Source organism: Bradyrhizobium sp. SZCCHNR1098, from assembly GCF_032489375.1.
GTDB lineage: Bacteria > Pseudomonadota > Alphaproteobacteria > Rhizobiales > Xanthobacteraceae > Bradyrhizobium.
This window is the reverse complement of the sequence record NZ_JAUEXY010000018.1, coordinates 57672-115342: the sequence shown is the minus strand read 5'-3', so window position 1 is coordinate 115342 and position 57671 is coordinate 57672. Positions and strand designations below refer to the sequence as shown.

The following is a 57671-nucleotide window of genomic DNA, read 5'->3' as shown; positions in this document are numbered from 1 at the left end:
GCCGCGCCAGGTTGCGGAAGATGTTGCCGCCGCGGACGAAGTCCTCGACGCGGTAGCGCAGCAAATTGGCGCCGGCGCTCTCGACCAGTTGCACGTAGGGCAGCTTGTTCTCCAGCGCCAGCTCCTGCACGCGCAGGGTCTTGTCGAGCCCGTAGGGCTGCAGCGCTCCGGCATCGATGCCCGCGTCATTCGCCGAGACCATGCAGCGCACGCCGGACACGAAGCCGATGCCGGCGACGACGCCGCCGCCCGGCACGCTCTTGGCCGGGTCCGGCGTATCGAACATGTAGCCGGCAAGCGTCGACAGCTCCAGGAACGGCGCGCCGGGATCGAGCACCAAGGCGACGCGCTCGCGCGGCAACAACTGGCCGCGCTGATGGAAGCGCTCCTTTGCCGCCGCAGAGGCGTTGCGCGTGCGCGCCTCGAGATCGCGCATCCGCGCGATCAGGCCGAGCATGCCGTCACGATTGGCCTGGAAGGCGGCGCCGGAGGGAGAGATGGTGTTGTCGATGGTGGCCATCAGTTCATGCTTTCGTCATTCCGGGGCGCGAATGCGCAGCAAGATGGACGGGCCATCTTGCTGCGCGGGAGCGAACCCGGAATCTCGAGGATCAACCCTCACGCGCTGTTCGCCACGAAATGATCGCCATAGGCCTGCCGCAGCTCGACCTTGCGCAGCTTGCCGGTGGCGGTCATCGGCATCTCCTCGAGCACCCGCACCAGCTTCGGCACCTGGAAGCCGCCAAGCGACTTGCGGCAGTGCTCGAGCAGCTCGGTCTCACTGGCCTGCGCGCCGGGCTTGAGCTTGACGAAGGCCGAGACCGCCTCGCCCCATTGCGGATGCGGCAGGCCGACGACGGCGGCATTCTGCACCGCCGGATGCGCCAGCAGGGTCTCCTCGATCTTGACCGAGGCGACGTTCTCGCCGCCGGACTTGATCATGTCCTTCTTGCGATCGAGGAACAGCACCTCGCCCTTGTCGATGACCGCGAGATCGCCGGTGTGGTGCCAGCCGAACTTGCGGGCGTCCTCGGTCGATTTCGGATCCTTGTAGTAGCCCAGCATCACGTTGGGCCCGCGATGCACCAGCTCGCCGATCTCGCCGGGCGGCAGCAGGTTGCCGGCATCGTCCATGATCGCGGTCTCGTTGACGAACAGCGACTCGCCCCAGTAATTGCCGAAACGATTGAGCTGCACCTCGGGACGCGACATCGTCGTCGCCGGATACATCTCGGTCTGGCCGCTGGTCAGCACGAAGTTCGGGCACAGCTCCCTGATGGCGCGCTCCAGCAGCGGCCGGCCCATCGGCGCCATCGTGTAGAGGCAAGTCCGCAAGTGGGAGAGGTCGAACTCCTTGCGGCGCGGATGATCCAGGATCGCCTGGTACATCAGCGGCAGGCCGACGAACACGGTGAGGCGGTCGCGCACGATCGCCTCCATGCAGGCGACCGGATCGAAGCCGCGCATCAGCGCCATGCGGCCGCCGACCGAGAGATAGCTGAGCAGCAGCACATGGCCGGCGCAGTGGAACAGCGGAAATTGTCCGGTGATGCCGTCGTCGCGCGAGAGCTGCATCTCGATGCAGTTGCTCATCACGGCCATCACCACGGCGAGATGGCAGTGCATCGCGCCCTTCGGCCGCGACGTCGTGCCCGAGGTGTAGATGATCATCGCAAGATCGCGATCGTTGATCTCGATCTCGGGCTCGACGTCCGAATGCCCCTGGATGAGGTCGTTGAAGCCGGCGAGCCCCGCGGCCTTCGCCGTCCCGGTGAGATCGACGGCGATCAGCTCGACGCCCCGCTTTTCCAGCGCGGCGCGGCGGTCCGCCTGAGCAAACAGATTGTCATCGATGAGCGCGAAGCGAACCTCGGCATGGCCGAGGATGTAATCCATGTCGGCGGGCCCGAGCATCGTATTGATCGGCACCCAGACGAGACCCGCGCGATGGATGCCGAACAGCGCTTTGACGAACTCGATCGAGTTGTTGCAGACGGTCGAGATCTTTTCGCCCGGCTTCAGCCCCTTGGCGACGAGATAGTTCGCAAACCGGTTGGCATCGCGCTCCAGCTCGGTGAACGTCACCTGACGGGCGCCATCGGTGATCGCCACCCGCTCGGGAAAGCGGCGCGCCGCGCGCTTCAGGAGATCGCCGATCGCGACCCGGCCGATGCGGCCGGGACCGGACACGCCGCCGGTGGCATCGAGATTGGTCATTGGTCTGTTCCCTCCCCATCCACGTCATTGCGAGGAGCCGAAGGCGACGAAGCAATCCAGGGCGTCGTGCAGAACTCTGGATTGCGTCGCTGCGCTCGCAATGACGGCGTATGCTGCGTCAATTCACCGTGCCAAACATCTGCCGGGCCTCGGCGGGACTTGCGATCTCGCGGCCCGCGCGCCGCGCGCACGCCGCGATGGCCTCGATCAGTTGGCCGTTCGAGGTCACCTTGGTGCCGTCGCCGAGATAGAACGTGTCCTCCAGCCCGGTGCGGAGATGGCCGCCGAGTTCGGCGCAGCGCTGGTGCAGCGGCCAGATCTCGGCGCGGCCGATCGCCGTGACCTGCCAGTGCGCTTCCGGCAGCTTCAGCTTGAGCAGGATCGGCAGCAGCTCGGGATCAGCCGGCATGCCGGAGGCAACGCCCATCACGAAATTGTACTCCAGCGGACCGCCATACATGCCGGTCTGGCGATACATCGCGACACAGCGCACGATGCCGACGTCGAAGCATTCGAATTCCGGGATCGTGTGCGCGTCCTTCATCGCGGCGAGATAGTCCTGGATCTTCTCGACCGAGTTGTCGAACATCATCGGCGGCCAGGCCCAGTTGTTGTCGGCCTTGACCTTGAGATAGTTCAGCGAGCCGGCATTGCAGGCCGCGATCTCCGGCCGGGTCTGCCGGATGCAGTCGAGCGCACCTTGATAGTTCGGTCCCGACACGCCCGAGGTGTGATTGATGATCACGCCGGGACAGGCCTCGCGGATCGCCTGCTGGATCTCGCGGGAGACGCCGACGTCCCAGGACGGCAGATGCCCCTTGCCCGGCGCCTGCTGGCGCAGATGGATGTGCATGATCGCAGCACCGGCGTCATAGGCGCGCCGCGCCTCGCGCGCCATCTCCTCGGGCGTGACCGGCACATGATGCTGCCTGGGATCGGTGAGCACGCCGTTCAGCGCGCAGGTGATGACGGCTTTGTCGCTCATGGCACTCGTTCGATGGCTTCGCGCAAGCGGCGCTGTGCTGATCCGGCCCGTATATGACGGTGTCTCCGCCTGATCTGCTTGCGTTGACTCGCTGGTTGGAGGCCGCGCAACCCGCTATTGCTCTGCATCAAGCGCCCGGACGGGATCGGCGCTAACTGGTTCCCATGTTTCTCGTCACGGGGCGTGCAATGCCGATCGACACACAACCGGCGCCGACATTTCCGAACGGCCTGAGCGCGGCCGAGGCGGCACGGCGTCTGACGGCGGAGGGATTCAACGAGCTGCCGCAGACCGGCAAACGCTCGATCCTGCGCCTCGTCGCCGACGTGCTGAAGGAGCCGATGCTGCTTCTGCTGCTCGCCGGCGGGGGCATCTATCTCGCGCTGGGCGACGCGGCGGAAGCGATGCTGCTCGGCGTGTTCGCCTCGGCCTCCGTCTTCATCACCATCGTGCAGGAGGCGCGGACCGAGCGCGTGCTGGAATCGCTGCGCGACCTCTCCAGCCCGCGCGCCCTGGTGATCCGCGACGGCGAGCGCATCCGCATCGCCGGCCGCGAGGTGGTGCGCGGCGACCTCATCGTGCTCGCCGAGGGCGATCGCGTCGCGGCCGATGCGGTGCTGCGGGAGTGCGACGATCTGCTGACGGATGAATCGCTGCTGACAGGCGAATCCGTGCCGGTGCGCAAGCGCCCGGCCCCGGCCGAGCCGATCGACAAGCCCGCCGCGGCGGCCGGCGGCGACGACCAGCCATTCGTGTTCTCCAGCAGTCTCGTCGTCCGCGGCGGCGGCATTGCCGAGGTGACGGCGACCGGGCCGCACACGGCGATCGGCAGGATCGGCCAGTCGGTGACCGCCCTGGAGACCGAGACGCCGCGGCTGCGGCAGCAGACGCGACGGCTGGTGCTGGCGTTCGCCATCGCCGGCGGCGTCGTGGTTGCGATCACGGTCGTGCTCTATGCGGTGTATCGCGGCGGCTGGCTGGAGGGAATCCTCGCCGGCATCGCGCTGGGCATGTCGATGCTCCCCGAGGAATTCCCGGTGGTGCTGACGGTGTTCCTGGCGATGGGCGCCTGGCGCATCTCGCAGGCGCGCGTGCTGACGCGGCGCGCTTCGGCGATCGAATCGCTCGGCGCCGCCACCGTGCTGTGCACCGACAAGACCGGCACCCTGACGCAGAACCGCATGATGGTGGCCCGGCTGGTGCTGCCGGACGGCAGCGTGCTGCAGCCTGCGACGGCGACGCCGGATGCCGTCGCGCCGCCCTTCCGCGATCTCGTCGCCACCGCCGTGCTGGCCTGCGACCCGCAGTCGCATGATCCGATGGAGAAGGCGCTGCACGCGCTCGGCGCCGACGCCACCGCAGGCGCCACGTTGCAGCGACGCTACGGCTTGCGCCCCGACCTGCTGGCGATGACCAACGTCTGGTCGCGCGACGGCGCCGGCGTCGTGGCGGCCAAGGGTGCGCCGGAAGCGATCGCATCGCTCTGCGGCGTCGACGGCGGCGAGCTGGCGGCGCTGCAGGCGCGCGTCGAGACGCTCGCCGCCGAGGGCCTGCGCGTGCTCGGCGTCGCCCAGGCGAGCTGGAGCGGCGAGGCGCTCCCCGACATACAGCAGGACTTCGCGTTCTCGTTCCGCGGTCTCGTCGGCTTCGCCGACCCGCTGCGTCCGGAGGTGAAGGATGCCGTCGCCGAGTGCCGCTCCGCCGGCGTCCGCGTCATCATGATCACCGGCGACTATCCCGCGACGGCCACCGCCATTGCGCGGCAGGCCGGGATCGATCCCGAGCGCGTCATCGCGGGCCCCGAGCTTGCCGATCTCGACGACGACGCCCTGGCGCTTGCGGCGCGCGTGCCGACGGCGTTCGCCCGCATCATGCCGGAGCAGAAGCTGCGCATCGTCACCGCGCTCAAGGCCGACGGCGAGATCGTCGCGATGACCGGCGACGGCGTCAACGATGCGCCGTCGCTCAAGGCGGCGCATATCGGCATCGCGATGGGCGGCCGCGGCACCGACGTCGCGCGCGAGGCCTCGGCGATCGTGCTGCTCGACGATGATTTCGGCTCGATCGTCAAGGCGATCCGGCTGGGACGGCGCATCTACGACAATCTGCGCAAGGCGATGAGCTTCATCCTTGCCGTGCACTTTCCGATCGCCGGGCTGGCGCTGCTGCCGCTCGTCACCGGTCTGCCGCTGCTGCTCGGGCCCGTGCACATCGCCTTTCTCGAGATGATCATCGATCCCGTCTGTTCGCTGGTGTTCGAGGCCGAGACCGAGGAGAGCGACATCATGCGGCGGCCGCCGCGCGATCCGCAGGAGCCATTGCTGCCGCGGCCGCTGGTGCTGTGGGGGGCGCTGCAGGGCATCCTGGCGATGCTCACCACGGGCGGCGTCCTGCTGCTGGCACACCGCAACGGCATGCCGGACGACGAGCTCCGCGCGCTGGTGTTCTTCACCCTGGTGTCGGTGATCGTGAGCCTGATCTTCGTCAACCGCTCGTTCTCGAGCTCGCTGCGCGAGGCGCTGCTGCGGCCGAACCGCATGCTGCTGCTGGTGATCGGCTTCGTCGTCGCCGTGCTCGCGACCAGCCTGACGCTGCCCGCCGCCGCGGCGCTGTTCCGGTTCGGACCGCTGCATGTCGACGATCTCGCGCTGACCGCGGCAGCCGCGCTGACCACGCTGATCATGCTCGAACTGTCGAAGTTCCCACTACGCGCCGCGCTCGCGCGGCACGCAGCCAGGAAAGATCAGGTCAAGGCCGCCTCGCCGGCGCGGTAAATCGCGAGATCGCGCGAGCCGGAGAAGATCGCGCGCGGCTTCAGCCCGTAGAAGCGGCGGATCGAATGGCTGAAATGCGTCGAGTCGGGATAGCCGATGTCCTGCGCGAGATGCGCGAGGTTGAGGTCCTGGTTGGCGTAGTTGAGCAGATGCCGCGCGCGCTTCCAGGCCCGGAACGAACGGAAGGAGATGTCGGTCTCCTCCTTGAACAGATGCAGGAAGCGCGACGTCGACAGCCCCACGGCGGCGGCGCAGCTCTCGGCCGTGGCCGGCTCGCCGGAGAAGCGGCTGATCAGACCGATCGCCTTGACCACGCGCGGATCGAGCGTCCGCTGCGGCAGCACCTCGCCGAAGCAGAGCCGGTCGAAGATCGCGCTGGTGACGTCGCCGCTCAGCGGCCGCTGCACCAGCTCCTCATAGGCGGCGCGAATGCGGCAGGCGAACGCCTCGGCCTCGCGGGCGACGCGGCTGGCGAAGCGGTCCAGCGTGCCGATCGGCACGCTCTCCGGCTCGATGGTGACGACGATGACGGTGCGATAATCGCTCTCGATGGTGTGCGGCCGGTTCGGCGGCACGACCAGCAGCTCGCCGCTGCGCTCTTCGGCTCCTTCGGCCAGCAGCCGCAGGCTGCCGGTGAGCGCGACGTAGATATGGCACGCGCCCGAGCAGCGTTGGCGCGGACGACCGAGCAGCCCGGCGTAGAAGACGCGCTCGGGCGTGATCAGCATGAGATGGCCGGAGTCCCGGCGGGTCACATCCATGGTCTTCCTCCTGAGGCGCGGCTCTGGCGGCCGCTTCTTTGGAGAAGAACCATAGCGCAATTCGCGCCCCTGTCATCGGCGACGATTGCCGATTTTTGTCGCGGTTAATTCACCGATTCGAGATGATCGTGATTCCGGGTTCGATGCTCAAGCATCGCCCCGGAATGACGTCCCCAAAGCTACGGCCTGACCCGCGGCTCGATGCCCTGCTCCACGCCCGCACGCTGCTCGGCGGCGCGTGCCCGCTGATAGCCCTCGCGCTGCTGCAATCGCACCCAATAGGCAGCCACATTCGGCCCAAAATCCTTGGCGAGCCCAAGCGTGTCTGCGAGACGCAATGCATAGCCGATCACGATGTCGGCCGCGGTGAAACGACCCGCGCACAAGAACTCGGCATTCGCCGTCGCTGCCTCCACGGCGCGCAGCCGTCCCAGGAACCACTTGGCATAATCGGTGGCGACCTGCGGCGAGCGCCGCTCCTCCGGCTCGAGCTGAGTGTATCGCAATACCAGCGTCTGCGGGAACGTCAGCGTGGCGTCGGAGAAATACATCCAGTTCAGGAACGCGCCGTAGTCCTTTTCCTCAGGCCCGACCATCAGCGGCGTGGGTCCGTGCTTGACGCCGAGGTAATGGCAGATGCCCGAGGACTCCGTCATCTTCGTCTCGCCGTCGATCAGAAACGGGATCGTGCCGAGCGGATTGATCGCCAGATACTCCTTCGCCAGCACCCGCGGCGGGAACGGCAGCATCTTCAACTCGTAGTTAAGTCGAAGCTCTTCCAGCATCCACAACGGGCGAAACGAGCGGGCGCCGTCGCAATGATACAGCGTGATCATCAGGCGCTCCCCGCTTTGCCGCTGCCTGGCAAGGTCCCCATCATCTTGCACAGGATCGTCAGCATCACCTCGTCGGCGCCGCCGCCGATCGAGCTCAGGCGCGAATCCCGGTAGGCGCGGCTGACCGGTGTCTCGTTCATGAAGCCCATGCCGCCCCAATATTGCAGGCAGGCGTCGGTGAGCTCGCGCCCCAACCGGCCGGTCTTGAGCTTCACCATGGTCGCGAGCCGTGTCACGTCCTCGCCGGCGATCAGCGCCTCCGCGGCCTGGTAGGTCAGCGCGCGCAGCAGCTCGACCTCGGTCTGCATTTCCGCGAGCTTGAAGTGGACGACCTGGTTGTCGAGGATCGAGCGACCGAACGCCTTGCGGTTGCGGGTGTACTCGATGGTCGCATTGATGATCGCTTCATGCGCCTTCAGGCAGGCCGCGCCGGCCCACAGCCGCTCCTCCTGGAACTGCATCATCTGATAAGTAAAACCCTGCCCCTCCTCGCCGATGCGGTTGCGCTTGGGGACGCGAACGTTGTCGAAGAAGATCTGCGCCGTGTCCGACGAGCGCATGCCCATCTTGTCGAGCTTGCGCGCGACCTGCACGCCCTTGCTCTTCATCGGCACGCAGATCAGCGACTTGTTGCGATGGACAGGTCCGTCGCTGGTGTTGGCGAGCAGGCAGATGAAATCGGCCTGGGTGCCGTTGGTGATCCACATCTTGCCGCCATTGATGACGTAGTCGTCGCCATCGCCGCGCGCCTGGGTCTTGATCGAGGCGACATCGGAGCCCGCGCCGGGCTCGGAGACGCCGATGCAGGCGACGTAGTCGCCTGAGATCGCGGGCGCCAGGAACTCCTTGCGCACCTCGTCGGAGCCGAACCGCGCCAGCGCTGGCGTCGCCATGTCGGTCTGCACGCCGATCGCCATCGGGATGGCGCCACAATTGATGGCGCCGAGCTCTTCCGCCATCATCAGCGCGTAGGAATAGTCCAGCCCCTGGCCGCCGAACTCGACCGGCTTGTTGAGACCGAGAAAGCCGAGGTCACCGAGCTTCTTGAACAGCTCATGCGCCGGAAAGATGCCGGCCTCCTCCCATTCGTCGACATGGGGATTGATCTCGGCGGCGATGAATTTCTGCAGGATGCGGCGCGGTTCGTCGTGGTCGGCGGTGAAGAGCATTCTTCGTCGAGCTCCTGTCGTCTCTTTTCTTGACGTCATGGCCGGGCTTGTCCCGGCCATCCACGTCGTTGTTCTTATATGGCGTACAGCGTGGATGCCCGGGTCAAGCCCGGGCATGACGAGCGGACAGAGTGCGCGTCACAATCCCATCTGCCGGCTGGCCAGATCCTTCATGATCTCCTCGGTGCCGCCGCCGATCGCGTTGACCTTCACCTCGCGATAGATCCGCTCGACCCGGATGCCGCGCATGAAGCCGGCGCCGCCGAAGATCTGCACCGCTTCGGAAGCGCAGTAGGCCATCGTCTGCGTCGCCTGGTTCTTCATCATGCAGATCTCGGCGACCGGATTGTCGCCCTGTTCGAGCCGCCACGCCAGCATTTCCAGCATCGCCTGCGATGCCGCCACGCGCTGCGCCATGTCGACCAGCTTGTGGCGGATGACCTGGTGCTGCGCGAGCGGCTTGCCAAAGGTCTGGCGCTCCTTGGCGTAGGCAATCGCATCGTCGAGGCAGACACGGGCGTAGGCCGTGCAGCTCGCCGCCATGCCCATCCGCTCGCTGTTGAAATTGTGCATGATCAGCTTGAAGCCCTGCCCCTCCTCGCCGATCAGGTTCTCGACGGGCACGCGGCAGCCGTCGAAATGCAGGGTCGCGGTGTCCGACGCCCACCAGCCCATCTTGTCGAGCTTGGTGCGCGTCAGCCCCGGTGTGTCACCGGGAACCAGCAGCAGGCTGACGCCCGCCGGCCCAGGTCCGCCGGTGCGCACGGCGACAGTGATGTAGTCAGCGCGCATCCCGGAGGTGATGAACGTCTTCTCGCCGCTGACGACGTAGTGATCGCCGTCGCGGACCGCCTTGGTCCTGAGATTGGCGACATCCGAGCCGCCGCTCGGCTCGGTGATCGCGAGCGCCGAAATCTTCGAGCCCGATAGTATGTCCGGCAGCACCCGCGCCCTCACCTCCGGCCGCGCGGCGCGCGCGATCGGCGGCGCGCCGATCGTATGGCTCATCAGGCTGGCGCTGATGCCGCCGGCACCCGCACGCGCCAATTCCTGCGACGACACGATCTTCATGAACTGGTCGGCCGGCACGCCGCCGAATTCCTCCGGGAAGCCGAGCCCAAGCAGGCCGATCTCCGCCGCCTTCAGATACAGCGCGCGCGGAAATTCGCCGGCCTCGTCCCACGTGCTCGCGAACGGCGCGATCTCCTTGTCGACGAAGCGCCTGATGACGTCGCGGAAGGCCTCGTGCTCGGCCGTGTAGAACGGGCTCTTGGTCATGGCGGCGCCGGGAGGATCCTGCTTCGTGCGCGGGAGAAGATGCGCCGGAAACGCCCGATCAACTTGCGTGGAGTGGCTGGCCGGCAAAATCACCTGCGGCGCGCCCGATCGGCCTCCGCCAGGTTCCCAAGGCCAGCGCCTGGACGCAAGACAGTGCATTGCACACATCTGCCCACTCGATTGCGGTGAGCGGCCTCCCATGGCCACCATCGCCGCAGGCCAAGAGCAAAAACGACAATCACGAAAATTCAATCGAGGAAGCCCAGGGATGTTGCCGATGACGACCAGGACTCTGCTCTCATTCGCGGCCGCGGCCGCCTTTTCCGTACTGGCGAGCCAGAGCGCGCTTGCGCAGAAGAAATACGACACCGGCGCCACCGACACCGAAATCAGGATCGGCAACGTCGAGGCCTATAGCGGCCCGGCCTCCGCCTACGGCATCATCGGCAAGACGGAGGAGGCCTATTTCAAGATGATCAACGATCAGGGCGGCATCAACGGCCGCCGGATCAACTTCATTTCCTATGACGACGGCTACAGCCCGCCGAAGACGGTCGAGCAGGTGCGCAAGCTGATCGAGAGCGACGAGGTGTTCCTGGTGTTCAATGCGCTGGGCACGCCGACCCAGACCGCCGTGCAGAAATATCACAACGCCAAGAAGGTGCCGCAGCTGTTCCTGGCCACCGGCGCCAGCAAATGGAACGACCCGAAGGAATTCCCCTGGACCATGGGCTTCCAGCCGAGCTACCGCGTCGAGGCGCGGATCTTCGCCAAGTACATCCTCAAGGAGAAGCCGAACGCGAAGATCGCGATCTTTTATGCCAATGACGATTTCGGCAAGGACTACGTCCTCGGCATCAAGGAGGTGCTCGGCGACAAGGCCAAGACCATGATCGTCGCCGAGGAGAGCTACGAGACCACCGAGCCCTCGATCGATTCCCATATCGTCAAGCTGAAGGGAACCGGCGCTGACGTGTTCGTCAACATCTCCACGCCGAAATTCGCAGCCCAGGCGATCAAGAAGATCGCCGAGCTGGAATGGAAGCCGATGCATGTCATGACCGACGTCTCGATCTCGATCGGCGCGGTGATGAAGCCCGCCGGCCTCGATGCGTCCGAAGGCGTGCTGTCCGCCGGCTATCTCAAGGATCCGTCGGACCCCCAGTGGAAGGACGACGAGGGCATGAAGAAGTTCATGGCCTTCATCGACAAGTACATGCCGGGCGCCAACATCTCCGACGCCAACCTCGCCTATGGCTATGCCGCGGCCCAGACCATGGTGCAGACCCTGAAGCAGTGCGGCGACACTCTCACCCGCGACAACGTCATGAAGCAGGCCGCCAGCCTGAAGGATTTTGCGCCCGACACCCTGATCCCCGGCATCAAGGTCAATACCGGCCCCAATGATTTCGCCCCGATCGAGCAGCTCAAGATGATGCAGTTCAAGGGCGGCAAATGGGACCTGTTCGGCGACATCATCAGCGCGGACGTCGGGGGATAGGCGGACAAGATCGTCCCGTGTGCTTCAGCCAACCCGTTTCGCTGGTCTGAGCACACGGGCTTGGCATTGGCCTCGCTCTCGCAACGACGGCAGTGTGCTCCCCTCCCCCTTGCGGGGAGGGGTTGGGGGTGGGGGTCCACGCGCACCGACCCGCATGAAGGCCCCCGCGCCTATCGACGTCGTCGCTCGATATATCAGGCGCTCTGGACCTCAGCCCCCTCGCCCCTGCCGCGAAGCCGTGCTCGCGTCTCTCAGAGATCCTCCCTCATCACATCGAGCACGACTCGTTGGACCCCCACCCCCTCCCCGCAAGGGGGAGGGGAGCTGACCGACATCGCGGCAAGAGCCTGCTCTTCACGAAGAAAACCGATGTTCGGCCTGCCTCCGGATTCTGATAAAAATAATTTACTTGCGATTTTTCGGAATTCATGATTGTATCCCTGCATCCCGCCTCACCGCAGAGGGGCGTTGCGCGCGATCGTCACGACACGCGAGGTGGGGATGCGATGGCCGCGAGAGATCGCAGCATTCTCCTCAACGAGGATGCGGACGAACGATCGCTTGCGGACGTGAAGTCGCAGCGTCCTGACACCCCGATGCTGGTGTCCCGCGCAATGCGCAAGCATTGTCGCGAATGGTGGCCAACAAGCCCGGCGCACCAGGGAGACTGCGTATAAGCGTGAAGACCGTCGCGCAGGGAATGCCGGTTGAATCGGCTTTGCCTGTGGTACCTGCCGCCTGCATTTTTTGAGCAGGCGGGCCATGGGTGAGGCCTTCACCCGGCATTCCCTGCGCCCTCTGCATTTGAGGAGGGACGAACTGATCGCAGACCTCGGGCATGATGTGCCGCGGGAATGCGTCGACATGTCCGTCGTCTACTGTTCGATCCGTTCTGCTGTTTAGGCCTTCTGCTGTTTGAGCCGTGAATCCGCCCACCCACCGCTGTCGTCCCGGCGAACGCCGGGACCCATACTCCGCGGCGGTTGTGTTGGGCAAAATGCCAATGACCAGCCAGCCTCAAACCCCTCCCTGGGGGTATGGGTCCCGGCGTTCGCCGGGACGACAGCGTATTTGTAGGAGCACCGCGTCTCCCACACGCACCGTCCTAGCGAACGCGGCGACGGAGTCAGCTGCCGTAGGGTGGGCAAAGCGGACGCCCGCAGGGCGGTTGCGTGCCCACCGTCCGTCGGCGCATTCGGAGCGAATGGTGGGCACGGCGTGCGGTGGAGCGCAGCATGCAACACGCACCGGGGCGCGCCTTTGCCCACCCTACACCTAACAACTCACGCCACGCCCTGCACGAACAGCGCGAACGGCTCCTCGATCGTCTTGCGCAGATGCTCGCGATAGAAGGCATAGTGCGGATCGTCAGTCCCGAGTCGGCCGAAGCTCGGCTCCACCACATTGCGCAGCGGAAGCAGCGCGATTGGCGCCGCGATCGGCGTCAGCAGCGAGCCGCGGCCCGCCAACAGCGTCGTGATGATGCCGTACATCTCGCCGGTAATGGTGGGACGCGACACGGTGATCAGGCGGTGCTGGCCGTGGCGGTTGGTGACGAGGTAGACGAAGCCGGACTGGTTGGGCACGGCGACCTCGCCGAACTGCGTGAACGCCGCATCGAGCCGCGCGCCCTCGCGAAACACCAGCGACGACGCCGCATCGTCCCAGGCGATGTCGGTGCGGTAGGCGTAGATCGCGTCCTTGTCGCCGAATGACGGCCGCAAGGTGACGTAGATGCCCTCGATCCACTCCACAGCCCGCCGCGAATAGGAGCCGAGACTGTCCGGCGCGATGCCGCCGCTCGTGGCAGGCGCGGCGAGAGGCGCGCTCGGCGCCTTGCGCAGGGACATGCCGAGCGCCTGCTCCAGCCGGACGATGGTCGCCAGCGTGAACGGGCGGCGGCCGCCGAGCGCCTTCTCCAGGGTCGACAGGCTCAGCCTGGCCTGCTCCGCCAGCGCCTGCCGCGACATCCGGCGCCGCGCGATCTCCTCGCGGATGGTCTCCGCGACCTGCCGGCTCTGCTCGTCGGAAAGCTCGCTGTTGTCCGGTATCGACATCCTGTCCCCTGCCGCGTGATGCGCACCTCTTCTAGCAGACGGACAAATCGGCACAAACCCGGACAGATCAGCCGCGCTCTCGACCGCCACCGGACAGACACGGGCGGGCCGCGGCCGAACAAGACCGACCATTCCGCTCGCGGCGCTGGCGCGCTGCGCTCAGTGTCGGCAGGCCGAAATTGTTCGTTGCGGAGCCAATGATGAGCGAGACGATCGACCACGATATCAGAAGCAGCACCCATCCGGTCCGGTCGTGGATCGTGACCATGCTGCTATTCCTGCTGCTGCAGGCCGCCGCCGTGCTGCTGGTCGGCTTCACGGCGCTGTTTCTCAGTGTCACCCCCGGCTGGTCCGCCGAAGGGCCGCTGGCGCCGCTGACCAGGCCGGGCGATCCCCGCTCCGGCGCGCTGCTGTTCAAATCCGACGGCAGCTATGCCGAGGCGCCGCGGCTCGGCATCGACGTCGACATCGTCGTCTCCGGCCCGACCGCGCGGGCGCGCGTGACGCAGCTGTTCAAGAACACCAGCACGCAATGGATGGAGGCGGTCTATGTCTATCCGCTGCCGCCCGACAGCGCGGTGGACACGCTGAAGATGATCGTCGGCGATCGCGTCGTGGTCGGCGATATCAAGCCGCGCCAGCAGGCCAAGGTGATCTATGAGCAGGCGAAGCGCGACGGCAAGACCGCCGCGCTGACCGAGCAGGAGCGGCCGAACATCTTCACCAACTCGCTCGCCAATATCGGCCCCGGCGAGACCGTGCTGGTGCAGATCGAATATCAGCAGCCGGTGGCACAGAGTGGCGGCGAATTCTCGCTGCGGGTGCCGCTGGTGGTGGCGCCGCGCTACAATCCGGCGCCGATCGTGCAGAGCGTCGATTTGCGCCCAGACAGCAACGGCTGGGGCGCGGCGAGCAACGATCCCGTCCCTGATCGCGACCGCATCTCGCCGGAGGTGCTCGACCCCGCCAAGAGTGATCCGGTCAACCCGACCAAGATCACGGTGCGGCTGCAGGCCGGCTTCGCGCTCGGCGAGGTCAAGAGCCACCATCACCAGGTGACCATCGACAGCCCCGATGCGAGGACGCGTGTCGTGACCCTGGCCGAGGGCGTGGTGCCGGCCGATCGTGACTTCGAGCTGACCTGGAAGCCGGCGGCGGTTGCGATGCCGTCGGTCGGGCTGTTCCACGAGCAGGTCGGCGACGCCGACTATCTGCTCGCCTTCGTCACGCCTCCTGCGGTGACGGCGTCAGCGCAGCGCCCGCAGCCGCGCGACGTCATCTTCGTGATCGACAATTCCGGATCGATGGGCGGCACCTCGATCCGCCAGGCCAAGGCCAGCCTGCTCTACGCGCTGGGCCGGCTACAGCCGGGCGATCGCTTCAACGTGATCCGCTTCGACGACACCATGACGGTGCTCTTCCCCGCCTCGGTGCCGGCCGATGCCGAGCATGTCGGCAGCGCCACCAGCTACGTGAGTTCGCTGGATGCGCGCGGCGGCACCGAGATGGTCCCGGCGATGCGCGCGGCGCTGACCGACGACGGCAGCGACAGCGCGCGCGTGCGGCAGGTGGTGTTCCTGACCGATGGCGCCATCGGCAACGAGCAGCAACTGTTCGAGACGATCACCGCGATGCGCGGCCGCTCGCGCATCTTCATGGTCGGTATCGGCTCGGCACCGAACACCTATCTGATGACGCGCGCCGCCGAGCTCGGCCGCGGCGCCTTCACTCATATCGGCTCGGTCGAGCAGGTCGAGGAGCGCATGCGCGGCCTGTTCGCCAAGCTCGAGAACCCGGCCGTGACCGGGCTCAGCGCGCGCTTCTCGGAAGCCTCGGCCGATCTGACGCCCGCGGTGCTGCCCGACGTCTATCGCGACGAGCCGCTGGTGCTGGCAGCAAAACTCGACCGCCTCGCCGGATCACTGCAGCTCGAGGGCCGCATCGGCGACCAGTCCTGGACCATCACGCTGCCGCTGTCCGGCGCGGCCGAAGGCAAGGGCCTGTCGAAGCTGTGGGCACGGCGCAAGATCGGCGATGCCGAGGTAGCGAAGACGATGCGGCAGATGACGCCGGAGGAAACCGACGGCGCCATCCTGAAGCTGGCGCTGGAGCACCAGTTGGTGACCCGCCTGACCAGCCTCGTCGCCGTCGACAAGACGCCGCGCCGTCCCGATGGCGAGCCGCTCAAGCTTTCCGAGCTGCCGATCAACCTGCCCGCTGGATGGGACTATGAGAAGGTGTTCGGCGAGCGCGGTGGGATGCCGGCGATGCGGAAGGACCGCCGCGCCGAAGCCGACGGCGACATCCAGCTCGCCGCGCTGAAGCGGCCGGTGGTGCCGGCGGCGCCCGCCACGATCACGCTGCCGAAGACGGCAACCGATGCCGAGCTCAGCATGCTGCTCGGGCTGGGGATCCTGATGCTCGAACTGATCTGGCTCGCCGCCCTTCGGCGGCGGGCTGCCAACTAACTAACGGCGTCATTGCGAGGAGCCGAAGGTGACGAAGCAATCCAGGGCCGGGTGCGCGACTCTGGATTGCTTCGTCGCTTCGCTCCTCGCAATGACGAAAGGAGAGTTCATGCCTCGTGTCCTCATCCCGCTCGCGATTGCCCTGGTCGGCCTCGCCCTGTTCGGTCACGGCGCTCTCATCCACGCCAAGGCGATCGTCGCACAAGTACTGCTCGACCGCGCCTTCACTAGGACCGTCGCGACGGGACATCCGGTCAAGCCGTGGTCCTGGGCCGACACGGTCCCGGTGGCGCGGATCGAGGTGAAGCGCCTCGGCGTCTCCACCATCGCGCTGGCCGGCTCCAGCGGCCAGGCGCTCGCCTTCGGCGCCGGCCATGTCGAAGGCAGCGCCGAGCCGGGCCAGCCGGGCATCGCGGTGTACTCCGCGCACCGCGACACGCATTTCCGCTTCCTGCGCGACATCAGGATCGGCGACGAGATCGACATCGTCAGGCGCGACGGCAACACCTTCCGCTACCGCGCCGACGCCGCCCGCGTCGTCCGCTTCGATGCCTCGGGCATCGATCCAGGGACCGACAGCGCCGAACTGGTGCTGTCGACCTGCTGGCCGTTCGACGCGCTGACGCAGGGCCCGGAGCGCTACGTGCTGCATGCGACGCTGGTCGCGGCGGGTGAATGATGGCTGGTCTTGGGAACCAGGCGCCGAATGACCATTTGTCACCGTGCCGCCCGCATGGGATGATCCGGCGGGGACAGCAAAGGCTCAATCTCAAGCGCTTCCGACATGCATTCCCAGGTTCAATATCTTCCGATCACGCCGGCCTTCTTCGCCATCCTGGTGCTGGCGTTCGGCGTCCTGATCGTCCTGATCCAGCTCGGCATCCTGCGCTACGCCTACATGAAGCTCGGCGTCAGCTCGGGCACCGCGATGCTGCTGCTGTTCGGATCGCTGATCGGCAGCTATTTCAACATTCCGATCACCATGCTGCCCGGGCAGGTCGCGCGCTCCGGCGAGATCATCGACTTTTTCGGCATGCAATATGTCGTGCCGCTGGTGCATCAATGGCCCGGCACCGTGCTGGCCGTGAATGTCGGCGGCGCCGTGATCCCGACGATCATGTCGACCTATCTCGTGCTGCGCTACCAGCTTTGGCTGCGCGCGGCGATCGCGGTGCTGGTGATCGCCGTGATCATCCACGCGATGGCAACGCCGGTGCAGGGCGTCGGCATCGCCGTGCCGGTGTTCGCGCCGGTCGTCGTGACCGCGATCCTGGCGTTCCTGCTGTCGCGCGAATATGCCGCGCCGCTGGCCTATATCGGCGGCTCGATGGGGACGCTGGTCGGCGCCGACCTGATGAACCTCGACAAGATCGGCAGCCTCGGCGCGCCCGTGGCCTCGATCGGCGGCGCCGGAACCTTCGATGGTATCTTCCTGACCGGGATTCTCGCGGTGCTGCTCGCGGGCCTCGCCGCCCCGTCCCGGCCCGGGCTCGCGCGCTGAGCTTCCAACCGGGAGACTTAACGGCTAAAATCGAGCAGAGGCAGCGACGGACACGGAATGCGCGCGATCAATCTCATCGTCGGAACCCTGACGATCGCGGCCGTTGCGGCCGGGATCAGCGGCGTCCTGATCAAGCAGAAGGCGCGGATCGCCCAGCAGCGCAGCGTCATGCGCGTCGTGTTCGACGGCGGCTCGGCGGCGGGCCTGCGCAAGGGCGGCCCGGTGAATTTCGACGGCGTGCAGGCCGGGCAGATCCTCTCGATCAACCTCGAAAGCCCGCGCAAGATCGTTGCCATGATCACGCTCGACAATTCGGCGCCGATCCGCAAGGACACCACGGCCGGCATCGAATTTCAGGGCCTGACCGGCATCGCCGCGATCTCGCTGGTCGGCGGCGCGCCGACGGCGCCGCCGGTGCCGTTCGATCGCGACGGGGTGCCGGTGTTGACGGCCGACCTCAAGGACCAGGAGACGATGGTCGAGACGGTGCACAACGTCGACAAATTCATCGTCAGCAATGCACCGGCCATCAAGGAGGCGCTGCAGACCTTCGAATCCGAGACCGCCTCGCTGCAGGAGAAGACGGCAGCGATCGACGCCGCGATCGACAAGGCCGAGGACGTGTTCAAGGGCTTCGACACGCTCGTGACCAGGATCGACGGCGCCATTCCCGGCTTCGCGGACGGCAATCCCGGACAGCTGTTCGATCAGATCAAGTCGATGCGCGAGCTCGTCGACAGTTTCAAGCGCAAATCGGCCAAGGTCATCGACGAGAGCCGCAAGACGCTGCTCGACATCAGCGACGGCGCCAATGCGATGACCGTCAAGTTCGGCGGCCAGCCGGCGGGTCCGGGTCCGCGCCGCGTGCCGGCGTCACGCTGAGGGACGGCGGATCGCGCCGCCCCTCGCGTTCAGTGGCTGATCATCCACGGCCGCGCCGTCGGAAAGCCCTTGGCGCCGCTCCTGGTCTTGGTCATCAACCGCGGCTGCTTCTTCGGCGAGCAGCAGCCGCAGCCCGGCCCGTGCTTCGCCTTGTATTCCGCGACCGTCTGCGGCGCGTGGCGGCTGCGCTCGTTGGTGGCATGCGCCGTGCGCCGCTCCGCCGGCATGCAGGCGAAGGCGGGTGCGGTGAGGATCACGCGCGGCGCCATGTCCTGGCATTGCGGACAGACCTGCGGCTCATCACATTCAGCCATCGGGCGCATGTCGGTGAATGGTCCGCATGTATCACAGAGATATTCATAGACCGGCATCGTCTCGTCTCCTGCGCAACAATCATCTCCATCTCACGCGGCGGATGCGGGGCGGCGAAACCACTGCCGTCCCGCACCCATCGCGCAGGGAGGAGAATTACTTGTCCGGCGAGATCGGCATCTGGATGTCGCCCGTGATGTGCTTGATCGGCCCCGCCGCCGATGGCATCACGTCGAAGTCGAAGATCTCGGTCGGCAGCCACAGGGTGGCGCAGGCATTGGGCACGTCGACCACGCCGGAGATGTGGCCCTGCACCGGCGCGGTGCCGAGGATCGAGTAGGCCTGGGCGCCGGAGTAGCCGAACTTCTTCAGGTACTCGATGGCGTTGAGGCAGGCCTGGCGATAGGCGATGTGGACGTCGAGATAGTGCTGCTTGCCGGCCTCGTCGACCGAGATGCCCTCGAAGATCAGGTAGTCGCGATAGTTCGGCGTGATCGGCGACGGCTTGAAGATCGGATTCTTGATCCCGTACTTCGCCACGCCGTCCTTGATGATGTCGACCTTGATGTGCAGCCAGCCGGCCATCTCGATGGCGCCGCAGAAGGTGATCTCGCCGTCGCCCTGGCTGAAATGCAAATCGCCCATCGAGAGGCCGCCGCCGGGCACGTAGACCGGGAAGTAGATCTTCGAGCCGCGCGACAGGTCCTTGATGTCGCAATTGCCGCCATGCTCGCGCGGCGGCACGGTGCGGGCACCCTCGGCACCGATCTTGGCCTTGACGTCGCCCTTGGCCTGGCCGGCGTGCGCGGTCGGCGCGAACGGCGGGTTGGCAAGGCCGGGCACGCGGGTCGGGTTGGTCGCGATCAGCGCCGTCTCGCGCTCGTTCCAGGTCGCCAGCAGCTTGGGATCGGGCAGACAGCCGATCAGGCCGGGATGGATCAGGCCGGCGAAGTTCACGCCGGGGACATGGCGCGACGAGGTGTAGAGGCCCTTGATGTCCCAGATCGACTTCTGCGCCAGCGGGAAGTGATCAGTCAGGAAGCCGCCGCCATTCTGCTTGGAGAAGAAGCCGTTGAAGCCCCACAGGCTCTCCTTCAAGGGACCGACGTCGAGCAGGTCGACGACCAGCAGGTCGCCCGGCTCAGCACCCTTGACGCCGATCGGGCCGGACAGGAAATGCACGATCGACAGGTCGATGTCGCGCACGTCATCGGCGGAGTCGTTGTTCTTGATGAAGCCGCCGGTCCAGTCGTAGGTCTCGATGATGAAATCGTCGCCGGGATTGACCCACTCCACCATCGGAATATCCGGGTGCCAGCGGTTGTGGACCTTGTCGTTCTCGTAGGCCGACTTGGTCAGATCGACCTTGATCAGTGTGTCTGGCATCAGAAGCTCCCCTTTTTACCTGCTTGGACGGAGTGGTTAGACGGACAGATATTTCGAGACCTGCGCGGCATCGACGGACTCGCGCGGATCGTCGCGGACGATCTCGCCGTTCTCGATCACCAGCACGCGGTCGGCGATGTCGAGCGCGAAGCTCAGCACCTGCTCGGAGACGACGATCGACAGCCCCTTCTCGTCGCGGATGCGCTTCAGGGTGCGCGCCATCTCCTTGATGATCGACGGCTGGATGCCCTCGGTCGGCTCGTCGAGCAGCAGCACCTTGGGCTTGGTCGCGAGCGCGCGCGCGATCGCGAGCTGCTGCTGCTGGCCGCCGGAGAGATTGCCGCCACGGCGGCCCTTCATCTCGAGCAGCACCGGGAACAGCTCGTAGATGTCGCCGGGGACCTCGGATTCGCCGGACACGACGAGCCCGGTCTCGATGTTCTCCTTCACCGTCATGGTCGAGAAGATCATGCGGCCCTGCGGCACGTAGGCGAGGCCCTTGGCGACACGCTCATAGCTCTTCAGGCTTGCGAGCTCGGCGCCGTCCATCGCGATCGAACCGCTCTTGGCCGGCAGGATGCCCATCAGCGACTTCATCAGCGTGGTCTTGCCCATGCCGTTGCGGCCCATGATCGCAACGATCTCGTTGGGCGCGACCTTGACGTTCAGGCCATGCAGCACCTCGCTTTGACCATAGGCGACATGGAGATCGGAGATTGCGAGCATCAATGGCTCCTGCAAAGTGATGAACTTGGATGAGGCTGCAGCAACATCGGCAGAGCGCTCCCTCCCCCCTTGTGGGGGAGGGTTGGGGAGGGGGGTGGCCCCAAGCGAGACTGCCGCCGTGGGCCCCCTCCCCTAACCCCTCCCCACAAGGGGGAGGGGAACGCGGCGTCATTCGGAGCGAACAGGATCGCGATCATCGCTCAATGCCCCAGATAGACTTCGACGACCTTGGGATCGTTCTTGACCCGCTCCATCGTGCCTTCAGAGAGGATCTGACCCTGGTGCAGCACGGTGACCTTGTGCGCGATGTCCTCGACGAACTTCATGTCGTGCTCGATGACGAGCACCGACCGATCCTTGATGATGCGGTTGAGCAACTCGGCGGTCTTGGCGCGCTCGCTGACGCTCATGCCGGCCACGGGCTCGTCGAGCATCAGCAGGTCCGGGTTCTGGATCAGCAGCATGCCGATCTCGAGCCACTGCTTCTGGCCGTGGCTGAGCTCGGCGGCCGAGGTCTTGAGACGGTCCTTGAGGAAGATCATCTCGGCGACCTCCTCGACGCGGTCCTTGACGACCGCGTCGCGCTGGAAGGTCAGCGAGCCGAACACGGTGCGGCCGCGCGGAAACGAGATCTCGAGATTCTCGAACACGCTGAGATCCTCGAACACCGACGGCGTCTGGAACTTGCGGCCGACACCCGCCTTGACGATCTCGTTCTCGCGCAGCTTCGTCAGCTCCTTGCCGCGGAACTGGATCGAGCCGGAGGTCGCTCTGGTCTTGCCGCAGATCAGGTCGAGCACCGTGGTCTTGCCTGCGCCGTTCGGGCCGATGATCACGCGGATCTCGTTCTCCTCGACATAGAAGGAGAGATCGTTGACCGCCTTGAAGCCGTCGAAGGAGACCGTGAGCGCTTCGACCGCGAGCAGGAATTCCTTGGGCTGGTGACCGATGAGCATCGCTGTCTCCTCACTCTGCGGGGGCGCCGTTGGCGACGAGCCCGCCATTGCCGGATTTCTTGGTGCGGGACGCCAGCAGGCGGTCGATGCGCGGCTGCACGTGATCGCCCCAGATGCCGGCCAGCCCGTTCGGGAAGGCAAGGACCACCGCAATGAAGAGCGCGCCGAGGCCGAACAGCCAGAGCTGCGGGAACGTCTCCGACAGGCTGGTCTTGGCGAAGTTGATCAGGATCGTGCCGTAGACCGCGCCGAAGATCGACAGCCGGCCGCCGACCGCCGTGTAGATCACCATTTCGATCGACGGCACAATGCCGACGAAGGACGGCGACATGAATCCGACTTCCAAGGTGAACAGGGCACCGCCGACCGCGGCGAACACTGCGGCAGCGCAGAAGGCAAAGATCTTGAAGTTGGCGACGCTGTAGCCGGAGAAGCGCACCCGGTCCTCCTGCTCACGCATCGCCACCAGGATGCGGCCGAGCTTGGTCAGGCGAATGAACTGCGCCACCAGGATGGCGACGAACAGCAGGAACACTTCGACGAAGTAGAGGATGAGTTTGGCGTGATCGGTGCGGATGTCCCAGCCGTGCAGGGTGCGCAGATCGGTGATGCCATTGATGCCTCCGGTATAGCCCTGCTGTCCGACGATCAGGATGGTCAGGATGGCGGCGATGGCCTGGGTGATGATCGCGAAATAGACGCCGCCGACGCGCCGCTTGAACATCGCGGCACCGATGATGAAGGCGAAGATCGCCGGCACCAGGATGATTGCCGCCAGCGCGAACGGAAAGCTCTGGAACGGCTTCCAGAAGAACGGCAGCTGTGTCAGCTGATTCCAGTCCATGAAGTCGGGAATGCCCGGCGTCGACTGGATCTTGGTGTTGGCGACGCTGGAGGCCTCCAGCTTCAGGAACATCGCCATGCAGTAGCCGCCGAGGCCGAAGAACACGCCCTGGCCGAGGCTCAGGATGCCGCCATAGCCCCAGCACAGCACCAGGCCGATCGCAACGAAGGCGTAGGTCAGATATTTCGCGACCAGGTTGAGGCGGAACACATCGAGCGCCAAGGGCAGGATGACGACGAGCAGGAGCAGCAGCGAGACGAAGCCGATGAGTTCTGATCGGTTGAAAAAGCGCGAGTTGATGATCATGACCGTGCTTTCTTGTTGGGCTGTCGGAGCTGGCTCACTTGCGGACCTTGAGGGCGAACAGGCCCTGCGGCCGCATCATCAGGATGGCGACGATCGCAAGCAGCGTGAGCACCTTGGCCATCGAGCCGGACATGAAGAACTCCATGGTCGACTGCGCCTGGGAGATGGTGAAGGCGGAGGCGATGGTGCCGATCAGGCTGGCGGCGCCGCCGAACACGACGACCAGGAAGGTGTCGACGATGTAGAGCTGTCCGGCCGTCGGACCGGTCGAGCCGATCATGGTGAAGGCCGAGCCCGCGACGCCGGCAATGCCGCAGCCGAGACCGAAGGTGTAGCGGTCGACCTTCTCGGTGTTGATGCCGACGGCGCCGGCCATCACGCGGTTCTGCACCACGGCGCGAACCTGCTTGCCCCAGCGCGACAGGAACAGGACGTAGGCCACCACGAGCGTGATCAGGATGGTCAGGCACATCACGAACATGCCGTTGATCGGGATCTGGATGGCGTCGGTCGCCTGCCAGGAGCCCATCATCCACTCGGGGAGCTCGACGCCGACCTCGCGGGCGCCGAACACCGAGCGGTAGGCCTGCTGCAGGATGAGGCTGAGGCCCCAGGTCGCGAGCAGCGTATCGAGCGGCCGCTTGTAGAGTCGGCGTATCATCGCCCATTCGACCAGCATGCCGAGCGATCCGGAGGCGATGAAGGCGAATATCATCGCGACGAAGAAGTAGCCGGGAAACAGCGAGGGGAGGAAATGCTGGAAGGCGTTCGACGTCATCCAGGTGACGTAGGCGCCGAGGATCATGAACTCACCATGCGCCATGTTGATGACGCCCATCTGGCCGAAGATGATGGCGAGCCCCAGCGCCATCAGCACGTAGACCGAAAACAGGATGAGGCCCGCGAAGCCCTGCATCGCGAAGATGGCCCCGAGGTCGCCGATGGAATAGTCACCGAACATGATCCGTCCTCTCGTGATGCCCTGCAGGAGATGGATCGGCGTGCGGCACAGCGTGTCCGCGGCCAAGATCGTTCCCCCCCCCTTGTGGGGGAGGGCTAGGGAGGGGGGCCTCCGCGCCGAGCTGTGGGTGGGGTACCCCCCTCCCCAACCCTCCCCCACAAGGGGGGAGGGAGCGCACCGTCAACGGCGCGCCAGAGACGCAGGCTTACTGATAGCCCTTCGGGAACGGATCTGGCTCGACCAAGTCGGCGGTCTCGTAGATCAGCTCGTACTGACCGTCCGCCTTGGCGCGACCGACGCGGGTCTTGGACCAGAGATGGTGGTTCTCGTGGATCCGAACATAACCTTCCGGCGCGCCCTTGAACTCGATGCCAGGCGAGGCGGCGGCGACCTTGTCGATGTCGAAGCTGCCGGCCTTCTCGACCGTCAGCTTCCACAGCCACGGGCCGAGATAGGCAGCCTGGGTGACGTCGCCGATCACGGTCTTCTCGCCCCACATCTTCTTGAATTCGGAAACGAAGGCCTTGTTGTTCGGATTGTCGAGCGACTGGAAGTACTTCATGCAGGCATAGGCGCCAGCGATGTTCTCACCGCCGATCCCGTCGATCTCGTCCTCGGTCACGGAGATGGTGAGCAGCGTCTGCTTCGACATGTCGATGCCGGCTGCCTTGAGCTGCTTGTAGAACGCGACGTTGGAGCCGCCGACGATGATCGCGTAGATCACGTCCGGCTTGGTCAGCTTGATCTTGTTGATCACCGAGTTGAACTGGGTGTGGCCGAGCGGGAAATATTCCTCGCCGACGACCTTGGCGCCCTGCAGATGGCCCTCGATGTGCTTGCGCGCGATCTTGTTCGAGGTGCGCGGCCAGATGTAGTCGGAGCCGAGCAGGTAGAAGGTCTTCGCGCCCTTGGTCTTGTTGACCCAGTCGAGGCCGGCGATGATCTGCTGGGTCGCCTCCTGGCCGGTATAGATGACGTTCTTCGACTGTTCGAGGCCTTCGTAGAAGGTCGGGTAATACAGCATGCCGTTGTACTGCTCGAACACCGGCAGCACCGCTTTGCGCGAGGCCGAGGTCCAGCAGCCCATGACGGCGGCGCATTTGTCGTTGACCAGCAGCTTCTTGGCCTTCTCGGCGAAGGTCGGCCAGTCGGAAGCGCCGTCCTCCTGGATATACTTGATTTTGCGGCCGAGCACGCCGCCGGCGGCATTGATCTGCTCGATGGCGAGCTTCTCGGCCTGCACCGAGCCGGTCTCCGAGATCGCCATCGTGCCCGTGACCGAATGCAGAATGCCGACGGTGACTTCGCTATCCGTGACTGCAAGGCCGGTGGTGTTGACTGCAGAGGTTGCAGGGCCTGCGCCGAAGGACGGCCGCGGCATCATGGCGAGCGCCGGGATCGCGGCCATTCCCATCAGCAATTGGCGCCGAAGTGGCGACTTCAGGCCCTTTTTGGTTTCGTCTGACATGAGCACCCCATTCATTGGTTCGAGGACACGCGTTGGGTCGGACGAAGGATGGCGCGCTTTGTGCAACGCACGGATACGCAAGATTGCGTATACTGCACCGCAAAAGCGCGACGTAGGCTCTGCGTAGGTCTTGCGAGCGGCAGGACAAAGCGTGCGGGCGATCCGCTTCGCGTGAGGAGTTCGAGAGTGGCAGGGCGGCAGCGGATCGACCGCGTCAGGCGCCAATACAACCAGTGGGTCGCCAACCAGACGTTGGAGGACTATGCACTCCGCTTTACGGCCAAGAGCGCGCGGCGCTGGTCCGCCGCCCGCGTCGCCAACACGGCGCTGGGCGCGATCTCGTTCCTCGCACTTGAGGCGATCGGCGGCACCATCACCTTGAACTATGGCGTCGCCAACGCGACCGCCGCGATCCTGGTCGCCAGTGTGATCATCTTCTGCTGCGGCCTGCCGATTGCCTACCATGCGGCCAAATGCGGCATCGACATCGACCTGCTGACCCGCGGCGCCGGCTTCGGCTATATCGGCTCGACCATCACCTCGCTGATCTACGCGTCGTTCACCTTCATCTTCTTCGCCATCGAGGCGGTCATCCTGGCTTCGGCGCTGGAGATGTGCTTCGGCATTCCCCGGCCGATCGGCTATCTCATCAGCGCCGTTGTCATCATCCCGCTCGTCACCTACGGCATCACGCTGATCAGCCGCTTCCAGCTGTGGACACAGCCCCTGTGGGTCGTGCTGCACATCCTCCCCTTTGCCGCGATCGCCTATGCCAGCCCGCACTCCTTCGTCGAATGGCAGCAGTTTCCCGGCGAGCACGGCGATCCCATGGGCCATCTCGATCTGGCGCTGTTCGGGACCGCCGCGGCGGTCGTGTTCTCGCTGGTCGCCCAAATCGGCGAGCAGGTCGACTTCCTGCGCTTCCTGCCGCGTGACCGCCGCACGTCCAAACGGTCGTGGTGGATCGCGCTGTTGTCGGCTGGCCCCGGCTGGATCGTGCTCGGGGCACTGAAGCTGCTGGCAGGCTCGTTCCTCGCCTTCTTCGCGCTGAGCCACGGCGTCTCGGCCGAGCACGCCGCCGAACCGGCACACATGTATCTGGAGGCGTTCCGTTATGTACTGGCCCGGCCGGACTTGGCGCTTGCGTTGACCGGCACCTTCGTGATCGTCTCCCAGATCAAGATCAACGTCACCAACGCCTATGCCGGCTCGATCGCCTGGTCGAACTTCTTCTCGCGCCTGACGCACAGCCACCCCGGCCGCGTGGTTTGGCTCGTGTTCAACGTCGTCGTCGCGCTGCTGCTGATGGAGATCGGCGTCTACAAGGCGCTGGAGCAGACGCTGGCGCTGTACTCCAACATCGCGATCTCCTGGGTGGGCGCGCTGGTGGCCGACCTCGTGATCAACAAGCCGCTGGGCCTGCGCCCGCCGCAGATGGAGTTCAAGCGCGCCCATCTCTACGACATCAACCCGGTCGGGGTCGGCGCGATGACGATCGCGACGATCGTCTCGATCAGCGCCTTCTATGGCCTGTTCGGGCCGACCGGAAAGGCGCTATCGACCTTCGTCGCGCTCGGCGTCGCGCTCGTCACCGCGCCTGCGATCGCCTATCTGACCGACGGCAAATACTATCTGGCACGCAAGCCGAAGCGGAGCTGGCAGAACATCGAGCAGATCCAATGCTGCATCTGTGAGCATCACTTCGAACCGGAGGATACCGCCTCCTGCCCGGCCTATGCCGGTCCGATCTGCTCGCTGTGCTGCTCGCTCGATGCCCGCTGCCACGACCTGTGCAAGCCGCACGCGCGGGCCCAGGCTCAGGTCGCAGCGGCGCTCAGCGGCATGCTGCCAGAGTCGTTGCTGGCCAAGTTCAACTCGCAGCTCGGTCATTATGTCGGTGTATTTCTGACATCGGCCGGGCTCGTCGCGCTGACGCTCGGCATGATCTATCTGGAGACGTCGGCGGCGCTGCCGGGCTTCAAGGGCATCATCTCCGATGTGCTGTGGAAGGTGTTCTTCGCCCTCTCCATCATCATCGGTGTCGTGACGTGGCTGTTCGTACTGGCCCAGCAGAGCCGCCGTGCGGCCGAAGACGAGACGCGGCGGCAGACCCAGCTGTTGATTCAGGAGATCGAGGCGCACAAGCGCACCGATGCAGAGTTGCAGCGCGCCAAGGAAGTTGCAGAATCAGCCAATCTCGCCAAGAGCCGCTATGTGGTCGGCCTCAGCCATGAGCTGCGCTCGCCGCTGAACGCGATCTCCGGCTATGCGCAACTGCTCGAGCAGGACACGAGCCTCGCACCGAAGCCGCGGGACCAGGTTCGCGTCGTCCGCCGCAGCGCCGATCATCTGTCCGGCCTGATCGACGGCATTCTCGACATTTCCAAGATCGAAGCCGGGCGGCTGTATCTGTCGCGCGACGAGGTCCGTCTCAGCGAATTCCTGGATCAGCTCGTGGGCATGTTCCGATTGCAGGCTGCGGCGAAGGGCGTCGACTTCGTATTCAAGCGGCCGGCGGTCCTGCCGCTGGTCGTCTATGCCGACGAGAAGCGGCTGCGCCAGATCCTGATCAACCTGCTGTCGAACGCGATCAAGTTCACCGGGGAAGGCAGCGTCCAGTTCGTCGTGCACTATCGGAGCCCGGTGGCCGAGTTCGAGGTGATCGACACCGGCCCGGGCATCCAGCCCGACGATCTGGAGCGCATCTTCGCGCCCTTCGAGCGCGGCGCGCTCGGGGCCGCGCAGCCGCAGACCGGCACGGGACTGGGCCTGACGATCAGCCGTCTGCTCGCCGGCGTCATGGGCGGCGACATCAAGGTCGAGAGCAGCGTCGGCGCCGGCAGTACGTTCAAGGTCAAGATCCTGCTGTCCGAGGTGACAAACCCGACGCGGCATGCGCCGGTGAAGGCGCCGGTGGCCGGCTATCTCGGGCCGCGCAGGACGATCCTGATCACCGACGATGATCCTGTGCATCGCGACCTGCTGCGCGAGGTGCTGACGCCGCTCGGCTTCATCCTGCTGAGCGCGCCCGACGGTCCCGCCTGCCTCGCGCTCGCACAACACTGCCAGCCGGATCTGTTCATTCTGGACATCTCGATGCCCGGCATGGACGGCTGGACAGTGGCCGAGACCTTGCGCAACAGCGGTCATCATCAGGCCCGGATCCTGATGACATCTGCGAGCGCGCTCGAAGCGCACGGCCGGCCGTTGGCGCAACCCTTTCACGACAGCTACCTGATGAAGCCGATCGACATCCCAAGGCTGCTGGAGGCGATACGTCAATTGCTGAAGCTCGAATGGAGCTACCAGACCGACATGCCCGTGGCCCCGCCACGCTGGCGGCCGGACACCGGATCCCGGCCGCCGCTCAAATATGTCGAAGAGCTGATGAGCCTCGGCCAGATCGGCTACATCAGAGCCATTCAGCTCAAGCTCGACGAGATCCGCAACGCGCATCCCGAGCATGCCGACTTCGTCGCCCAGATGCGCACGCTCATCGACCGCTTCGATCTCGATCAGTACATGGCAACTCTGAAGACCTTGCACGCCTATGAGCATTGACAGCAAGAAGCGCGACGTCGCGCTTGTCGTCGACGACTCGCCGGAGACGCTTCGGCTGCTCACCGACGCGCTGGATGGGGCCGGCATGACCGTCATGGTTGCGCTCGATGGCGCCGCGGCCATGCGCATTATCGACCAGATCACGCCGGACATCATCCTGCTCGATGCGGTCATGCCCGGCATGGACGGCTTCGAGACCTGCCGCAAGCTCAAGCGCGAGACAGGCCTCTCCAACGTCCCCGTGATCTTCATGACCGGGCTCGCCGACACCGAGCACATCGTGCAGGGACTGGAGGCCGGCGGAGTCGACTACGTCACGAAGCCGATCGCCGTCTCGGAGATGCTGGCGCGCATCCGCGTGCATCTCGCCAACGCCCGGATGACGCAGAGCGCGCGCGCCGCGCTCGACGTCTCCGGCCGCTTCCTCCTCGCCGTCAACCGCGACGGCCGGCTGATGTGGGCAACGCCGCAAGCTCAGAAGCTGTTGTCGGACAGTTTTGGCACGGCGGAGGAGCTCGTGCTGCCGGAAGCGCTGCGGCTCTGGCTGGATCAGGCGCAGAACGGCAAAGGCAGCGCCAAGGCCGCCGCTTCGATTCCCGATCATCCCGAATTGCGCCTCTACTACATGGGTGGAGCCGGGCCGAACGAGTTCCTGCTGCGGCTCGCCAAGGAGTCCTCCGGCGAGCTGCCCAAGCAGTTCTCCAGCGCGTTCGGTCTCACCACGCGCGAGGGCGAGGTGCTGTCATGGCTGTCCAAGGGCAAGACCAACCGCGACATCGCGCAAATCCTGGGACTGAGCCCGCGCACCGTCGACAAGCACCTCGAGCAGATCTACGCCAAGCTCGGCGTCGAGAACCGTACCGCCGCCGCGGCTGTCGCGACCGGTGTGGCGCGGCGGGAGGGTTGAGGCGAGCCGACCAGCGGGCCCCAACCATCACTGTCGTCCCGGGCAAGCCCTGCGGCGCGAAGCGCCGGCGGGCGCCGACCCGGGACCCATACCGCGTGATGTCGCTTGAGGCAGGACGAAAGTTGACGTTGTGCCCAGCACACCTGCCGGTGGCTATGGATCCCCGCTTTCGCGGGGACGACGCCGTCTTTGGAGCGGCACACCGGCCGTTAAAAGCTCACCCGTACACGAACGCCGGATCATCCAGATCGATTGCCGGGATCTGGTCCTTCTCGCTCCAATAGTCCTGGCTGTGCTGCCACTCCGGCTTGTCGCCGCGCTTGGGCAGCAGATGCATGTTGCGCATCATGTAGCCGGGGTTGAAGTTCTCCGGGTCGATCCATGGCAGCAGCGGCATGTTGTGATCCTCCGGGCGCAGCGCCGGCACGACCTTGCTCACACCTTTTTCTTTCATGTGCGCGAGCAGGCGGCACACGAAATCCGCGACAAGGTCCGTGCGCAACGTCCAACTGGCGCGGAAATAGCCGAACACCCAGGCCAGGTTCGGCACGCCGGTGAACATCATGCCGCGATAGGTCACGGTGTCAGCGAAGTCGAGCGGCTTGCCGTCGATCGTAAACGCGATGTCGCCGAGCACGCAGAGATCGAAGCCGGTCGCGGTGACGACGATGTCGGCGTGCAGCTCGTCGCCAGACTTGAGCTTGATGCCTGTCTCGGTGAACCGCTCGATCTCGTCGGTCACGACCGAGGCCTTGCCGCTCTTGATGCCCTCGAACAGGTCGGCATCCGGCACGAAGGCGATACGCTGCCGCCACGGACGGTAGCTCGGGGTGAAGTGCTTGGCGGTGTAGTCGGGTCCGAGGATGGCGCTGATCTGGCCGATCAGCTCCTTCTTCACCTGGTCGGGCTCGGTCAGGCAGCGCTTGGTGAACCAATCCTGTTCGAACAGGATCTTGCGCCTGACGATCTCATGGATCCATTCCTCCTTCACCTGCAGTCTCCGCAGCTCCTCGGCCAGCTCGATCGCATTGCGGCCAACGCGGAAGTAGGTCGGCGACCGCTGCAGCATCGTCACATGCGCGCATTGGCCGGCGATCGAGGGCAGGATGGTCGCGGCCGTCGCACCGGAGCCGATCACCACGACCTGCTTGCCCGTGAGATCGAGATCCTCGGGCCACAACTGCGGATGGACGATGCGGCCCTTGAACTTCGCCATGTCCGGCCACTCCGGCGTGTAGCCCTTTGAGTGTCGGTAGTAGCCCTGGCACATCCAGAGAAAATTCGTTGTAAAGGTGACGGGCTCGTGATCCCTGCCCTTCACCGCTTGGACCGTCCAGAGACTGGTCGCGCTCGACCAACTCGCGGACAGGATGAGGTGGCCATAGCGAATGTGGCGGCCAAGGTCGTTCTCCTCGATCACGTCGCCCATGTAGTTGAGGATCTCTTCCGCGGTCGCGATCGGCGGCCCGACCCATGGCTTGAAGCTGTAGCCGAACGTATGCAGGTCGCTGTCGGAGCGGATACCGGGATAGCGGTGCGTCCGCCAGGTGCCGCCAAAGCTGTCCTGGCTCTCCAGGATCACGAAGCGCTTGTCGGGCATCTGCTTGGTCAACTGATAGGCGCTGCCGACACCGGAGATGCCGGCGCCGACGATCAGCACGTCGAAATGTTCGGTCGCGTGCGAGGACGCGGCCTCCCGGATGGGCGCGATGACGTTCATGGGAGTCCCTGGGCTTTGGTCTTGATGTTGTTTCCTCGCGCGACAGGCTGAACCCGATCACGACGATGGTCAACCCGCGACCGCGAGCCGCAACCCAGCCCTGAACGATCTCAATTTCCGCTGAGCGGCATGCCCCATTGCCGCGCGGTCTGTGCGACCCAGTCGCGATACAGCGTGAGCGGCGTGACGCCGGTCATGCCGCCGCAGCCGTCGCCGAGATTCGGTCCGGTCGACCATGAGATGACGCCGATCAGCACCTGACCTTGCGGCTGCGTCTCGAAAGCAGGCCCGCCGGAGTCGCCGGTGCAGCCGCCCAATCCGGGCCGCACGCCTTGCGTCGCCGGATCGACGAGCCGGATCTGCAGCGTGCCCGGTTTGCCCGTCGCAACCAACGCCGCCCCGCGCACCATGCCGCCGCTCTTTCCGTCGCCTGGGACAGCGACACCGATCCCTGCGACCGTGAACGCGTTGCCGGCGGCAAGCGGCGGCTGCGGCACGCCAAGCGCCGCTGGCACGCGTTCTTTCACGGGCACCTCCAATTCCAGCAGCGCGACATCGGCGGTGGCGCGATGCGCCACGATGGCCTGCACGCTGAAGCTCGGATGCACCGCCACCCGTCGGACCGTCTTGAGAACCGGCTTGCGGTCACGATCGTATTCCACGATGCGGTAATCGAGCCCCGGCTGCACGCAATGTCCGGCGGTCAGCACCAGCTTCGGGGCAATCAGTGCGCCGCTGCAAAAATTGCCGCGCGAGCCGACGATCGTGACCACGGAGCGGCCGATGCCGTCATTCAGCGCCGGCGCGTTGCCGACGATGGCAAGGATTGGCGATGGCGCCAGCAGGACGGCGGCTGCAATGATTGCGTGAGACGGCTTCATCGCGGCAGCAATAGCGGCTGCGGCCGATATCGCCAAGTGCGGCGTCCCGTGCTAGCGATCATCCGGGAATCGAGGGAGGACGGGACTGACATGGTCGAGGCGGTGATCTTTGATTTCGGTGGCGTGATGACGACATCGCCGTTCGAGGCCTTCGCGCGGTTCGAGAAGGAGCGCGGCTATCCTGCCGACATCATCCGCAACACCAATGCTGCCAACCATCTCGAGAACGCCTGGGCGAAATTCGAGCGCGCCGAGATCGACCTCGACACTTTCGACCGGCTGTTTGCGGAGGAGTCGCTGGCGCTCGGTGGCGCAGCGGTCAGCGGGCGCGAGGTGCTGCCGCTGCTCGCCGGCGATCTCCGGCCCGGCATGGTCGAGGCGCTCCGCCGCATCAAGGCGGAGTGCAAGACCGGCTGCATCACCAACAATCTGCCGGCGAACGCAATCGGCAGCCAGGGCGGCCGCTCGTTGTACGTCGCGGAGGTGATGGTGCTGTTCGATCACGTGATCGAATCGGCCAAGATCGGGCTGCGCAAGCCCGATCCGCGGATCTACCGGATGATGACCGAGACGCTCGGCGTCAGCCCCGCGGACTGCGTCTACCTCGACGATCTCGGCGTCAACCTGAAGCCGGCGCGCGAGATGGGCATGACGACGATCAAGGTTGTCAGCGCATCGCAGGCGATTACGGAGCTGGAAGCCGCGACGGGACTGCGCCTGCGCTGATCGTCATTGCGCGGCGCTCTTGCGCTGAAGCGAGCCGGAGGCTTCGCGGGATTCTGGATTGCTTCCGCCTTCGCCCTTTGGGCTTCGGCGGACACGTCGCTGCGCTCGCAATGACGAGGATATTAATAGTTCGTTTGGTTCGCCCGCTCGGGAAATGCGGCCGCCAGCGCCGCGCCGTCAGCCTGCAGCACGCCGCGCTCCGTGATCAACCCCGTCACCAGCCGTGCCGGGGTGACGTCGAAGCCGTAGTTCGCAACCGGCGAGCCCGGCGGAACGATGCGCACGGTCTCGATGCGACCGTCGGCGGTGCGACCCGTCATCTCAGTAACCTCCTGCGCGCTGCGCTGCTCGATCGGGATCTGCCGTCCCTCGGCAACGGCGAAGTCGATCGTCGGCGACGGCAGCGCGACATAAAACGGCACGCCATTGTCGTGCGCGGCCAGTGCCTTGAGATAGGTGCCGATCTTGTTGCAGACGTCGCCATTGGCGGCGACGCGGTCGGTGCCGACGATGGCGAGATCGACCATCCCATGCTGCATGAGATGGCCGCCGGTGTTGTCCGGGATGACGGTATGCGCCACGCCGTGATGCCCGAGTTCCCAAGCGGTCAGCGAGGCGCCTTGATTGCGCGGCCGTGTCTCGTCGACCCAGACATGGATCGGAATGCCGCGATCGTGCGCAAGATAGATCGGCGCGGTCGCCGTGCCCCAATCGACGGTCGCAAGCCAGCCGGCATTGCAGTGGGTCAGCACGTTCACGACTTCGCCCGGCTTCTTGCGCGCCGCGGCCGCCTCGATCAGCGCGAAACCGTGCGCGGCGATGCCCTGGTTGATCGTGACGTCCTCGCCGGCAATGTCGACGGCGCGCGAATAGGCCGCATCGCGCCGCTCCGACGGTGCCAGCCGGCGCAGCATCGTGCTCATCGTGTCGAGCGCCCATTTCAGGTTGATCGCCGTCGGCCGCGTCGCGATCAGCATCTCGTAGGCGCGGTCGATGCCAGGATCGGAGCGGTCGTCGCGCATCGCCAGCGCCATGCCGAACGCGGCGGTGGCGCCGATCAGCGGCGCACCGCGGACCAGCATGCCGCGGATCGCGTCCGCCGCCTCCTCGCATGTCGTGATCTTCGCCACCACGAACTCGTGCGGCAATCGGCGTTGATCGATCGCGCAGACCGACCAGCCGTCGGAGTCGAGCCAGATGCTGCGATAGTGCCTGCCGTCCACCTTCATGTTCGATCTCCCCTCAACCACGCAAGATACGGCCTGCGATCGCATCGAGCTTCTTCAGAAGCTCGGGATCGCGCGCCTCCGGCGCAGTGATCAAGGCGGTGTCGAGCGCTCGGTCGGAGCCGATCGGGCACGGTTCATGCTCGCGCGGAAACTCCTGGGCGAGCCGCGCCACCAGCGATTTCGCCTTGTCGGCGTTGGTGGTGAGCACGCGAATGATATCCTGCACGGTGACGGCGTCGTGATCCGGATGCCAGCAGTCGAAGTCGGTCACCATCGCGACCGTCGCGTAGCAGATCTCGGCCTCGCGGGCGAGCTTCGCCTCCGGCATGTTGGTCATGCCGATGACCGAATAGCCTGACGCCTTGTAGGTCATGCTTTCGGCATAGGTCGAGAATTGCGGCCCCTCCATGCAGACGTAGGTGCCGCCGCGCGCGATCGCGATGCCCTCGGCCTCGGCCGCAGCCGCGAGATGAATCCGCAACCGCGGTGAAACCGGATGCGCCATCGAGACGTGGGCGACACACCCCCTGCCGAAGAACGAGCTCTCGCGCTTGTAGGTGCGATCGACGAACTGATCGACCAGCACGAAGGTGCCCGGCGGGAGCTCTTCCTTGAACGAGCCGCAGGCCGACAGCGACACCAGGTCGGTGACACCAGCACGCTTCAGCACGTCGATATTGGCGCGGTAATTGATGTCGGACGGGGACAGCCGGTGTCCCTTGTCATGGCGCGGCAGGAACACGATCGGCAGGCCCGCGATCGTCCCCCGGCGTACCGGCGCCGACGGCTCACCCCAGGGACTCGCGATCACCTCTTCGCGGGCATCTTCCAGTCCCGGCAGATCATAGATGCCCGAGCCGCCGATAATGCCAAGCACAGCCTTCGTCATGACGTCCCCATCTCCAGCGGAGACGAGAATGCCAGCTTTGCGGCGAATTGAAAACAGCGACGCGGTGATCCGCGGGGCATGGCAACTGGGTCAGGCGGCCTTCGCTGCCGCCAACTGACCGCTCACCAGGCGCTCCAGCGTTGCGATGGACTGGAAGTTCTCCGGCGTGATCCGCTCCTGCGGAATGGTGAAATCGAACTCCGCCTCGATCGCCAGCATCAGGTTGACCATGTCCATCGAGGTCAGCCCGACATCGACGAGCTTGGCATCCGCCGCCACGTCGGCGGCCGTAGAATTCTGCGCGAGGATATCACGCACGAGCGCCACGATCCTGCGACTGACATCGACATCGAAACTCGGCATGGGGTCCTCTTCACTCGCGACTTGTTCCGGCGCGTCGGATCTGATCGACGCACGCGCAGGGGAGATAACGCAATTCGGCGTCGAAAGAGTTACGCCGCATCCCCATTCCAGTCTGAACTCGTCTTAACGCTAACGGCTTGGTCCAAAATTCTCGGATCGAACCAACCGGAAATTAACCCCCACCCGTCGATTGCGCGGCGTTTACCCTGAATTTCGTCGACGCATTTGAATCAAATCCATACCCTGCGTTGCAGCCCAAAGAAGGCGCAGCGCATCGGCCTGCTACTGCGGATGCGCGTGCCGCTCTCTCAAAGAGACAAGATCCGGAGTATCGATCGACCATGACTCTCCAGGGAACCGCGCTTCGCAACCCGATCCCCGACGACGGCGACAGCCTCCTGCTCGATCGCAGCTCCTTATTCGTCCAGCGGACCGCCGCTGTTGCGACGCAGGCCGCGGCGGAGGCCGAAGAGGTCGACCGTGACGGCCGCTTCCCGAAGGCCGCGATCGATGCGGCACGCGAGCACAAGCTGCTCGGGATGCAGATACCCGTCGAGTTCGGTGGCTTCGGCGCCTCGATCCACGACATTGCCGACGTCTGCTATGCGCTCGGCCGTGCCTGCGCCTCCAGCGCCATGATCTTCGCCATGCACCAGACCAAGGTCGCCTGCCTGGTTCGTCACGGCCGCGGCAGCGCTTACATGGAATCTCTGATGCGCCGGATCGCATCCGAGCAGCTGCTGATGGCGTCGTCCACCACCGAGGGACAGAACGGCGGCAACATCCGCGCCAGCGCGGCGGCCGTCGGTCACGAGGGTGATCGTATCACCTTGAAGCGCGACGCCACGGTGATCTCCTATGGCGCGGAAGCCGATGGCCTCGTCACGATTGCCCGGCGCACCGACGGCGCCGCCGCCTCCGACCAGGTGCTGCTGGCCCTGACCCAGGATGACTACACGATCTCGCGCACCCTTGGCTGGGAAACGCTGGGCATGCGCGGCACCTGCTCAACCGGATTCGCGCTCGAGGTGAGCTGTCCCTCCGACCGCATGTTCACCGAGCCCTACGATCGCATCCACGGCCAGACGATGACGCCGTTCGCACATCTGTGCTGGTCGTCGGCCTGGGCCGGCATCGCTGCGGCTGCCGTGGAGCGCTCTCAGCGCTTCCTGCGCAAGGCCGCACGCGGCGCCGGCGGACAGCTGCCGCCGGCAGCTGCGCATTACACCGCGGCGAAGATGGCGCTGGCCCGGCTGCGCGCAATGATCGTCACCAACATGGATGCCTTCGTCGCCCACGAATATGACGAGCGGGCGCTGAGCTCGCTCGACTTCCAATCCTCGATCACGCTGTTGAAGGTGCAGGCCTCGGAACTTGCCGTCGAGACCGTAATGCATGCCATGCGCGCCTGCGGCCTCTCGGGTTATCGCAACGACGGCGAGTTCTCGATCGGCCGCCACCTCCGAGACGTTCTGTCGGCGCCGATCATGATCAACAACGACCGTATTCTCACAAACATTGCCACGGCCAACTTGATGAGCACGGTACCGACCTCGCTCCATGAATGATCACGCCGATCGCAGCCATTGCCTCCACTCAGGATTTGCACAATGACGATTCCCGTTCTTCCGCAGTCGCCCGAGATTGCGCCCCAGCCGGCCGACGCGCTCGATCATTTGACCCGCGCCCTGTTCCATCGCATGGGCGCAGATGGCGTCTATGCGCGGACCGCGCTGTATGAAGGCGTGGTGGAGCGGCTCACGACGCTCATCACGCGACATCGCGAGCCCGGCACGGAGGTCATGCGCTTTCCGCCGGTCATGAGCCGCGCCCAGCTCGAAAAGTCGGGCTATCTCAAGAGTTTCCCCAACCTGCTCGGCTGCGTCTGCGGCCTGCACGGCACCGAGCGGGACATCCACGAGGCCGTGGCACGTTTCGACAAGGGCGGCGACTGGACCACCTCATTGTCACCAGCCGACCTCGTGCTGTCGCCCGCGGCCTGCTATCCGGTCTATCCGATCGCGGCGAGCCGCGGCGCCGTGCCGGTCGACGGCCTGCGCTTCGACGTCGCGGCCGATTGCTTCCGCCGCGAGCCGTCGCGTTATCTCGACCGCCTGCAGTCGTTCCGGATGCGTGAATATGTCTGCATCGGCACGCCCGACGACGTCTCGGCATTCCGTGACCGCTGGATGGTGAAGGCGCAGGCGATTGCCCGCGATCTCGGCCTGTCGTTCCGGGTCGATCACGCCAGCGACCCGTTCTTCGGCCGCGTCGGCCAGATGAAGGCGGTCAGCCAGAAGCAGCAGGCGTTGAAATTCGAGCTGCTAGTGCCTCTGCGCTCGGAAGAGCAGCCGACCGCCTGCATGAGCTTCAACTATCACCGCGAGCATTTCGGCACCACCTGGGGCATCATCGACGCCGATGGTGCACCGGCGCACACCGGTTGCGTGGCTTTCGGCATGGATCGCCTCGCGGTCGCGCTATTCCACACCCACGGCATCGATCCGACGCGCTGGCCGTCGCGCGTACGGGAAGCGCTGCAGTTCGAGCGCCAGGCAAGCACCGTCGGCTGACGCCACGAAGCCGCCGTCGAGGGATCGGCAGAACATCTCATGGGCGCGCCCAAGCCGCCGATCCGGTGCCGCGAGATCGGAGACTCCGATCTGGACGCGATCACCGATCTCTTGACACGCGGCTTCCCCCGGCGGCCCCGCGGCTATTGGTCGAGCGGCCTGCAGCGGCAAGCCGCGCGCCCGACGCCCGACGGCTATCCACGCTACGGCTATCTGCTCGAGCAAGACGGCAATGCGGTCGGCGTCCTGCTCGTCATCTACAGCGATCGCGGCACGCCTGCGGAGCCGCAGATCTGGTGCAATCTGTCGAGCTGGTATGTCGAACCCGCCTTTCGCAACTACGCGACGATGCTGACGAGAATCGCGCAGCGTCGGCCGGAGGTCACTTACGTCAATATCAGCGCCGCAAGGCAGACCTGGCCGATCATTGAGGCGCAAGGATTTCGCGCCTATTGCAGCGGCCTGTTCTTTTCGATGCCCGCGCTGTCGCTGGCTGGCCTCAGTTCGACGGTTGAGAAGGTCAGGGCAGACGCCCGCACCGTGGATGGCGTTCCGTCGGATGAGGCCGAATTGCTGATACGCCACGCGCGCCATGGCTGCCTCAGCGTGGTGGTGCGATCGACGGCGGGCCCCGTTCCGCTGGTGCTGCAGAAGGTCCGCATCCGGCAGGGACGCTTCGCATTGCCTGCGATGCAGCTGATCTACTGCCGCAGCATCTCCGACTACGTTTCCTGCGCCGGTACCGTCGGCCGCCTGCTGCTGCGTCGCGCCGCCGTTTCTGTCATCATCGACGCTAACGGGCCGATTGACGGTCTCGTCGGCATCTACACCGAGCGGCGCGGCCGGAAGTACATCAAGGGACCGCAGCCGCCGCGCCTCGGCGATCTCAGCGACACCGAGCTGCCGCTGTACGGCCCCTAGCTCAGGCGGCTGCCCTGACCTCATGCGCATAGTCCCAATACAGCCGGCGCGCACGGCTGAACACCGGACCGATCGGCAGGGCCCGGTCATCGATGCGAATGACCGGTGCGACCTTGGCGAAATTGCCCGACGAGAAGATCTCGTCGGCGGCCAGGAAGTCCGCATAGCGCAGCGTGGTCTCGACCACGCTGACGCCGTCGGCTCGCAGCAGCTCGGCCACGCGCTGGCGGGTGATCCCGTTGAGAAACGTGCCGTTCGGCACCGGCGTGAACACCACGCCGTCCTTGACCATGAACACGTTGGCATTGCCGAACTCGGCGACGTTGCCGAGCAGATCGAGCATCAGGCAATTGTTGAAGCCGCGCGAGGCCGCCTCGATCAGCGCGCGCGAATTGTTCGGATAGAGGCAGGCCGCCTTGGCATCGACCGGCGCGCACTCGGCGGTCGGCCGCCGGAACGGCGACAGCGTGATGGCGTTGCCCGTCGGCTGCGGCATCGGCGCTTCATAGATGCAAAGGCACCAATTGGTGGTCTCGGGATCGAACAGGACACCGCCGCCGGCGCCATGCTGCGCCCAGTACATCGGGCGGATGTAGAGCTCGGCTCTCGCTCCGAACCGCGCGATCCCCTCCCGCGCCAACCCCATCCAGGTCTCGACGTCCACCACCGGCTTGAGCCGGAAATTGATCGCGGACTGATTCACGCGCGCGCAGTGGCGATCGAGATCTGGCGTCACGCCTTCGAATGCGCGTGCCCCGTCGAACACGGTCGACGCGAGCCATGTCGCGTGGGTCCGGACGCCCATGATCGGCGCATTGCCCTCGCGCCATTCGCCGTCGAAGAAGGTCCAGGTCTGCGAGTAGCTGACAGGCTTGACGATGTGGGTCATGGCGGCGCTCCCGTTCGGCATCGATCGTGTCTGCACTTCTGGCGTGAATATTTTAAGGATTTCCCCGTCGCGACCTGCTGCTCACGATCGATTCACTGCTGATGGGCACAATGCCCGATGCCTTGGTTAATTGGAGCTGTCATGCCGCTCGACCCTCGCGCCCAGCGCCTGCTTTCGATGGTGGCTGCCGCTGTGCCGGAAAGCCAGGAGCGTCCGGGCCCCGCGCAGCGGCGGCAGTCGCTCGCCAAGCTGATGCAATTCGCGCGCAACGACTGCGGCGCCGTCATCACGCGGGACGGCAATTTCTCCGGGCCCTCCGGGCTGCTTCGTTATCGCCTGTATACGCCTGCAGCAGGCCCGGATGATACTGGGGCGCCCCTCCCCGGCTTCGTCTACTTTCACGGCGGCGGTCTCGTGGCAGGCAGCATCGACACGCACGACAAGGTCGCCGCCGCGCTTGCCGCCGCCTCCGGCTGTCGGCTGCTCTCGATCGACTACCGCCTCGCGCCTGAGCACAAGTTCCCCGCAGCGATCGAGGATGCGATCGCGGCGGTTCACTTCGCCATCGATCGCGCGGCCGCGCTCGGCATCGACGGCGGTCGGATTGTGATCGGCGGCGATTCCGCGGGCGCCACGCTCGCCGCCGCCGTTTGTCAGCAGGCCGTCGGCAGCACCAATCTCAGGATCGCGCTGCAGTGCCTGATCTGTCCAGTGCTCGATTTCTCCAATTTCTGGCCGTCGCGCGAGCTGTTCGGGACCGGCCACCTGATCGACAGGGCGACCTGGCAGGCCGACCTCGCCGACTATCTGGTTGGCGAGGTTGATGTCGCCAATCCACTGATATCGCCGTTGTGCCGTGAGACGCTGGCTGGGCTTCCCCCCGCCGTGATCCACACCGCGGAATTCGACGCGATGCGTGACGAGGGCAATGCCTACGCGGCACGGCTCGCGGAAGCTGGTGTCACGGTCGCGCATGTCTGTCACAACGGCATGGTCCACAATTTTCACGCGCTTGGCGCGATCCTGCCGCAGGCCAAAGCAGCACTGGATCTGGTCGGACAGCAAATTCGGTCCCTCCTCCCGGTCCCAACCGCACGCTAATTCGAAGCTTACCGGCCACACATCGTTAGGGTTATTTCGTCGTTCTTGTCGCGAATTATTGCCCGCTTTACGCCTGCGCTCCTACAACGACACCCCTCGCGGAATACGTGCAACCTGCATTGTGGACGGATGCGGGAGTGGAGATCGCCGATGCGCAATGAGACGATTGCAATCCACGCCGGCTATGAACCGGAGGCGACCACCAAGGCCGTCGCGGTTCCGATCTATCAGACCGCCGCCTACGCCTTCGACAGCGCCGATCACGGCGCCGCGCTGTTCAATCTCGAAGCCGAGGGCTACCGCTACAGCCGTATCTCCAATCCGACCACGGCGGTGCTCGAGAAGCGCGTCACCGAGCTCGAGGGCGGCGTCGGCGCGCTCGCCGTCGGCACCGGGCAGGCTGCGCTTCACTTCGCATTCGTCAATCTGGCCGATGGCGGCGGCAACATCGTCTCGGTGCCGCAGCTCTATGGCACCACGCACACGCTGCTCGGTCACATCCTGCCGCGCCAAGGCATCACCGGGCGCTTTGCCGAAAGCGATGCGCCCGATGCCATCGAACGTCTCATCGACGAAAACACCAAGGCCGTGTTCGCCGAGACGATCGGCAATCCCGCCGGCAATGTCTGCGACATCGAGGCGCTGGCGAAGGTTGCGCATCGCAACGGCGTGCCGCTGATCGTCGACAACACCGTCGCAACACCGATCCTGCTGCGGCCGTTCGATTACGGCGCCGACATCGCGGTGCATTCGCTGACCAAGTTTCTCGGCGGTCATGGCACGACGCTGGGCGGCATGCTGGTCGACAGCGGCAACTTCCCCTGGAAGGATCATGCCGACCGTTTTCCCGCCTTCACCCAGCCCGACGCGTCCTATCACGGGATGATCTACACCGATCATTTCGGCCGCAGCGCCTACATCCAGCGCGCGCGCAGCGTCTATCAGCGGACCATGGGTGCGGTGCTGTCGCCGTTCAATGCCTTCCTGCTGCTGCAGGGCATCGAGACGGTCGCGCTGCGCATGGAGCGCCACGTCGAGAATGCGCAAAAGGTCGCCGAATTCCTGCGCAACGATCCGCGCGTGGCGTGGGTCAACTACGCCGGCTTCGCCGACAGCCGCTATTACCCCCTGGTCCAGAAATATCTCGACGGCCGGGCGTCGTCGCTGTTCACGTTCGGGATCAAGGGCGGCATGGAGGCGGGCAAGGCGTTCTACGACGCCCTGAAGCTCGTCACGCGGCTGGTCAATATCGGCGATGCGAAGTCGCTGGCCTGCCATCCCGCATCGACCACGCATCGGCAGATGCCGCCGGACGACCAGCGCAAGGCGGGCGTCCTCCCCGAGACGATCCGGCTGTCGATCGGCATCGAGCATGTCAGTGACATCATCGAGGATCTCGACCAGGCGCTCGCCCAGGCCTGCCCTCGTCCGCGTCAGTTGGATGCGGCGGAGTAGAGCGATCAGCCGATGACCCTGCTGTTCGACCGACATCGCAGGATCGCGAGCCCTGCCCTCGCGCCCGCCGAGTTCGACGACCGCAGAGGGCGCCCGATCGAGCTTTCGATCGGCCTCGTCAACAACATGCCGGACAGCGCCCTGAAGGCGACCGATCTCCAGATCGCCCGCCTGCTGCAGCAGTGCGCGCCGCGGCACGTCCGCATCCGCCTGCACTGCTTCTCGCTGCCCTCCATCTTGCGCTCGCAAGCGGCCAGGAGCCACGTCGCCCAGTCCTACGCGGACATCGGGTCGCTCGATCGGCTCGGCATCGACGGCCTGATCGTGACCGGCGCCGAGCCTGTCGCCGCGACATTGCGCGACGAACCTTATTGGTCGGACCTCACCTCCGTGATCGACTGGGCCAGAACCAATACGCGCTCGACGATCTGGTCGTGTCTCGCGGCCCACGCGGCCGTGCTGCACCTGGACGACATCGAGCGGCAGCGGCTTGCGAGCAAATGCTCCGGCATCTTCGACTGCGTGAAGGTCCAGGACGACTGGCTCACGCACGGCATCCATTTGCCGCTTCAGGTGCCGCACTCCCGCCTCAACGCGGTCAACGAGCCGCTGCTGGCGGAGCGCGGCTACGACATCCTGACCCGCTCGGACGAAGTCGGCGTCGACATTTTCGCGCGCTCGACGCCGAGCCGATTCGTGTTCTTCCAGGGCCATCCCGAATATGACGCGCTCTCCCTGCAGCGCGAATACATGCGTGACATCGCGCGCTTTCTCGCCGGGCAGCGCGACGACTACCCGCGGCTGCCGAAATCCTATTTCAGCGCCGAGACCGAGGCGGTGCTCAACGCGTTCGAGTGGCGGGCCAAGGAAAGGCGCGACCCGACGCTGGCGGCCGAACTCCCGGGATTGACGCTGCGGCCCGATCTCGCCGCCGAAAGCGCCGCCCAGACGCTGTTCAGGAACTGGATCGGCCATCTCGGGCAAACCGGATAGCGCCAAGGCCCGCCTTTCATCGGGGCGATCGCGCAATCGCGCGCTATCTGTTAGATTGGCACGACACACTTCGCCTGCAAGGTTCCGATGGCCCGACGCACCGGCAGCGCCGATCTTCCGCTCCATTCCGGGCGCGTCCCGGCTTGGCTCGGCACGCGCATGGCCTCGCTCGGCGCCATCATCACCCAGGCGATCGTGCATCATTACGGCCGCGACGAATTCCTGGCGCGAATGTCGCATCCGTTCTGGTTCCAGTCGTTCGGCGCCGTCATGGGCATGGACTGGCATTCCTCCGGCATCACCACGAGCGTGATCGGCGCGCTGAAGCGCGGGCTGAAGCCGCTGTCCGGCGAGCTCGGCATCTTCGTCTGCGGCGGCCGCGGTGAGCATTCGCGCAAGACGCCCGACGAGCTGCGCCTGCTCAGCGACCGGCTCGGCCTCGACGGCGAGGAGCTGGTCCGGACCAGCAAGCTCGTCGCCAAGGTCGACAGCGCCGCGGTGCAGGACGGCTTCGACCTCTATCTGCACGGCTTCTTCGTCACATCGGACGGCAAATGGACCGTGGTGCAGCAGGGCATGAATGGCGACGCGCGCCAGGCCCGGCGCTACCATTGGCATTCGCAGCAGCTTGCGAGCTTCGTCGACGCGCCGCACAGCGCCATCGATGGTCCCGTCCAGGGCGAGATCGTCAACCTCACCGACAAGCGCGCCGCGCCGTCGCGCGACGCCCAGCTCGAGCTGCTCACCGAGCTCGGCCCCGACCGCGTCGTCTCCGAGTTCGAACGGCTGAGCACGCCGGAGCCCACCCAGGGCCTGCTGCCGCATCTGGTCATGCCGGCGCATCACGACGTCAGGCCGAAGGACGTATTCGCCCGCCGCCTCCACGGCACGCTGGCGGCGGCTGCCGAGCGCGGCCCGGTCGACTTCCCCGACCTGCTGCTGACGCCGGGCGTCGGCGCCCGCACCGTGCGCTCGCTCGCCATGGTCGCCGAGGTCGTGCATGGCGCGCCATATCGATTCAGCGACCCGGCACGGTTCTCGCTGGCGCATGGCGGCAAGGACCGGCATCCCTATCCGGTGCCGATCAAGGTCTATGACGAGACCATCCGCGTGCTCAAATCGGCCGTCGGCAACGCCAAGCTCGGCCGCGACGAGGCACTGTCGGCGCTGAAGCGGCTCGACGACCAGGCGCGCCGGCTGGAGCGCAGCGCGACCGGCCCCTCGCTCGATGCCTACATCGCGACCGAGCGCGCCGCCTCGCCAGAGCTCGACGGCCGTTCGGTGTTCGGCTGGGAGCGCGACCTCATCCAGCGCACCGGCGAGGCATAAGGCGATGCCGGCACGCAGCGCGGGCGTGCTCGCCTTTCGCAGGACCTCCAACGGATTGGAAGTGCTCCTGGTGCATCCCGGCGGCCCGTTCTGGCGCAACAAGGATCTCGGCGCCTGGTCGATCCCGAAGGGCGAGTTCGGCGCCGGCGAGGCGGCCGAGGCGGTGGCGCGGCGCGAATTTGCCGAGGAGCTCGGCACGACGCTGACGGCGTCGCTGCTGCCGCTCGGCGAGATCAGGCAGCGCGGCGGCAAGGTGCTCGAGGCGTTCGCCGCCGAGACCGACCTCGATGCCGACAGCATCACCAGCAACGCGTTCGAGCTCGAATGGCCGCCGCGCAGCGGCCGTATCCAGCGCTTTCCCGAGGTGGACCGCGCCGCCTGGTTCGACCTCGCCGAGGCGAGGGTCCGGATCAATCCGGCGCAGGCCGCGCTGCTCGACCGTCTCGTGGAGATCGGCGGAGGGTGAGCTGTCACCATCCGCCGCCGACATCACGCCGCGCGGACGTTGCCGAGGAATCGCCCGGTCTGGGTCTTGAGCTGATCCGACTGGCTGCCGAGCTGCGAGGCCGCACTCAACACCTGTGCCGCCGCGGCGCCGACCTGGCCGGACGCCTCGCGCACGCCGACAATGTGCTGCATGACCCCCTGCGTGCCCTGCGCCGCCTGCTGCACGCTGCGGGCGATTTCCTTGGTCGCAGCGCCCTGCTCCTCGACCGCGGCTGCGATCGCGTCGGTGATCTCGTTCATCTGGCCGATGGTCGCGCCGATCTCACGGATGGCGTTGACCGTCGAGCCGGTGGCGTCGCGGATGGCTTCGATCTGGCTGGTGATCTCCTCGGTCGCCTTGGCGGTCTGCGCCGACAGCGCCTTGACCTCGTTGGCGACGACCGCGAAGCCCTTGCCGGCCTCGCCGGCACGCGCCGATTCGATGGTGGCGTTCAGCGCCAGCAGGTTTGTCTGCCCCGCGATGGTCTGGATCAGCGCCATCACCTCGCCGATCTTCTGCGACGCGTGGACCAGCCTGTCGACCATCGCCTCCGTCCGCGTCGCCTGCCCGACCGCGTTCTGGGCGATCGACGACGACTGCGTGACCTGCTTGGCGATCTCCTGGATCGATGACGACAACTGCTCGGCGGAGGCCGACACCGTCTGCACGTTCTTGGCGGTCTGCTCGGCGGCCGCGGCCACCTTCGCGCTCTGGTCGGTGGTGCCGGCGACGATGCTCGACATCGATTGCGCGGAGGTCTGCAGCTCGCCGGCGGCGGTCGCGGTGGTCTGGATCACGCCGCCGATCGAGCGCTCGAACTCGTCGGCGATCCGCACCAGCACCGTGCGGCGCTCCTCGGCGGCCTGCTGCTTGGACTGCTCCTGCTCGGCCCGGAGGCGCTCGCTCTCGGCGAGATGGTCCTTGAAGATCTGCAGGCTGCGCGCCATGCGGCCGATCTCGTTCCTGCGATCGGTGAACGGCACCTCGAGGCCCAGATTGCCCTTGGTCAGCTCGTCCATCACGACGCAGGTGCGGTCGAGCGGAACGACGACGCTGCGTCCGAGCCAGAAGGCGACGACCGCGGCGACCAGCAGACCGGCAAGCGCGCCGAAGCCGGCCCACATCGCACGCTGATAGACGACTGCGTCGATGTCGTCGACATACACGCCGGCCTGGATCGCCAGCATCTTGTCGCCGCTGCCATAGGCGCCGACGTAGGACATCTTCGGCAGCTCGGTCGTCCCCCCGGCGCGCGGCACCTTGTACTCGACGAAGCCGCCGCCGGCGCGCGCCGTGCGCACGATGTCCTGGATCAGGAGCTTGCCGGTGGAATCCTTGAAGTCCCAGCGGTTGACGTTGATGTATTTCGGGTTGGCATGGACATAGGTCACGCCCGCATCCGACGATCCGGTTCCGTAGACGCCGAGATAGTCGTTGTACTGGCCCCAGCGCATTGCGCCGATCGCGGCGTAGGCCTGCTGCCGCGCCTGCTCCGGCGCGACCTTGCCGGCGGTCGCCGCGGCGTCATAATAGCTCAGCACCTTGACGGCGGACTCGACGAGGTTGCGGACCATGGTCTGCCGCTCCTCGAGAACGGTTCCGCGCAGCATCAGGATCTGCATGGCGGAGACGGCGAACAGTGCGATCGACATCACGGCGATGATCGCCGCGAGACGCTGATAGACAGTCAGGTGTCGCATTTTCTGGTTCTCGTTGCGTGGACTGTATGCACGATACCAACCCTACATTAATGGTTTGCTATCCGTGCCGCCCGAACACTGGCGAACTAATTAGTCTTTGGACTGGAAACGTCCGTTCACGCGAACTTATGCCAGAGAACAACCAGCGCGGCATTGCGCGACGATCGCTCGAATTAACATGCGATAATTGAAAGGGCCGGTTCGCACCAGTTCCACCCGATTGGGTGTCGAGTCCCCACGGAGTTGCGTTGTCGCGACGCGTCAGGCGCCCGAGCTTTGTGCAGCGAAGCCCTCACGTCATCGAGGGCGCAGGGAAGACCAGGCATCGGCTGATTCCTGCGGCCCCCGTGCGGAAAGGAATGCACGGGGCAGGAACCACAGGTTCAACCGGTTCTGCCCGGCCTTCCCTGCGCAATGGTGTTACGGCTGCTTCGCACTCTCCCCGGGGACCGGCGTTCTTGCCCCCGTTTGCGACAACGCGCCAAAGGCACGCCACGCAGGCATCAGCATCGGGATGCCAGGACCATGCGACTTGACCGTCCGTGCCGGCGCCGCTCGTCAGTCGGCGCCTGCCCGTCCATCACATCCCACCCCAACGCTCCTGACGATGCGCAGCGCCCCTCGTCGATGAGGCGGGACAGCGATAGAGAAGCACGAATTCCGATAAAACGAAAGAACAAAATTTGCGCAGGCGGGCGCGGCTGCGGCGATGTCGTTGAGACGGCGAATGAACTTCGTGTTTCGGCGCAGGGCGAATGCGGCATGTCCCGGCGCTTCCGGCGGGCGCAGGTCCGCCCCGACGGGCGACTCGGTCGGACGTCTCAGGACGAGACCGCCGCGCGCATCGGACGGCGCTGCCGCAGCAGCAACAGGATGACCACGGCCGCGCATGAGCATGCCAGGCTCAGCGCCAGCGGCGCGTTGCTGCCGTAGCGGGTCAAGAGCTCGACGAGGATGGGCGCCGACACCGCCGACAACAGGTTGAGCGGCAGTCCGATCTGGGCGGACGCCTTGGCGAAGGCCGCCTTGTCGTAGAACACCAGCGGCATGGTGGCCCGCGCCACGGCGAGCGCGCCGCTGCCGAGGCCGTAGATCAGGATGAAGGCGCCGATCGCGGCATGCGAGCCGTCGCTCAACATCAGCAGCAGCATCGCCACCGGCAGCGCCAGGCCGGCGACGATCGCGGTGGTGATGCCGTCCCAGCGGCCGCCGCCGAGAAAATCGATGGCGCGGGCGCTGATCTGGATCACCCCCAGCATCGAGCCAAAGCCGACCGCTTCGGCCGCCGACAGGCCTTCGGCCTTCAGGAGCTCGATCAGCACGGCCCCCATCCCGAACGCGACGAAGGCGTTGAGGCCGGAGGCGCCGACCAGCAGATAGAACGTGCCGCGCGACGGCGTCGCTGCGGGGACGGACGCCGCCGCATCCGATGATGACGGCGGCAGATGATCATGGACGCGCCGCGGCAGCAGGAACACGAACAGCGGCAGCGAGACCAGCAGCAGCAGGCCGGCGTAGACGAGACAGGTGCTGCGCCAGCCGATATGCGCCGAGAGGGTCGAGGTGACCGGCCAGAAGATGCTGCTCGACAGCCCCGTGACCAGCATCAGCGCGCCGATGGCGCTGCGCGCGCGCAGGCCGGCGATCTCGTTGAGCACGATGTAGGAGGCGGTCGAGAGCGTGGCGCTGCCGGCCACGCCGAGCAGCAGCCATGCGGCATAATAAGAGAGAGCGCCCTGCGCGGCTGACAGCAGCGCATAGCCCGGCGCGGCCAGCAGGGTGCCCGCGATCATCACCCGCCGCCCGCCATGCTTGACGAACGGCCGCGCCAGCAGCGGCGAGCACAGCCCCATCGACATGTACAGCACCGAGGTGCTGGCGAAGATGGCCGTCAGATCCATCTCCAGATCCGCCGCCATGGCCCGGCCGATCACCGCCGGCAGGCTGAGCGTGCCCCAGGCGATGAGCTGGGTGATGGCCAGGACGATCAGGACGCGCAGGAGGGAGGGGTCGGCGATGACGGGGGGCATTTCGGGCGGGGGCACTGCACGGAGGTGACGCGCGACGCGCGTTGCAGTTCTGAGTCTAGAGCATTCGCGCCGAATCAGCCCCGCTGTTTCGGAATTGCGGCCCCGCCACCGGCGGGGTGCTCGTGTCAGGTGCCGGCAACTGCACGCACGGCCGCCGGCCCGAGCAGGAACAGCGCCGCACGGGAGCAGCCTATCGTCAGCCCCCATGGGCCTCAAGGCGATGCAGGAGCATCGCCTAACGCGCCGCAGAGCGGCGCTCCTCACCATGACGGTCTGGATTTGGCCGCGAAGAAGACCCTCATCGCGAGAGGCCGCCGTGGGCGGCCATCGCGAAGGATGGCCGTGAAACGAGCGCTCGCCACAACTTATTTCCTCATCTGCGATCGCCCTACCCTACCTCCGGAGCTCGAGCTTCGCGCGCCTACAGGAGGTGTGATAGGAACCAGTCACGCGCAGCCGAGGATGATTGTTCGAAGTGCTGGACATAGGGCGCGAAATGCCCGCAAGGCAGACTGACAAACTGCTTTGGCTCGCCGGCGCGTGCGAACGCCTCCCGGGACGCCTCGATCGGCATCAGCATGTCGCCCTCGGCCGCGATCCACATCAGCGGCCGCGGCGCGATGCGATGCAAAAAGGCGGCCGGCTCGAAGCTGAAGGTGAGCTCCAGGCTGCGCACGGTAACCTCGTTGCGCCACAGCGGCGAGATCTTCGCCGCCTCCATGCACCAGTCGTAGGCGTCCGATGTCCCCAGGATGCACGGCGTCGTCGCCGGATCCTGCGCCACCACCTGCATGGTCATCGGCGGCTCGCCCGCGGCACGGGCCAATCGCTCGCCGACGAACAGCTGCGACAGCTGCGCCTTCGTCTCGGCCGGAATGTGGCTCCAGATCGCGCCGCCGCTGAGGAACGAGACCTGCACTGCCACGCAGCGGATGCGCTGATCGATCGCCGCCGCCTGGATGGCGACACCGCCGCCATAGCTGGAGCCCCAAGCGCCGATCCTTCTGGGATCGACGCGCGGCAGGGTCATCGCGAAGGTGATGGCATCGCGGTAGTCGGCCAGCTGCTGCATCGGGTCGATCTCCTGCCGGACGCGTCCTTCGCTCTCGCCGAAATTGCGGGGATCATAGACCAGCGCGCCGAGACCGGCCGCGCTGAACGCGGCCGCATATTTATCGAGATAGCTTTCCTTGAGCCCGCTGAAGCCGTGATGAAGCACGACGATGGGCGCTGTCGGCGCGTCCCCCTGCGGCGGCACGTGCCAGCCGCGCAGCACCGTACCATCGTCGGCCTTGAAGGCCACCTTCTCGAACCCAGCCCGCAGATCCGAACCGACCATTGCAACCTCCCTTTGCTCTCGCCTCTCCGCCTTGTCTGCACGGCGGTCTCGGCCTAGGCTCTAGGCCAAGCGCGGCACCGACGTCCCGGACGGCAGCGAAGGCGAACCCGGACGACAGCGAAACGTGGGCGGACGCAGCCGCCGCAAGCGAGGGCCCCGGGCGGCCGAGGGAAAGCGTTGCAGATGCCGAACGTGCAAGGGTTTGCCTCGCTGACCGCGCCCACGACGTCCCTCGACCCACTGCTCGGCTGGACCATTCACGACGCCATCTCGCTCCGTCAGCAGTTGAGGCAGCTAGGCGATGCTCTCGTGATCGAAGCGCAGGTCGCGCAGGGCTGCGCCGGGACGCGCCGCGCCTCCGATGCCGGTCTGGTGGTCGTGATGATCGTGATCGAAGGCCGGGAGCGCGGCGAGGACTCCACCGGCACGGTGCTGTTCGAACCCGGCGACGTGATCGTCTGGAACACGCGCGAGACGCTCGCCTTCGCCACGCTCAGTCCGCTGCGCAAGATGATGATCGCCTGCCCTGAAGCGGTGATCCGGAATTTTCACCCCGACCTGATCGGACGCGGCCGCCTGCATCTGCCCGGCCGACACGGCTTCGGCGCCGCCGTGTCCGGTTACTTCGAGGGCTTCGCCGGCACACTGGCCGAGATGGACGACAGCGAGGTCCATGCCGCTGTCGATGCCGGGCTCGAGATCGTCGCCAGGGCGGCCCGCCTGATGCGCCGCGACGCTGCACCGCGACGCGCATCCGCGCAGTTCGCGCGCATCATGAGCTACATCGACGCACAACTGCACGACCCCGATCTCGACAGCGCCGAGATCGCCGCCCACTTCGGACTATCCGTCCGCTCCGTACAATTGCTATTCGCCGAGCACGGCACCACGCCCTCGGAATGCATCCGCCAGCGCCGCCTCGACCGCTGCCGCCGCGACCTCGAAGCCGCGCGCCGAACCGAGAGCATCACCGACATCGCCCTGCGCTGGGGTTTCAACGACCCCTCGCATTTTAGCCGCCTCTTCCGCCGTCGATACGGCGTGCCCCCGCGCACGCTCGCGCGGAAGATGCCGAAGGGCTGACAGCCCGCAGCGATTTCATCTTCTCGCAACTGAACGGAATGGCTGGGATGGCCGGCTGGCGGAGAGAGTGGGATTCGAACCCACGGTACGGTTTCCCGCACACACGCTTTCCAAGCGTGCGCCTTAAGCCACTCGGCCATCTCTCCGGCGGCCCTCTCTTGGCGGGGTCGGCGGCGTTTTGCAAGCCGGGCGGGGGCTCAAGGGCTAAATTTCCCCCAAATCGCTGATAAAAATCATCAATCCGCCCTGGTTGCGGGCTCGGTCGGGGCCGCCGCCGCTCGCCGGCCGATCGATGAACCGGCCGGCCGGGCGGCACGACCACTGATTTGCAGCCCGTCGGTCCGGCTGCACATGAGGGACCTCGCGATGCCGTCATCCTCCCCTGCCCGTCTCGCCATGTTGCTGACGGCAGCATTCAGCCTCGCCGCCGGCCCGGCCTGCGCAGATCAATGCACCAAGCAGGGCGTCGACGTGACCTGCGACGACGGCCGCAAGGGGATCTGGCAGGGCGATGCGATCCTGTGGCCGGACGGGACGAAGTCGAGCCTGAAGCCGCACCCGTCCGTCATCGTCGGCAACAAGGCATCCGTGGTGGTGGGACCCGGCGTGTTCGTCGGACAGGGCAACGGGATGGTGCCGATGGACAATCCGAGCTCGCCGAACAAGCTGCGCTGCGCCGTGCTCGACGGCGTCTCCTACTGCCATTGAGCCTCGCCGCACGGAGCGGCGAGGAGCAAGTCCGGTTCAGTGATAGCGCGCGCCAGGCGACAGCATGCGGCCGGCCAGAAAACCCGCCGGAGTGGCAGGCAGGGGTTCGATCTCGACCTCGGCAGCGTCACCGTCCTGCAGCGCCTCGACGAAGTCGGCAAACCATTGCTGGATCGAATGGCGGCGCAGCTTCGTCATCATGATCTCATAGCGCATGCGGCGCTCGTTGAGCGGCATCGACAGCGCCATCGCGATCGTCCGCGCCATTCCGTCGATGTCATGCGGATTGACGATCAGCGCCGCATCGAGCTCGTTGGCGGCGCCGGCGAATTTCGACAGCACCAATACGCCGGGATCGACCGGGCTCTGCGCCGCGACATACTCCTTCGCCACGAGGTTCATGCCGTCTTGCAGCGGCGTGACGACGCCGACCTGGGCGCTGCGATAGAGGCCGGCCAGCACGCCCTGACCATAGCCCTTGTTGAGGTAGCGGATCGGCGTCCAGTCGACCTCGCCATGGCGGCCATTGACCTCGCTGACGAGGCGCGCGACCTCGCTCTGCAGATTGCCATAGGCCTCGATCGATTCGCGCGACGGCGTTGCGATCTGCAGCAGCGACGCGGCGCGCAGCAGGCCCGGGTGCATCGTCCACATCCGGTCGAAGGCGTTGATGCGGTTGACCAGACCCTTGGAGTAATCGAGCCGGTCAACGCCGATGGCGAGCTTCTCGCCATTCAGGCTGCGGCGCAGCCGCGACACATCCGGATGCGCCACCGCCTTTGCCGCCTGCTGCGCAAACTTGTCGGCGTCGATGCCGATCGGGAACACGGCCAGTCGTGTGCGGCCGTGCAGCGACCTGACCACGCCGTCACGCACCTGCAAGCCGAGATCGGCGCGGATGCACGCGGTGAAATTCTCGCGATCATCCTCGGTCTGGAAACCGATCAGATCATAGGCGAGCATCGCGGCGACGAGATCGCGGTGATTCGGCACGCTGTCGATGACGCTGCGCGCGGGCCACGGCGTATGCAGGAAGAAACCGATCGGGCTCCTCACGCCCAGCGTGCGCAACTCCGCGCCGAGCGACAGGAAGTGATAGTCCTGGATCCAGAACAAGGTGTCCGGCTTCTGGAACCGGAGCAGCGCGCGCGCCACGAAGGCGTTGACCTCGCGATAGGAGCGATAATCATCATGCGAGACGCTGATCAGATCGCTGCGTGAATGCAGCGCCGGCCACAGCGCCGAATTGGCGAAGCCTTCGTAGTAGCCGGCATAATGCGCAGCCGGCAGATCCAGCAGCGCGAGCGCGCCTTCACCGATCTGCTCGATCTCCGCGATCGGTTCCGTCTGCGCGCCGTCGCGCACACGACCAGAGGAACCCACCCATACTGCCCCCGATTTCTCCACAACGGGCAGCAATGCTGCCGCAAGTCCGCCGGTCATTGGCTCATTGGCTTTGCCACGGGCCACCCGATTCGAAACCACGACGAGGTTCACAGCTCCCTCCTGTTGGTCATGTCGGTTAACAGCTGTTCATCAATATGGTTCCGGGCCACCCTTTCAACCAATTGAAACCAAATTCGGGCATTCGCGCGGTGTAATCACAGCGTCAAATCAAGTCAGAACTGTTCTAATCAACAGCGACGCATTCAACATGCGACCGCATGGCGAATGGAACTAACAACGCAGCGATGCGGAACCACTGCACGGATCGCTAGGTCGATGAATTAGTTCCACCGCCGGCGAGGCGCGCCAGGAATGCGCGCACGTCGTCCGGTGCGTCGAAATGTCCGTCGACGCCGAGCGCACGGCGGCCGACGGAGAACGAGAGGCCGGCGAAATCCGGCATGATCGCGAACACCGTCTCATCCGTGACGTCGTCGCCGATGAAGAACGGCTTGCGTCCCTTGAACGGTGCGTTCCGCATCAGCTCGCGCACGCCGCTCGCCTTGGTGAAGCCGGCATGCTTGATCTCGCACACACACTTGCCGGGCAGCACCTCGATCGGCGCCCCCGGCAACTCGGCGCGGATGCGCGACACTTCTTCGTAGATCGCCTTCTCAGCCTGCGGCGCGAGGCGATAATGCAGCGCCAGCGAGTAGCCCTTGTCCTCGAGCAGAATGCCGGGGCTGAGCCGGGCGATTGCAGCGAGCCTGCGCTTCAGCTCCTTGTCCAGCGGCGGCGCCTTGATGGCGTCCGCCTCGCCGCCGCCGCCGAGCCGCATCTCCGCGCCATGGCCGCCGACGGCGGGATAGACCTCCGGCGCGAAGATGAGATCGATGTCGTTGAGCGAGCGGCCCGAGACCAGCGCCAGCGCGCCGGAGGTTCGTTGCAGCAATGCGTTCAGGGTCTCGGCCAGGCCCGGCGGCACCCACACCTCGCGCGGCGTCGGCGCGAGATCGAGCAGGGTGCCGTCGATATCGAGCAGGATCGCCACCTCGCGAAGATGCGGCACGAGACTGGTGGGCGCCGGAACGATCTCGGCGGGCTCCGACGCAGGAGAAGCGATCAGATCGGAGTTTTCGGACATCATCAACTACTCCATGACAGCGAGCGGACGCGCCACCTGTTCGAGCGATTTGCGCTCGGCCGCGATGGCATAGCGCCAAGCGACGAGCGCCGCCACCAGCATCAGCGCGGCACCGAACAGATAGCCGCCGAACACCGCGCCGCGCGCCCCGCTGTCGAGCAGCGCGCCGAACAGCGCGGGTCCCGCGACGCCGCCGATCCCGGTGCCGACGGCGTAGAACAGCGCGATCGCGAGCGCGCGCACTTCCAGCGGAAAATTCTCCGACACGGTGAGATAGGCGGCGCTCGCCGCCGGCGACGCGAAGAAGAAGATCACCATCCAGGCCGCAGTCTGCGTCGCGGCGCTCAGCACGCCGATCGAGAACAGATAGCCGGTGAGCGCAAGCAGCATGCCGGAGACGCCATAGGTGAAGGTGATCATGGCGCGGCGCCCGAGCGTATCGAACAGGCGGCCGAGCAGCAGCGGCCCGAGCACGTTGCCGGCCGCGAAGGGCAGGATGTACCAGCCGACATGATCGGACTTGATGCCGTAGAAGTCGGTCAGCACCAGCGCGAAGGTGAAGAAGATCGCGTTGTAGAAGAACGCCTGGGCGATCATCAAGGTGAGCCCGACCAGGGAGCGCTGGCGATAAACTGAGAACAGCGTATGCGCGACCTCTCGTAACGGCGTGTGGCTACGCATCCGCAGCCGCATCCTCGGCAATTCCTTGGCGCGCGCCTCGCGGTCGTGGCCGGTGACGTCGCGCTCGATCTCCGCGACGATCCGATGCGCCTCTTCAGGATGGCCGTGAATCATCAGCCAGCGCGGACTTTCCGGAATCCACATCCGCATGACCAGCACGACGAGGCCGAGACAGGCGCCGATGCCGTAGGCCAGCCGCCAGCCGACATCCGGGCCGGTGACATCGGGATCGAGCAGCACGATGGCGCCGACCGCGCCGAGCGCGGCACCCAGCCAGAAGCTGCCGTTGATCATGAGATCGGTCCAGCCGCGATAGCGCGCCGGCACCAGCTCCTGGATCGTCGAGTTGATCGCGGTGTACTCGCCGCCGATGCCGGCGCCGGTCAGGAAGCGAAACAGCGCGTAGGTCGCGATGTTCCAGGACAAGGCGGTGGCGGCCGTCGCGGACAGATAGAGCGCAAGCGTGACGAAGAACAGCTTTCGGCGGCCGATGCGGTCGGTCAGCCAGCCGAAGCCGAGCGCGCCGAGCACGGCGCCGGCGAGATAGGCGCTGTTGGCAAGCCCGATGTCGAGATTGGAGAAATGCAGCGCCGGGCTCTGCTTGAGCGCGCCCGACAAGGCGCCTGCCAGCGTCACCTCGAGCCCGTCGAGCACCCAGGTGATGCCGAGCGCCAGCACGACGCGGGTGTGAAAGGCGCTCCAGCGGAGATCGTCGAGCCGGGCGGGGATGTTGGTTTCGATGACGCGATCCCGGCCTGCCATGTCGCCCGGCGGAGCGCCGGATTGCGGCGCTGACGTGACGACGCGGAGGTTGGGAAAGGATGCCTGTCGGGGTGCCATGGAATCCCAATGCGACGGCGCAGGTCGCACCGCATGCTCGACCGAGAGGATGAAGCAAATGCGGCAGCGAATGCCTGCCGCTGCGACTCAACGTCTCGTCGCGCGCAGGGTTCCCGGAGTGGGGCGGGGTTCGGCGCTCGACCTGCCTGGGGGCCGCAGCGTTTCCTGGGTGAGGCCCAGGCGCGCCTCATTTCAGCTGTCGTCCCGGGCAAGCGAGCGAAGCGAGCGCGACCCGGGATCCATACCGCGTGATGCAAGATTGGGGCACGCGATCAATACCGCCCGCCACACATCTGCCGCGGCGTATGGATCCCGGCGTTCGCCGGGATGACAGCGGAGGGTTTGGCCGCGGGCTCGCCAACGCACTTGCGAGCGGCGTGAAGACCAGCCTGTCGCCGCAAAACTCACGCCGCGCGGATGTTGGCCATGAAGCGGTTGAGCTCCGCGCGCAGCCGCGCGCTCTCCGAGGACAGCGACTGGGCCGAGCGCAGCACCTCCTCCGAGGCTTCGCCGGTCTGGGTCGCGCCGCGATTGACCTGCGTGATGTCGGTGGCGGCGGCCTGCGTGCCTGCCGCGACGCTCTGCACGTTCCTGGCGATCTCCTGGGTCGCGCCGCCCTGCTGCTCGACCGCGGTGGCGATCGACGCGGCGATGGTCGAGATCTGGCGGATCGTGCCGCCGATCTGCTTGATCGCCGTCACCGACTCCTGGGTCGCCGCCTGCATGCCGGAGATGTGGTTGGAGATGTCGTCGGTCGCCTTGGCGGTCTGCTCGGCCAGCGACTTGACCTCGGAAGCCACCACCGCAAACCCGCGGCCGGCATCGCCGGCGCGGGCCGCCTCGATGGTCGCGTTCAGGGCCAGCAGGTTGGTCTGCTCGGCAATCGCGGTGATCAGCTTGACGACGTCGCCGATCTCCTGCGCCGCACGCGACAGCTTGCCGATGCGCCCGTCGGTCTCCTCGGCCTGGGCCACGGCGGACTCCGCGATGCGGCTGGACTCGCGAACCTGGCGGCCGATCTCGTTGACCGAGGCCGACAGCTCGTCGGTCGCGCTCGCCACCGAGTGGATGCGGCCCGTGGCCTGGTCGGAGGTGCCGCTGACGCGGCTCGCCAGCGACTGCGTGGTCTCCGCGGTGCGCGTCAGGGTCGAGGCCGCCTGCTCGAGGTGCTCGGCCGAGGTCGAGACGTTGGACACGATCGAGCCGACGGCGGTCTCGAACTCGTCGGCGAAGCGGATGAGCTCGGCCCGCCGCGCGGCGCCCGCCGCCCTGTTCTGGGCGTCCTGCGTCGCAGCGTCGCGCTCGGCCTTGGCCACCGCCTGGACCTTGAACTCCTCGACCGCCGCCG

Annotated in this window: 47 protein-coding genes and 1 tRNA gene (2 of these 48 cut by a window edge); 19 read left to right on the top strand and 29 right to left on the bottom strand. The window is 66.0% G+C overall.

The window, feature by feature from the left end:
- The 3 genes from QX135_RS29915 to QX135_RS29905 all read right to left on the bottom strand — a co-directional run.
- Positions 1-520, bottom strand: the 5' end (the start) of a protein-coding gene (locus QX135_RS29915; protein ID WP_316179033.1) for an acyl-CoA carboxylase subunit beta. The gene continues 1097 nt to the left of window position 1, outside the view; 520 of the gene's 1617 nt are visible here — the first part of the coding sequence; its start codon is at positions 518-520; the stop codon falls past the left edge of the window.
- Between the two features lie 98 nt (positions 521-618).
- Complete coding sequence (locus QX135_RS29910) at positions 619-2217, bottom strand: AMP-binding protein (protein WP_316179031.1); 1599 nt, start codon at positions 2215-2217, stop codon at positions 619-621.
- A 118-nt stretch (positions 2218-2335) separates the two neighbouring features.
- On the bottom strand, positions 2336-3202 hold the full coding sequence (locus tag QX135_RS29905; RefSeq protein WP_316179030.1) for a 3-keto-5-aminohexanoate cleavage protein: 867 nt from the start codon (positions 3200-3202) through the stop codon (positions 2336-2338).
- Positions 3203-3390: 188 nt separating this feature from the next.
- Between QX135_RS29905 and QX135_RS29900 the strand changes: the two genes are divergently transcribed.
- Complete coding sequence (locus tag QX135_RS29900; RefSeq protein ID WP_316179028.1) at positions 3391-5976, top strand: cation-translocating P-type ATPase; 2586 nt, start codon at positions 3391-3393, stop codon at positions 5974-5976.
- Here the strand turns inward: QX135_RS29900 and QX135_RS29895 are convergent.
- The 4 genes from QX135_RS29895 to QX135_RS29880 form a co-directional block, all read right to left on the bottom strand.
- Positions 5946-6737: a helix-turn-helix domain-containing protein gene (locus QX135_RS29895; protein WP_315798772.1), complete on the bottom strand. Its 792-nt coding sequence runs from the start codon at positions 6735-6737 to the stop codon at positions 5946-5948. The genes QX135_RS29900 and QX135_RS29895 overlap by 31 nt on opposite strands.
- A gap of 179 nt (positions 6738-6916) precedes the next feature.
- A complete protein-coding gene (locus QX135_RS29890) occupies positions 6917-7573 on the bottom strand; it encodes a glutathione S-transferase family protein (protein ID WP_316162338.1) in 657 nt (218 codons plus the stop codon).
- On the bottom strand, positions 7573-8742 hold the full coding sequence (locus QX135_RS29885) for an acyl-CoA dehydrogenase family protein (RefSeq protein ID WP_316179025.1): 1170 nt from the start codon (positions 8740-8742) through the stop codon (positions 7573-7575). The genes QX135_RS29890 and QX135_RS29885 overlap by 1 nt, the downstream gene beginning before the upstream one ends.
- A gap of 138 nt (positions 8743-8880) precedes the next feature.
- Positions 8881-10020 (bottom strand): acyl-CoA dehydrogenase family protein, encoded by a 1140-nt coding sequence (locus QX135_RS29880; protein WP_315778217.1) that lies wholly within the window; start codon positions 10018-10020, stop codon positions 8881-8883.
- 268 nt (positions 10021-10288) lie between these two features.
- On the opposite strand from QX135_RS29880, the gene QX135_RS29875 reads away from it, so the two are divergent.
- The gene (locus QX135_RS29875) at positions 10289-11521 is read left to right on the top strand and encodes an ABC transporter substrate-binding protein (RefSeq protein ID WP_315781338.1); all 1233 of its coding nucleotides are present in this window, start codon (positions 10289-10291) and stop codon (positions 11519-11521) included.
- A 1283-nt stretch (positions 11522-12804) separates the two neighbouring features.
- On the opposite strand, the gene QX135_RS29870 is transcribed toward QX135_RS29875, so the two are convergent.
- A complete protein-coding gene (locus QX135_RS29870) occupies positions 12805-13578 on the bottom strand; it encodes a helix-turn-helix transcriptional regulator (protein WP_316179023.1) in 774 nt (257 codons plus the stop codon).
- A gap of 200 nt (positions 13579-13778) precedes the next feature.
- Here QX135_RS29870 and QX135_RS29865 point away from each other — a divergent pair, with 200 nt between their 5' ends.
- The 4 genes from QX135_RS29865 to QX135_RS29850 all read left to right on the top strand — a co-directional run bounded on the left by QX135_RS29865 (position 13779) and on the right by QX135_RS29850 (position 18429).
- Positions 13779-16046: a marine proteobacterial sortase target protein gene (locus tag QX135_RS29865; RefSeq protein ID WP_316179021.1), complete on the top strand. Its 2268-nt coding sequence runs from the start codon at positions 13779-13781 to the stop codon at positions 16044-16046.
- A 109-nt stretch (positions 16047-16155) separates the two neighbouring features.
- On the top strand, positions 16156-16725 hold the full coding sequence (locus QX135_RS29860; RefSeq protein WP_316179019.1) for a class GN sortase: 570 nt from the start codon (positions 16156-16158) through the stop codon (positions 16723-16725).
- Between the two features lie 105 nt (positions 16726-16830).
- Positions 16831-17547, top strand: coding sequence for a DUF1614 domain-containing protein (locus QX135_RS29855; protein WP_316179017.1), 717 nt, complete (start codon positions 16831-16833; stop codon positions 17545-17547).
- A 57-nt stretch (positions 17548-17604) separates the two neighbouring features.
- A complete protein-coding gene (locus QX135_RS29850) occupies positions 17605-18429 on the top strand; it encodes an MlaD family protein (RefSeq protein ID WP_316179016.1) in 825 nt (274 codons plus the stop codon).
- Positions 18430-18458: 29 nt separating this feature from the next.
- Here the strand turns inward: QX135_RS29850 and QX135_RS29845 are convergent, their stop codons facing one another.
- The 7 genes from QX135_RS29845 to urtA form a co-directional block, all read right to left on the bottom strand.
- Complete coding sequence (locus QX135_RS29845; RefSeq protein ID WP_315798764.1) at positions 18459-18800, bottom strand: zinc ribbon domain-containing protein; 342 nt, start codon at positions 18798-18800, stop codon at positions 18459-18461.
- A 97-nt stretch (positions 18801-18897) separates the two neighbouring features.
- Positions 18898-20127, bottom strand: a complete 1230-nt coding sequence (gene fmdA, locus QX135_RS29840) for a formamidase (protein ID WP_316179013.1) — start codon at positions 20125-20127, stop codon at positions 18898-18900.
- 36 nt (positions 20128-20163) lie between these two features.
- A complete protein-coding gene (urtE, locus tag QX135_RS29835) occupies positions 20164-20853 on the bottom strand; it encodes an urea ABC transporter ATP-binding subunit UrtE (RefSeq protein ID WP_316179010.1) in 690 nt (229 codons plus the stop codon).
- 200 nt (positions 20854-21053) lie between these two features.
- Positions 21054-21809 carry an urea ABC transporter ATP-binding protein UrtD gene (urtD, locus tag QX135_RS29830; protein ID WP_316179008.1) on the bottom strand — a complete coding sequence of 252 codons (756 nt, stop codon included), beginning with the start codon at positions 21807-21809 and terminating at the stop codon, positions 21054-21056.
- A 10-nt stretch (positions 21810-21819) separates the two neighbouring features.
- Positions 21820-22959 carry an urea ABC transporter permease subunit UrtC gene (gene urtC, locus QX135_RS29825; RefSeq protein ID WP_316179006.1) on the bottom strand — a complete coding sequence of 380 codons (1140 nt, stop codon included), beginning with the start codon at positions 22957-22959 and terminating at the stop codon, positions 21820-21822.
- 34 nt (positions 22960-22993) lie between these two features.
- Positions 22994-23920 carry an urea ABC transporter permease subunit UrtB gene (urtB, locus tag QX135_RS29820; RefSeq protein ID WP_315740603.1) on the bottom strand — a complete coding sequence of 309 codons (927 nt, stop codon included), beginning with the start codon at positions 23918-23920 and terminating at the stop codon, positions 22994-22996.
- A gap of 205 nt (positions 23921-24125) precedes the next feature.
- A complete protein-coding gene (gene urtA / locus QX135_RS29815; RefSeq protein WP_315798761.1) occupies positions 24126-25388 on the bottom strand; it encodes an urea ABC transporter substrate-binding protein in 1263 nt (420 codons plus the stop codon).
- 186 nt (positions 25389-25574) lie between these two features.
- Here urtA and QX135_RS29810 point away from each other — a divergent pair, with 186 nt between their 5' ends.
- Together QX135_RS29810 and QX135_RS29805 are read left to right on the top strand one after the other, a co-directional pair.
- Positions 25575-28949, top strand: coding sequence for an ATP-binding protein (locus tag QX135_RS29810; RefSeq protein WP_316179004.1), 3375 nt, complete (start codon positions 25575-25577; stop codon positions 28947-28949).
- The gene (locus QX135_RS29805) at positions 28939-29856 is read left to right on the top strand and encodes a response regulator transcription factor (protein WP_316179002.1); all 918 of its coding nucleotides are present in this window, start codon (positions 28939-28941) and stop codon (positions 29854-29856) included. Before QX135_RS29810 ends, QX135_RS29805 begins: the two co-directional genes overlap by 11 nt.
- Before the next feature lie 217 nt (positions 29857-30073).
- On the opposite strand, the gene QX135_RS29800 is transcribed toward QX135_RS29805, so the two are convergent.
- Both QX135_RS29800 and QX135_RS29795 read right to left on the bottom strand, forming a co-directional pair.
- Positions 30074-31576 (bottom strand): NAD(P)/FAD-dependent oxidoreductase, encoded by a 1503-nt coding sequence (locus QX135_RS29800; protein ID WP_316179000.1) that lies wholly within the window; start codon positions 31574-31576, stop codon positions 30074-30076.
- A gap of 110 nt (positions 31577-31686) precedes the next feature.
- Positions 31687-32457 carry a S1 family peptidase gene (locus tag QX135_RS29795; protein ID WP_316227616.1) on the bottom strand — a complete coding sequence of 257 codons (771 nt, stop codon included), beginning with the start codon at positions 32455-32457 and terminating at the stop codon, positions 31687-31689.
- A gap of 90 nt (positions 32458-32547) precedes the next feature.
- On the opposite strand from QX135_RS29795, the gene QX135_RS29790 reads away from it, so the two are divergent.
- The gene (locus QX135_RS29790) at positions 32548-33183 is read left to right on the top strand and encodes an HAD-IA family hydrolase (RefSeq protein WP_316162356.1); all 636 of its coding nucleotides are present in this window, start codon (positions 32548-32550) and stop codon (positions 33181-33183) included.
- Positions 33184-33305: 122 nt separating this feature from the next.
- Here QX135_RS29790 and mtnA read toward each other — a convergent pair whose 3' ends face one another.
- From mtnA to QX135_RS29775, 3 genes are all read right to left on the bottom strand, one after another.
- On the bottom strand, positions 33306-34412 hold the full coding sequence (mtnA, locus tag QX135_RS29785; RefSeq protein ID WP_315740610.1) for an S-methyl-5-thioribose-1-phosphate isomerase: 1107 nt from the start codon (positions 34410-34412) through the stop codon (positions 33306-33308).
- Positions 34413-34425: 13 nt separating this feature from the next.
- A complete protein-coding gene (locus QX135_RS29780; RefSeq protein ID WP_315778504.1) occupies positions 34426-35301 on the bottom strand; it encodes an S-methyl-5'-thioadenosine phosphorylase in 876 nt (291 codons plus the stop codon).
- Positions 35302-35391: 90 nt separating this feature from the next.
- Positions 35392-35664 carry a phosphopantetheine-binding protein gene (locus QX135_RS29775; RefSeq protein ID WP_316178997.1) on the bottom strand — a complete coding sequence of 91 codons (273 nt, stop codon included), beginning with the start codon at positions 35662-35664 and terminating at the stop codon, positions 35392-35394.
- A 341-nt stretch (positions 35665-36005) separates the two neighbouring features.
- Here QX135_RS29775 and QX135_RS29770 point away from each other — a divergent pair, with 341 nt between their 5' ends.
- Genes QX135_RS29770 through QX135_RS29760 form a run of 3 tightly spaced genes read left to right on the top strand, consistent with a single transcriptional unit; the run spans position 36006 to position 39158 of the window.
- Entirely contained in the window at positions 36006-37232 is a 1227-nt protein-coding gene (locus QX135_RS29770) for an acyl-CoA dehydrogenase family protein (protein WP_316178995.1), read from the top strand.
- A 42-nt stretch (positions 37233-37274) separates the two neighbouring features.
- The gene (locus tag QX135_RS29765; RefSeq protein ID WP_316178993.1) at positions 37275-38237 is read left to right on the top strand and encodes an amino acid--[acyl-carrier-protein] ligase; all 963 of its coding nucleotides are present in this window, start codon (positions 37275-37277) and stop codon (positions 38235-38237) included.
- 39 nt (positions 38238-38276) lie between these two features.
- A complete protein-coding gene (locus tag QX135_RS29760) occupies positions 38277-39158 on the top strand; it encodes an acyl-CoA acyltransferase (protein WP_316178991.1) in 882 nt (293 codons plus the stop codon).
- Position 39159: 1 nt separating this feature from the next.
- Here the strand turns inward: QX135_RS29760 and QX135_RS29755 are convergent, their stop codons facing one another.
- The gene (locus tag QX135_RS29755) at positions 39160-40047 is read right to left on the bottom strand and encodes a branched-chain amino acid aminotransferase (RefSeq protein ID WP_315778511.1); all 888 of its coding nucleotides are present in this window, start codon (positions 40045-40047) and stop codon (positions 39160-39162) included.
- Positions 40048-40188: 141 nt separating this feature from the next.
- Between QX135_RS29755 and QX135_RS29750 the strand changes: the two genes are divergently transcribed.
- From QX135_RS29750 to QX135_RS29730, 5 genes are all read left to right on the top strand, one after another.
- Positions 40189-41148, top strand: coding sequence for an alpha/beta hydrolase (locus QX135_RS29750; protein WP_316178989.1), 960 nt, complete (start codon positions 40189-40191; stop codon positions 41146-41148).
- Positions 41149-41298: 150 nt separating this feature from the next.
- Positions 41299-42603: an O-acetylhomoserine aminocarboxypropyltransferase/cysteine synthase family protein gene (locus QX135_RS29745; protein WP_316178987.1), complete on the top strand. Its 1305-nt coding sequence runs from the start codon at positions 41299-41301 to the stop codon at positions 42601-42603.
- 12 nt (positions 42604-42615) lie between these two features.
- On the top strand, positions 42616-43596 hold the full coding sequence (locus QX135_RS29740; RefSeq protein WP_316178985.1) for a homoserine O-succinyltransferase: 981 nt from the start codon (positions 42616-42618) through the stop codon (positions 43594-43596).
- An 87-nt stretch (positions 43597-43683) separates the two neighbouring features.
- Entirely contained in the window at positions 43684-44925 is a 1242-nt protein-coding gene (locus QX135_RS29735) for a DUF763 domain-containing protein (protein ID WP_316178983.1), read from the top strand.
- A 4-nt stretch (positions 44926-44929) separates the two neighbouring features.
- A complete protein-coding gene (locus QX135_RS29730; RefSeq protein WP_316178981.1) occupies positions 44930-45391 on the top strand; it encodes an NUDIX domain-containing protein in 462 nt (153 codons plus the stop codon).
- A 23-nt stretch (positions 45392-45414) separates the two neighbouring features.
- Here QX135_RS29730 and QX135_RS29725 read toward each other — a convergent pair whose 3' ends face one another.
- The 3 genes from QX135_RS29725 to QX135_RS29715 form a co-directional block, all read right to left on the bottom strand.
- Entirely contained in the window at positions 45415-47112 is a 1698-nt protein-coding gene (locus QX135_RS29725; RefSeq protein ID WP_315740622.1) for a methyl-accepting chemotaxis protein, read from the bottom strand.
- Positions 47113-47933: 821 nt separating this feature from the next.
- Positions 47934-49142: an MFS transporter gene (locus QX135_RS29720; protein ID WP_316178979.1), complete on the bottom strand. Its 1209-nt coding sequence runs from the start codon at positions 49140-49142 to the stop codon at positions 47934-47936.
- 421 nt (positions 49143-49563) lie between these two features.
- Positions 49564-50481, bottom strand: a complete 918-nt coding sequence (locus tag QX135_RS29715) for an alpha/beta hydrolase (RefSeq protein ID WP_316178977.1) — start codon at positions 50479-50481, stop codon at positions 49564-49566.
- Between the two features lie 183 nt (positions 50482-50664).
- Between QX135_RS29715 and QX135_RS29710 the strand changes: the two genes are divergently transcribed.
- On the top strand, positions 50665-51564 hold the full coding sequence (locus QX135_RS29710; RefSeq protein ID WP_316178975.1) for a helix-turn-helix domain-containing protein: 900 nt from the start codon (positions 50665-50667) through the stop codon (positions 51562-51564).
- A gap of 56 nt (positions 51565-51620) precedes the next feature.
- Here QX135_RS29710 and QX135_RS29705 read toward each other — a convergent pair.
- Positions 51621-51710, bottom strand: a tRNA-Ser gene (locus QX135_RS29705).
- A 250-nt stretch (positions 51711-51960) separates the two neighbouring features.
- Between QX135_RS29705 and QX135_RS29700 the strand changes: the two genes are divergently transcribed.
- On the top strand, positions 51961-52272 hold the full coding sequence (locus QX135_RS29700; RefSeq protein ID WP_316179069.1) for a hypothetical protein: 312 nt from the start codon (positions 51961-51963) through the stop codon (positions 52270-52272).
- A 36-nt stretch (positions 52273-52308) separates the two neighbouring features.
- Here the strand turns inward: QX135_RS29700 and QX135_RS29695 are convergent, their stop codons facing one another.
- The 4 genes from QX135_RS29695 to QX135_RS29680 form a co-directional block, all read right to left on the bottom strand.
- Entirely contained in the window at positions 52309-53769 is a 1461-nt protein-coding gene (locus QX135_RS29695; protein WP_316178974.1) for a trehalose-6-phosphate synthase, read from the bottom strand.
- A 217-nt stretch (positions 53770-53986) separates the two neighbouring features.
- Complete coding sequence (gene otsB / locus QX135_RS29690) at positions 53987-54805, bottom strand: trehalose-phosphatase (protein ID WP_315740748.1); 819 nt, start codon at positions 54803-54805, stop codon at positions 53987-53989.
- Between the two features lie 3 nt (positions 54806-54808).
- Positions 54809-56323, bottom strand: a complete 1515-nt coding sequence (locus QX135_RS29685) for an MFS transporter (protein ID WP_316178972.1) — start codon at positions 56321-56323, stop codon at positions 54809-54811.
- A 404-nt stretch (positions 56324-56727) separates the two neighbouring features.
- Positions 56728-57671: the 3' portion of a HAMP domain-containing methyl-accepting chemotaxis protein gene (locus QX135_RS29680; protein ID WP_316162468.1), read on the bottom strand. Its footprint extends 1093 nt past the window's final position; only the last 944 of its 2037 coding nucleotides appear in the window; the start codon falls outside the window, past its right edge; its stop codon occupies positions 56728-56730.

Excerpts from the sequence above, each read along its gene's own strand:
- QX135_RS29910 (WP_316179031.1), bottom strand. The coding sequence starts at position 2,217 with ATGACCAATCTCGATGCCACCGGCGGCGTGTCCGGTCCCGGCCGCATC.
- QX135_RS29905 (WP_316179030.1), bottom strand. The coding sequence starts at position 3,202 with ATGAGCGACAAAGCCGTCATCACCTGCGCGCTGAACGGCGTGCTCACC.
- QX135_RS29900 (WP_316179028.1), top strand. The coding sequence starts at position 3,391 with ATGCCGATCGACACACAACCGGCGCCGACATTTCCGAACGGCCTGAGC.
- QX135_RS29895 (WP_315798772.1), bottom strand. The coding sequence starts at position 6,737 with ATGGATGTGACCCGCCGGGACTCCGGCCATCTCATGCTGATCACGCCC.
- QX135_RS29890 (WP_316162338.1), bottom strand. The coding sequence starts at position 7,573 with ATGATCACGCTGTATCATTGCGACGGCGCCCGCTCGTTTCGCCCGTTG.
- QX135_RS29885 (WP_316179025.1), bottom strand. The coding sequence starts at position 8,742 with ATGCTCTTCACCGCCGACCACGACGAACCGCGCCGCATCCTGCAGAAA.
- QX135_RS29880 (WP_315778217.1), bottom strand. The coding sequence starts at position 10,020 with ATGACCAAGAGCCCGTTCTACACGGCCGAGCACGAGGCCTTCCGCGAC.
- QX135_RS29875 (WP_315781338.1), top strand. The coding sequence starts at position 10,289 with ATGTTGCCGATGACGACCAGGACTCTGCTCTCATTCGCGGCCGCGGCC.
- QX135_RS29870 (WP_316179023.1), bottom strand. The coding sequence starts at position 13,578 with ATGTCGATACCGGACAACAGCGAGCTTTCCGACGAGCAGAGCCGGCAG.
- QX135_RS29865 (WP_316179021.1), top strand. The coding sequence starts at position 13,779 with ATGAGCGAGACGATCGACCACGATATCAGAAGCAGCACCCATCCGGTC.
- QX135_RS29860 (WP_316179019.1), top strand. The coding sequence starts at position 16,156 with ATGCCTCGTGTCCTCATCCCGCTCGCGATTGCCCTGGTCGGCCTCGCC.
- QX135_RS29855 (WP_316179017.1), top strand. The coding sequence starts at position 16,831 with ATGCATTCCCAGGTTCAATATCTTCCGATCACGCCGGCCTTCTTCGCC.
- QX135_RS29850 (WP_316179016.1), top strand. The coding sequence starts at position 17,605 with ATGCGCGCGATCAATCTCATCGTCGGAACCCTGACGATCGCGGCCGTT.
- QX135_RS29845 (WP_315798764.1), bottom strand. The coding sequence starts at position 18,800 with ATGCCGGTCTATGAATATCTCTGTGATACATGCGGACCATTCACCGAC.
- fmdA (WP_316179013.1), bottom strand. The coding sequence starts at position 20,127 with ATGCCAGACACACTGATCAAGGTCGATCTGACCAAGTCGGCCTACGAG.
- urtE (WP_316179010.1), bottom strand. The coding sequence starts at position 20,853 with ATGCTCGCAATCTCCGATCTCCATGTCGCCTATGGTCAAAGCGAGGTG.
- urtD (WP_316179008.1), bottom strand. The coding sequence starts at position 21,809 with ATGCTCATCGGTCACCAGCCCAAGGAATTCCTGCTCGCGGTCGAAGCG.
- urtC (WP_316179006.1), bottom strand. The coding sequence starts at position 22,959 with ATGATCATCAACTCGCGCTTTTTCAACCGATCAGAACTCATCGGCTTC.
- urtB (WP_315740603.1), bottom strand. The coding sequence starts at position 23,920 with ATGTTCGGTGACTATTCCATCGGCGACCTCGGGGCCATCTTCGCGATG.
- urtA (WP_315798761.1), bottom strand. The coding sequence starts at position 25,388 with ATGTCAGACGAAACCAAAAAGGGCCTGAAGTCGCCACTTCGGCGCCAA.
- QX135_RS29805 (WP_316179002.1), top strand. The coding sequence starts at position 28,939 with ATGAGCATTGACAGCAAGAAGCGCGACGTCGCGCTTGTCGTCGACGAC.
- QX135_RS29800 (WP_316179000.1), bottom strand. The coding sequence starts at position 31,576 with ATGAACGTCATCGCGCCCATCCGGGAGGCCGCGTCCTCGCACGCGACC.
- QX135_RS29795 (WP_316227616.1), bottom strand. The coding sequence starts at position 32,457 with ATGAAGCCGTCTCACGCAATCATTGCAGCCGCCGTCCTGCTGGCGCCA.
- QX135_RS29790 (WP_316162356.1), top strand. The coding sequence starts at position 32,548 with ATGGTCGAGGCGGTGATCTTTGATTTCGGTGGCGTGATGACGACATCG.
- mtnA (WP_315740610.1), bottom strand. The coding sequence starts at position 34,412 with ATGAAGGTGGACGGCAGGCACTATCGCAGCATCTGGCTCGACTCCGAC.
- QX135_RS29780 (WP_315778504.1), bottom strand. The coding sequence starts at position 35,301 with ATGACGAAGGCTGTGCTTGGCATTATCGGCGGCTCGGGCATCTATGAT.
- QX135_RS29775 (WP_316178997.1), bottom strand. The coding sequence starts at position 35,664 with ATGCCGAGTTTCGATGTCGATGTCAGTCGCAGGATCGTGGCGCTCGTG.
- QX135_RS29770 (WP_316178995.1), top strand. The coding sequence starts at position 36,006 with ATGACTCTCCAGGGAACCGCGCTTCGCAACCCGATCCCCGACGACGGC.
- QX135_RS29765 (WP_316178993.1), top strand. The coding sequence starts at position 37,275 with ATGACGATTCCCGTTCTTCCGCAGTCGCCCGAGATTGCGCCCCAGCCG.
- QX135_RS29760 (WP_316178991.1), top strand. The coding sequence starts at position 38,277 with ATGGGCGCGCCCAAGCCGCCGATCCGGTGCCGCGAGATCGGAGACTCC.
- QX135_RS29755 (WP_315778511.1), bottom strand. The coding sequence starts at position 40,047 with ATGACCCACATCGTCAAGCCTGTCAGCTACTCGCAGACCTGGACCTTC.
- QX135_RS29750 (WP_316178989.1), top strand. The coding sequence starts at position 40,189 with ATGCCGCTCGACCCTCGCGCCCAGCGCCTGCTTTCGATGGTGGCTGCC.
- QX135_RS29745 (WP_316178987.1), top strand. The coding sequence starts at position 41,299 with ATGCGCAATGAGACGATTGCAATCCACGCCGGCTATGAACCGGAGGCG.
- QX135_RS29740 (WP_316178985.1), top strand. The coding sequence starts at position 42,616 with ATGACCCTGCTGTTCGACCGACATCGCAGGATCGCGAGCCCTGCCCTC.
- QX135_RS29735 (WP_316178983.1), top strand. The coding sequence starts at position 43,684 with ATGGCCCGACGCACCGGCAGCGCCGATCTTCCGCTCCATTCCGGGCGC.
- QX135_RS29730 (WP_316178981.1), top strand. The coding sequence starts at position 44,930 with ATGCCGGCACGCAGCGCGGGCGTGCTCGCCTTTCGCAGGACCTCCAAC.
- QX135_RS29725 (WP_315740622.1), bottom strand. The coding sequence starts at position 47,112 with ATGCGACACCTGACTGTCTATCAGCGTCTCGCGGCGATCATCGCCGTG.
- QX135_RS29720 (WP_316178979.1), bottom strand. The coding sequence starts at position 49,142 with ATGCCCCCCGTCATCGCCGACCCCTCCCTCCTGCGCGTCCTGATCGTC.
- QX135_RS29715 (WP_316178977.1), bottom strand. The coding sequence starts at position 50,481 with ATGGTCGGTTCGGATCTGCGGGCTGGGTTCGAGAAGGTGGCCTTCAAG.
- QX135_RS29710 (WP_316178975.1), top strand. The coding sequence starts at position 50,665 with ATGCCGAACGTGCAAGGGTTTGCCTCGCTGACCGCGCCCACGACGTCC.
- QX135_RS29700 (WP_316179069.1), top strand. The coding sequence starts at position 51,961 with ATGTTGCTGACGGCAGCATTCAGCCTCGCCGCCGGCCCGGCCTGCGCA.
- otsB (WP_315740748.1), bottom strand. The coding sequence starts at position 54,805 with ATGATGTCCGAAAACTCCGATCTGATCGCTTCTCCTGCGTCGGAGCCC.
- QX135_RS29685 (WP_316178972.1), bottom strand. The coding sequence starts at position 56,323 with ATGGCACCCCGACAGGCATCCTTTCCCAACCTCCGCGTCGTCACGTCA.